The organism is Speluncibacter jeojiensis, from assembly GCF_029589495.1.
Taxonomy (GTDB): Bacteria; Actinomycetota; Actinomycetes; order Mycobacteriales; family Mycobacteriaceae; genus Speluncibacter; species Speluncibacter jeojiensis.
In genome coordinates this window covers 283,289-340,660 of record NZ_JAAIVF010000006.1, presented here as the reverse complement: position 1 = coordinate 340,660, position 57,372 = coordinate 283,289, and the positions used below count along the sequence as shown (strand labels likewise).

Genomic DNA, 57,372 nt, shown 5'->3' with positions numbered 1-57,372 from the left:
GCAGCACCTTGCCGCTACCGGACACCTTGAACCGCTTCGCGGTACCGCTGTGGGTCTTCGACTTGGGCATGTGATCCTCAGTTCTTCTACGAATTCCTACCGGCGGCGCGGACACCCGAGGGTGCCGGCCACCGCATGTGGCTGTGCGTGGTCTTGTGTGTCCGTCAGGACTTGGGTTGGGCCTGGTCCGGCTGCGCGGCGGGTGCCGGCGCGGGCTTCGGGGCGGCCGACGCGGAGGCGGCCTCCTGAGCCTTCACCCGGGTCTTCTGGCCCTTGTGCGGGGCCAGCACCATCGTCATGTTGCGGCCGTCCTGCTTCGCCGAGGTCTCCACGAAGCCCAGGTCCGCCACATCGGCGGCCAGTCGCTGCAGCAGCCGGAAACCGAGTTCCGGACGGGACTGCTCGCGGCCACGGAACATGATGGTGACCTTGACCTTCGACCCGGCCTCGAGGAAGCGCACGACATTGCGCTTCTTGGTCTCGTAGTCGTGATCGTCGATCTTCGGGCGGAGCTTCTGCTCCTTGATCACGGTCAGCTGCTGGTTCTTGCGCGATTCGCGCGCCTTCTGCGCGGCCTCGTACTTGAACTTGCCGTAATCCATGATCTTGCACACGGGCGGCCGGGCGTCCGGCGCCACCTCGACGAGGTCGAGGTCGGCCTCCAGGGCCAGGCGGAGTGCATCTTCAACGCGCACGATGCCGACTTGCTCGCCCCCCGGTCCGACCAGTCGGACCTCGGGAACTCGGATGCGATCGTTGATGCGGGTCTCGGCGCTGATGGGGCCTCCTAGGTAGTGCCGCGATGACTGACAGTGCAAGTTGTCTCGCAGCCGCAGGCCGGCACGACAATTTGCCTTTCACGACCGTTTCAGCGGCGCCACCTTCGGCCCCCAACAAAAAGACCCTGCCGCCCGCATCGATCAGATCGACGCGCCGTACAGGGTCCGTTGCCGACCGGTCCACGTCCACCACAGGCTTCGCACCTGTCGCGAGACTTCGCCCTCTGCGAGGGAGCCCCGCAAGCGGGGCGACCGGACCACTGCGACAATGCTGCCGAGCGGTGGGAGCGGACTCCACTTGCTGCCCCCGAGCGTTCCGGGAGCGGTCGTGGGTGAAAGGCTACCAGCCATGACGGAAAACTCCCACACGCCCACCTCCGGCGATGCCGACTCGGTCCGCGAGCTCGTCGAGGTCCCCGCGATCGAGGTGATCTCCCGCGCCGCGGTGATGCTGATGAGCTCGGCCGCCGAGAAGCTCGGACTGTCCGACGAGGACCCCGACAACAGCCCGTACCGCGACCTGGACGAGGCACGGCGCATCATCACCGCGCTGGCCGGCCTGATCACGTCGTCGCTGGAGTATCTCGGGCCGCACGCCGGGCCGCTGCGCGACGGACTGCAGGCGCTGCAGCGTGCGTTCCGCGAGGCGTCCTCGCACCCGGACGAGCCTGGGAAGGGTCCGGGCGAGAAGTACACCGGCCCGGTGTACTGACCCGCAACGCGACCACCCGCCCCGCGCAGACCCCACGTGAAGTTTCAGGGGATTCCCGGATGGCGGAACCCGCGGCCGCTTGTCAGAGTTGGCAGAGAAGAGTGAACGCACGACTCTGCCGACAGGAAGGCCGCACATGACGATCCCGCCGCCGCCCGAGCGCTCCGGCGCGCCGGTGCTCACCGACGTCCCCGACGAGATCACCGCGGCCCGGGCCGTGCACCTGAGCAAGTACTACGGCTCCGGCGACACCCAGGTCCGCGCGCTCGACGACGTGTCGGTCGCGTTCCGCCGCGGCGAGTTCACCGCCATCATGGGGCCGTCCGGCTCGGGGAAGTCGACGCTCATGCACTGCCTCGCCGGGCTGGACTCCGCGAGCGACGGTTCGGTGATCATCGGCGACACCGAGCTGCGCGGACTGTCCGACAAGGAGATGACCCGGCTGCGGCGGGACCGGATCGGATTCGTCTTCCAGGCGTTCAACCTGGTCCCGACGCTGACCGCGCTGGAGAACATCACGCTGCCGTCCGACATCGCGGGCCGCAAGCCCGACCGGGACTGGCTGGACTCCGTCGTCGGCAGGCTCGGGCTGCGCGACAGGCTCGATCACCGGCCGTCCGAGCTGTCCGGCGGACAACAGCAGCGGGTGGCCTGTGCACGGGCGCTCGCCGGCCGGCCCGACATCATCTTCGGCGACGAGCCGACCGGCAACCTCGACTCGCGCTCCTCCGGCGAGGTGCTCGGCATCCTGCGCAGTTCGGTCACCGACCTCGGCCAGACCGTGGTCATCGTCACCCACGATCCGCGCGCCGCCGGTTACGCCGACCGGGTGGTGTTCCTCGCCGACGGCCGCATCGTCGACGAGTTGCGCGACCCCACCGCCGACACCGTGCTCGATCGGATGAAGAACCTCGAGGCGGTCTGAGCATGACCGGATCCAACGGAGCCGCGGCCGGCGACACCGCGGGGGCGACGCGCGCGCTGCCCGCCACCAAGGCCATGCGCCGGGTGTCGCTGCGCAACCTCGCCGCGCACAAGGTCCGACTGGTGCTGACGGTGCTGTCGGTGGTGCTGGGCACCGCGTTCGTGACCGGTTCGTTCGTGTTCACCGACACCCTGCACAGCACGTTCAACGGCATCTTCGCGAACACCACCCAGAACGTCGACGTCCAGGTGAGCGCCAAGGACACCTGGGCGGTCGGGGTCCCCAACGAGGATGTCGCGAAGATCAAGGCGTTGCCGAACGTGCGGGTGGTCGACCCGCAGATCTCCGGGCAGATCGTGCTGATCGGTTCGGACGGCACGCCGGTGCGCAGCGGCGGCGCCCCCAGCATCGGGCTCGCCTACCAGCCGCCCGAGCAGACGCTGGCGCAGCCGATGCACATCGTCTCCGGCACCGCACCGCAGCAGCCGGGGCAGATCGTCCTCAACGAGGGCGCCGCCTCGCTTGCCGGAATCCAGGCCGGCGGCCACGCGAAGATCCTCGTGCCCACCGTGGGCATGCAGGACGTGACCGTCACCGGCATCTACTCGATGTCCACCGACACCGGCGGGTTCGTCGGCGCCGCGTTCACCGAGGCACAGGCCCGCTCGCTGTTCACCGACGGCCGGCATGTGCGCTCGGTCGACGTGGCGGGCAGCGACGGGATCTCCCAGACCGCGTTGCGCGACGAGATCGCCAAGGCGCTACCCACCCTGGACGTGAAGACCGCGGACCAGGTGCGGTCGGAGAACCAGCAGACCATCGACAACGCGCTCAAGTTCGTGAACTATTTCCTGCTGGCATTCGGCGCGATCGCGCTGCTGGTCGGCACGTTCATCATCTACAACACGTTCTCGATGATCGTGGCGCAGCGACTGCGCGAACTGGCGCTGCTCCGCGCCATCGGCGCCAGCCGCGAACAGGTCAGCCGGTCGGTGCTGCTGGAGGCGGTGATCGTCGGCCTGATCGGCAGTGTGGTCGGCCTCGGCGTCGGCGTCGGGCTCGCGTACGGCCTGCGCGCACTGCTGAACGCGTTCCACCTGGGCATCCCCAGCGGGCCGCTGGACCTGGAGCCGCGCACGGTGGTGCTGGCGCTGGTGGTCGGCATCGTGGTGACCGTCGTGAGCGCGTACGCACCGGCCCGGCGCGCGGCGAGGATCCCCCCGGTGGCCGCGATGCGCGAGGAACATGCCTCCGCCGCCGGCACCCTGCACCGACGCACCATCGCGGGCGCGGTGCTCGGCGTCGTCGGCATCGCCGGGATCATCGCCGGCGTGCTGTCGACGAGTACCGGACCGGCCGCGACGTTCGTGGGCATCGGCGCGTTCTGCCTGATCATCGCCGTACTACTGGCGGCGCCGGCCATGGCGCTGCCGGTCGTGCGGGCGCTGGGCGCGGTACTGACCGCACCGTTCGGCGCGATCGGGCGACTCGCCCGCACCAACGCCGTACGCAATCCCCGCCGGACCGCGGCCACCGCGTTCGCGCTGACACTGGGCCTGATGCTGGTGACCACCATCGCCGTGTTCGGCGCGTCGGCCCGCGCGAGCGTCGACCAGCAGGTCAACCACGGGGTGACCGCCGACTTCATCCTCAGCGGACCGAACACCGTCGGGGTGCCCGTCGGTGCGGCCACCGCCGCCGCGAAGGTCGACGGGGTCTCGCAGACGGTGCAGTTCCATCCCACCCGCGTCAAGCTCGACGGCAAGACCGTCGGCGGCCTCGGGGTCGACGGCGACCTGACCGCGGGCCTGCGCGTCGAGATGGCCTCCGGCAAGGCGGACTTGACCGGCAGCGGCATGATCGTCTCTGAGTCGGCCGCCGCCGAGCACCACTGGGGCCTGGGCACGTCGGTGACGATGACCGGCGCGAACGGCAGCCCGGTTGCGAGCACGGTGACCGGTATCTTCCGCGACAACCAGTTGCTCGGCGACTGGGTGCTCGGGCCCCAGAGCTACCACCGGCTGACGCCGTCGATCTCCGTGGTGGACTCGGTCGTCCTGATCACCACCGCCACGGGAGTCGACCAGCCGGCAGTGCAGGCGAAGCTGCAGAAGGCCGTCGACCCCTTCGTGGTCGTGCAGGTGCTCGACAAGGATCAGTTCAAGGGTCAGCAGGGCCAGCAGATCGATTCGCTGCTGGCGATCCTGTACGGCCTGCTCGCGTTGGCGATCGTGATCGCGATCCTCGGCATCATCAACACGCTGGCGCTGTCGGTGGTCGAGCGTCGGCGCGAGATCGGCATCCTGCGTGCGGTCGGCATGCAGCGGTTCCAGGTGCGCCGGGCCATCTATCTCGAGTCGATGCTCATCGCGCTGTTCGGCGCCGCGGTCGGCATCGTGCTCGGCTTGGTGTTCGGCGCGGCCTTCGTGCACACGCTGCGCAGCTCGGGCCTGGACACCATCTCGATCCCCTGGGGTCAGGCGGTGGCGATGCTGGTCGGTTCGGCCGTGGTCGGCGTGGTCGCGGCCCTGTGGCCCGGTGTGCGGGCCGCCCGCACCCGCCCGCTCGAGGCGATCGCAGACCTGTAGCCGGTGCGGGTGGGTGGGCCGATCCGGACGCGGTCCACCCACCCCGGCGCCGCCGAGGCGCCGGATACCGGGGCCGGGGTCACCCGTCTGCGCCGTCCCCGGGGCCGGCGGTGTGCTGCAGCACCCACGCGACGATCTGGACACGCGAGGCGAACCCCAGCTTGTCGCGGATGTGCTCGACGTGCCCGTCGATCGTCCGCCGGGAGAGCACCAGCCGCTCGGCGATGGCCTTGTTCGTCATGCCCTGGGCGACCAGTTCCGCCACCTGCCACTCCCGCCTGGTGAGCCGGACGCCGCCCTCGGGCGCCGGAGGCTCGCCGCGGGGCCGCTCGTGGAGCGCACGCTCGATCGCCTCTTCGAGCGGCGTCGTCCGGCCCCGGTCGAGCTCGGCCGTGAACCGCTTGCCGCCGAGAGCATCGCGCGCCTGGTCCACGCACGCGTCATGGCAGGTGACCAGGCTCTCGAACGTCGCCATCGGGCTGCCGGTGGCGGTGAACTGCGCATCCGCCGCACCCATCAGGAACGCGGCGAGTTCGGGATCGTCGTCCACCCGCGCCCAGGCGAGTTCCTCGAAGCACCAGGCACAGCCGAAGCGGTTGTCCAGCAGTCGAAGCAGGCGCAGCGCCTCCTCGAGGAGTGCGACGCCACGCCCACGGCGGCCCCGTCGCCACAGCGCCGACCCGTAGTCGGACATCGACATCGCCCGCCACATGGTCCCACCGCGCGGCGCGGTGAGCTCCAGTTGTTCCTCGTAGACCGTCGACGCGCGTTCGAGGTCGCCCGCGGTGTAGATGGTGCACCCGAGCCAGTACAGCGCCGGGACGAGCTTGCCGAGATCCGAACTCGCCCGGAACCGGTCGACCGCGCGCTCGAGCTGCGCGATCCCGCGCGCGAGGTCGCCCTCGGTGACGGTCACGACGCCCTCGGCGAAGTCCGCAAGGGCGGTGGCGGCCGGGTCCTGCATCTCGTCAGCCAGGCGGCGCGCCTCGGCGGCCAGGGCGGACCCGGCGGCGACATCGCGTTGCAGCGCCGCCAGCAGGGCGTCGGCCGCCACCGCGTCCAACCGGGCCGGCGCCGATCCACCGTCGCCGCCGAGCATGCGGTCGAGCCAGTACCGCCCCTCGCCGAACTTGCCGCGAATGATCCAGTACTCGTGCAGAGCGCCCGCCGCGCGCAGCGCATCCTCGACCGGAAGCTGTTCTCCGAGAGCGGTTTCCAACGCTGCCCGCACATTGGGTTGCTCGCGGTCCAGCCGCACGGCCCAGTCGTGCTGGCGGGGACCGATCCACTCGTCCCTGGCGCGCAGCACCAGACGCAGATACCACCGTCGGTGCCGCAGGCGCAGCGCCGCCCACTCCGCGTCGGACAGCCGCCCCCGTCCATAGTCGCGCAGGGTCTCGAGCATCCGGTAACGGACGGTCGGACCCTGCCCCTCGCCGATGAGGACAGGCTTGTCGACCAGCGAGCTGATCAGATCGAGCAGATCCTCGTCTGCGGCATCCTCCCCGAGTACGCCCTCGGCCGCCTCCAGGTCGAAGCTGCCCGCGAAGACGGCCAGGCGTGCCCACAACCGCTGCTCCGGCTTCGAGCACAACGCGTGGCTCCAGTCGATGCTCAGCCGGAGCGTCTGCTGCCGGCTGGGCGCGTTCCGACTGCCGCGGGTCAGCAGCCGGAAGCGGTCGTTCAGGCGCCGGAGCACCTCGTCGGCCGACATCACCCGAAGCCGCGTCGCGGCCAGTTCGATCGGCAGCGGCAGGCCTTCGAGCCGCCTGACGATCTGCTGCACGGCCGTCCGGTTCCGGTCGGTGATCGCGAAGTCGGGCGCCGCCGCGTGTGCGCGCTGCTCGAACAATTCCATCGCGCCGCCGTCCGGTGCAGCCGTGAGTTGCCCGCCCGCCCCCGCGCCCCCGACCGTGGGATCGGGTGGCACGCCCAGCGGCGGAACCCGCAACACGACCTCGCCGGACACCTCCAGCGGCTCCCGGCTCGTCGCGAGCACGCACAGATCCGGGCACCCGCGGGTCGACTCCGCGACGAGGCCCGCAACCGCGACGACGAGGTGTTCACAGTTGTCCAGTACCAGCAGCGTGCGCCCGCGGTCGAGATGCTCGATCAGGACCGCGCGCGACGGCCGGGCCGACCTGTCCTGGATGCGCAGGGCGTGGACCACGGTCTGGTCGACAAGTGCGGGTTCGGACAGCTCGCTCAGATCGACGAACCACGTCCCGCCGGGGAACGACCGTCGGACCTCCTCGGCGACGCGCAGCGCCAACCGCGTCTTGCCGACCCCGCCCAGGCCGGTCAGGGTCACCACGCGCGACCGCGACAGCAGGCGCCGTACCTCGGCGATCTCCGATCGTCGGCCGACCAGCCCGGTGAGCTCGAGCGGCAGATATCCCTGCGTGACCGTCATGACCGACCGTGCCAACCCTCAGATGCCGGCGACTCCGGCACCCGACGATTTTACGTCGCCGGACGGCCTCACCGGACGGAGAAGTCCGGCTGCCGCCGTCAGCGCACGCGCGCGGTGGCCTTCTTCTTCGCCGACGGCTTCTCCGCGGCGGCGGTCTTGGAGGCCTTGGCGCCCTTGGCCGTCCGCGTCGACCGACGCGCCGGCGAGCGGTGCGCCGTCCCCGCAAGGACCTCGCGCAGGAACCGCCCGGTGTAGCTCGAATCGACCCCGGCCACGTGCTCGGGGGTGCCGGTGGCGACCACCGTGCCGCCGCCCGAACCGCCCTCCGGCCCCATGTCGATCAGCCAGTCCGACGTCTTGATCACGTCCAGGTTGTGCTCGATGACGATGACCGTGTTGCCCTTCTCCACCAGGCCGTTGATCACCTTGAGCAGCTTGCGGATGTCCTCGAAGTGCAGGCCGGTGGTCGGCTCGTCGAGCACGTACACGGTGCGGCCGGTCGAGCGCTTCTGCAGTTCGGCCGCCAGTTTGACGCGCTGCGCCTCGCCGCCCGACAGCGTCGGCGCGGGCTGACCCAGCCGCACATAGCCGAGGCCAACGTCGACCAGCGTCTTGAGGTACCGATGGATCGAGGTGACCGGCTCGAAGAACCCGGCGGCCTCCTCGATCGACATGTCGAGCACCTCGGAGATCGTCTTGCCCTTGTAGTGCACCTCCAGGGTTTCGCGGTTGTACCGCGCCCCGTGGCACACCTCGCACGGCACGTACACGTCCGGCAGGAAGTTCATCTCGATCTTGATGGTGCCGTCACCCGAGCAGGCCTCGCAGCGGCCGCCCTTGACGTTGAACGAGAACCGCCCCGGCTGGTAGCCACGCACCTTCGCCTCGGTGGTCGCGGCGAACAGTGTGCGGATCTTGTCGAAGACTCCCGTGTAGGTGGCCGGGTTCGACCGCGGAGTGCGGCCGATCGGCGACTGGTCGACCTGGACCAGCTTGTCGAGCTGATCGAGGCCGGTCACGCGGGTGTGCCGGCCGGGCACCTGGCGAGCGCCGTTGAGCTTGTTCGCCATCACCGTCGCAAGGATGTCGTTGACCAACGTCGACTTGCCGGAGCCCGACACCCCCGTGACCGTGGTCAGCACGCCCAGCGGGAAGCTGACGTCGATGTCCTGCAGGTTGTGCTCGCGGGCCCCCTTGACCACCACCTGCCGCGCGGAGTCGACCGTACGGCGCTCCTGCGGCACCGGGATCTGCTCGCGGCCGGACAGATAGGCGCCGGTGAGCGAGTGCTCGTTGTCCAGCAGCTCCCGGTAGGTGCCGCTGTGCACCACCTTGCCTCCGTGCTCACCGGCGAGCGGGCCGATGTCGACCACCCAGTCGGACGTACGGATGGTGTCCTCGTCGTGCTCGACGACGATCAGCGTGTTGCCCAGGTCACGCAGCCGGGTGAGCGTCTCGATCAGCCGGTGGTTGTCGCGCTGGTGCAGGCCGATGGACGGCTCGTCGAGCACGTACAGCACGCCGACGAGCCCGGAGCCGATCTGCGTGGCCAGCCGGATGCGCTGCGCCTCGCCGCCCGACAGAGTCCCGGCGGCGCGGTCGAGCGAGAGGTACTCCAGGCCCACGTCGAGCAGGAAGCCGAGCCGCGCCTGCACCTCCTTGAGCACCTGGCCGGCGATCGCCTCCTCCCGGGTGCCGAGCGTCAGATGGTTGAGGAACCGCGCGCACTCGGCGATCGAGAGCGCGCAGACCTCGGCGATCGACAGGTGGCCCCGGTCCCCGGCGGCGATCGTCACCGAGAGGATCTCGGGCCGCAGCCGGGCCCCCGCACACGCGGGGCACGGCACGTCGCGCATGTACCCCTCGTAGCGGTCCTTCATCTGCTCGGATTCGGTCTGCTCGAGCCGCCGGTGCAGGAACGGCATGACGCCCTCGAACTCGGCATAGTACGAGCGGGTGCGGCCGTACCGGTTGCGGTACTTCACGTGCACCTGCTCGGGACTGCCCTCGAGCACCGCCTTGCGCACCTTCGCGGGCAGCTGCTTCCACGGGGTTTCGAGGTCGAACTCGAGCACGTCCGCGAGCCCGGACAGCAGCCGGGTGAAGTATTCGGAGCTCTGCCCCATCGACCACGGCGCGATGGCGCCCTCGGCGAGACTGAGCTCCGGATCGGGCACGACCAACTCCGGGTCGACCTCCTTGCGGATCCCCAGACCACTGCACTCGGGGCACGCACCGTACGGCGAGTTGAACGAGAACGAGCGCGGCTCGAGGTCGTCGATCGCCAGCGGGTGCCCGTTCGGGCAGGCCAGCTTCTCCGAGAAGCGGCGCTCGCGGTCCGGTGCGTTCTCGTCGCGGTCGACGAAATCGAGCACGACGATGCCGTCGGCGAGCCCCAGCGCGGTCTCCACCGAGTCGGTAAGCCGCTGCTTGGCGGACGCCTTGACCGTCAGCCGGTCGACGACGACCTCGATGTCGTGCTTCTCCTGCTTCTTCAGCTTCGGCGGATCCGACAACTGGTGCACCACCCCGTCCACCCGGATACGGGCGAAACCCTGCATGTTCAGCTGCTCGAACAGGTCGACGAACTCCCCCTTGCGGGTGCGCACCACCGGCGCGAGCACCTGGAACCGGGTGCCCTCCTCCATGTCGAGCACCTGGTCGACGATCTGCTGCGGGGTCTGCCTGGCGATCTGCTCGCCGCACACCGGACAGTGCGGGGTGCCCGCGCGGGCGTACAGCAGGCGCAGGTAGTCGTAGACCTCGGTGATGGTGCCGACGGTCGACCGCGGGTTGCGGTTGGTGGACTTCTGGTCGATCGACACCGCCGGCGAGAGACCCTCGATGAAGTCGACGTCGGGCTTGTCCATCTGGCCGAGGAATTGGCGTGCGTAGGCGGACAGCGATTCGACATAGCGCCGCTGTCCCTCGGCGAAGATCGTGTCGAAGGCCAGGCTGGACTTGCCGGAACCGGAGAGCCCGGTGAAGACGATGAGGCTGTCCCGGGGCAGATCGAGGTCGACACCCCGCAGGTTGTGTTCCCGGGCACCGCGCACGATGAGGCGATCGGCCACGAATCATCCTTCCGAAAGTTCATCCCACAGGTTCATGTCCCCAGGGTCACGCCGCGGGGCTTCGCACCGCGTCCCGGCGCACGCCGCACGGCATTCGCCACTCGGCCCCACCATGCTAGGTGCGGGTACCGACAACGTCCGGTCAGACCGCGTCGGGGCGGTACCCTGCGACGGCTCCGGGCCGTCCCGGTAGCGTGCCGCACATGGGTTCAGATGTGATGGAGATCAATGACGCCTACAGCGGCTCGGTGACGCCCGGGGGCACCCCGCAGCGCCGGACCATCCCCGGAGCGACGATCACCAAGATCTCCGTCGGCCCGATGGACAACAACGCCTACCTCGTCGTGTCGACGGCGACCGGACAGTCGCTGCTCATCGACGCCGCCAACGATTCCGAGCGACTCACCAAGCTCGTCGACGACCATGCCCCCCTGCTCGCCCTCATCGTCACCACCCACCAGCACGGCGACCACTGGCAGGCGCTCGCCGACATCGCCGGCGGGACCGGCTCCCCCACCGCGGCCCACCCGCTGGACGCAGCGGCGCTGCCTGTCAAGCCCGACCGCGAGCTGGCCGACGGCGACAGCTTCACCGTCGGCGACCTCACCTTCGACGTCATCCACCTGCGCGGCCACACCGTCGGCTCGGTGGCACTGGCGCTGACGGTCGACGGACTCACCCACCTGTTCACCGGCGACAGCCTCTTCCCGGGCGGTCCCGGGAAGACCGGCAACCCGGCCGACTTCACCTCGCTGATGGACGACCTGGAGCGCCGCGTCTTCGAGCGCTTCGACGACGCGACGGTCGTGTACCCGGGACACGGCGCGGACACCACGCTCGGCGCGGAACGTCCGCACCTCGCGGAGTGGCGGGCCCGCGGCTGGTGAGCCCCGGGGCCGCCGCAGGTGGCGGCGGCCGGGGGCGCCGCAACCGGCCCCTGGGCTAAACTTCTTGGTCTGCTTTCACCGCGGATCCCGGCGCCCGACAGGCGCCGGGAAGCGGTTCGACGCACCCGAGGAGAGTCGTCCACCATCGTGACGGACAACACCGGCGAGATCGCCGCCGAACAGGCCCACCTGACAACGCTCTACCAGCACCTGGACGCGTTGCGCGTCTACGCGCGATCCCGGCTCAGCACGGTCCTGCTCGAGTCCGGGGGCACCCCGCAGGCGCGTTCCGAACGCGAGTCGTTCAGCGCGATGTACGCCGAGGACCTCGCCAAGTACGACGCCGCCGAGAACGGGCTGTGCTTCGGCCGGCTCGACATGGCCGACGGCGAGACGCGGCACATCGGGCGCCTCGGCCTGCTCGACGAGGACAACGACTACGAGACGCTGCTGCTGGACTGGCGCGCCCCGCTCGCGCGCCCGTTCTACCTGGCCACCCCCGCCTCCCCCGACGGGGTGAGCCTGCGCCGGCACATCCGCAGCCGCGGCCGCACGGTCACCTCCATCGGTGACGAGCACCTGGATCTGCGGGAGGGCGACAGCGGCACCGGCGCGGGCGGCGTCGCCGGCGAGGGAGCGCTGCTCGACGCGCTGAACGCTGCCCGCACCGGCCAGATGAACGACATCGTCGAGACGATCCAGGGCGAGCAGGACCGGATCATCCGCTCCGAACACAAGTCGGTGATGGTGGTGCAGGGCGGTCCCGGCACCGGCAAGACCGCCGTCGCACTGCACCGCGCCGCATACCTGCTGTACACGTACCGAAAGCAGTTGGCCCGCAGCGGTGTCCTGATCATCGGGCCGAACGAGACGTTCCTCGACTACATCGGCCAGGTGCTGCCCTCGCTGGGCGAGACCGGCGTGCTGCTCTCCACCATCGGCAACCTCTATCCGGGAGTGCATGCGACGGTGGAGGATTCGATCGAGGCCGGCACCATCAAGGGGTCGACCGACATGGTCGACGTACTGCGCAACGCGGTGCGCGACCGACAGCAGGTGCCGACCTCGCCGATCGAGATCCGCTACGACACCTACACGCTCGCGCTGGACCGCAAGATGTGCACCCGTGCGCGCGGTCGGGCGCGGTCCTCGCGCCGCCCGCACAACCTCGCTCGGCCGCTGTTCGCCTCGATGATCGTCGACGCGCTGGCCGAGAAATTCGCGGCGGTCGTCGGCGAGAACCTCGTCGACGGCTCGAACCTGCTCTCGCGCAGCGACATCGCCGACATCCGCGACGAGATGCGCCACGACCCCGAGGTGCTGGCGGCGATCGATCGGCTCTGGCCCGAGCTGACCCCGCAGCAGGTGCTGTCGGACCTGCTGCGCTCCGCGAAGCGGCTCGCCACCGCCGCACCGGAACTGACCGACGCCCAGCGCGCCGCGCTGCTGCGCACCGCGGCCGGGTTCAGCGCCGCCGACGCTCCCCTGCTCGACGAGCTCGCCGAGTTGCTGGGCATCGACGAGTCCGCCGAGCAGGACCGCCGGGCCCGCCAGTGGCGCAAGCAGATCGCCGACGCGCAGGGGGCGCTGGACATCCTCACCGGGTCCGCACCCCAGGATCTCGAGGACGACCTGGACCCCGAGATCCTGATGGCGTACGACCTGATCGACGCAGGCCAGTTGGCCGAACGACAGCGTTCGACCGACAACCTGACCACCGCCGAGCGCGCGGCCGGCGACCGTACCTGGACCTACGGGCACGTGATCGTCGACGAGGCCCAGGAACTCTCGGAAATGGCGTGGCGGATGCTGATGCGCCGCTGCCCGAACCGGTGGATGACGGTGGTGGGCGACACCGCCCAGACCGGCGACCCGGCCGGCAGCAGTTCCTGGAATGCGGTGCTCGAACCCTATGTGGCACAGCGCTGGAAGCTGCACGAGCTGACCGTCAACTACCGCACACCCAGCGAGATCATGGATGTGGCGACGGGGGTCCTCGAGCGGATCGCGCCGGAGCAGACGCCGCCGCGCTCGATCCGTTCCTCGGGCCGGCTGCCGTGGGCCCGCAAGGTCCGGCCGGACGAGCACCTCGACGCGCTGCGGGCGGCGCTGGCCGAGGTACCCGCGGGCCGACTGAGCGCGGTCCTCGTGCCGAACGGCACCGTGGACGACTACCGTGAGCTGACCGCCGGTGAGGTCAGCGTGCTGACCGTCGGCCAGGCGAAGGGACTGGAGTTCGACGCGGTGTTCATCGTGGAGCCGCAGGCGATCGTCGACGAATCGTCCCGCGGACTCAACGACCTGTACGTGGCGCTGACCCGCGCCACGCAACAGCTCGGGATCGTGCACAGCCTCGACCTGCCGCCGGTGCTCGACGGACTGGCCGAGGCCGCCGCGTGATCAGCGGACGGTGTGCACGATCAACACGTCGCAGTCGGACTTGCGGGCGACGTCGGACGGCACGGAGCCGAGCAGCCGGCCGGTGAGCGTGTTCAGCCCGCGGTTGCCGACGACCAGCAGGTCGCCCTCGACCTCGTCGACCAGCCCGAGCAGCGACTCGACCGGCGCCCCGACGATGGAACGCTCGACGACCGTGTGCGCACCGGCGGCCTGCGCGCGCTCCTTGGCGGTCCGCAGGATCTCGTAGGTCGGCGCCGCGCCGCGCACCTGGTAGGCGTCCTCGCCCAGCTTGTCGGCCGCGGACTCGACGTCGCGCGGATCGGACGGGAAGTAGGCGCACGCGATGACGAGCTTGCTGTCGGCTCCGGCCGCCAGTGCACCGGCCTTCTCCACTGCCTTCATCGACGAATCGGAGCCATCGGTTCCGACGACGATGGTGCGGTAGGCGGTCATGCAGTCCTCCATGGATCATGGTTGTCATGAGCGGGGCGCGACACGGGGTGCACATCGACCCGCGCTGAGAGTATCGCCATCGCAGTGCTGCGATGGCGTTTTGCCGCGCGTCGTCGTGCACCGTCTGTGAGCGCTGTGCTCGTTGCAGGTGTCGATCATAGGCATGATCGCCGCGAAAACCCCTGCTGCAGTGGCGAGAGAGCATCCGCGCGCTCGACTGTGATCCGCCTCGCACCGGCACTGCTCGTCGTCTTCGGTACCCGCGTCAGTACTTGCCCCAGCGCGGCCCGAAGATCTGCGCGGGGAACGCCCCCGACTCGACAACCGCCCGGCGGATCGGCTCGGCCAGTTCGGCCAGCCGCGCGAGCCCGTCGTCGCCGAGTTCCGACCACGCGGGCAGCGCGAGGTCGTCGGTCAGGTCCTCGACGACCTGCCGTGTCTCCGCACCCAATTCGGTCAGCTCGCCGGAACTGCCGAGCAGTTCGCGGTCGCGCAGGTCGCCGACCGCGGTGTCCCACTGCTGCTGCGACCAGCCCCGACGGCTGCGAGCGGCGTCGGCGGTGAAACCGGTGCCCGTCGCGGTGTGCGTGATCAGCGCTTCGATCCCGGACAGCCCTGCGGCCTGCAACGCCACCATGTGACCGTCGCCGCGGTACTCGCGCAACAGGGTCAACGCATGCCAGAGCGACAGGTGCGGCTGCTCCGGCCACGGCACCTGGGCGTGGGCGGCGAACAGCGGCCGCCCCTCCGGCCGGGCGGCGCGGGCCGCGATGGCGGCCAGTTCGGCGGCCTCGGCCAGCTCGGGCGAGCCGATGCGGTCCGCCCCGAGGATGCGGCGCAACGCGCCATCCGCGCCGGCGTACCTCGCTGCGACAATCTGCTCGGGGGACGCGAGTTCCCATGCGCGCGGGATGAATCGGGCAACCAGTTCGGGGTTGAACGTGTAGAAGGTCGCCGCGACCACGGCAGCGCCGACCGCTCCCATCGCCGCCGACCTGCTCGCGAAGTACGGCATGCCACCGGGTTCGAGGCCGACGCCGGCGAGGCTCTCGCCCATCTCCGGGGCGAAGTACGACATCGCGTGGATCTGGTCGAGGGCCTTTGCCTGCCTGCCAGCAGAATTCGCGTCCATGGGACGACGGTAACGCACCGCCGGTGCGTCGCGCGCACGGCGGAGCCGGGCTCACTTCAGCCCGGCCGCGTCCATTCCGCGCAGTTCCTTCTTCAGGTCGGAGATCTCGTCGCGCAGCCGTGCGGCCAGCTCGAACTGCAGGTCGCGCGCGGCGTTCATCATCTGGTCCGAGAGCGAGGAGATCAGGTCCGCCAGTTCGGCGCGCGGCATCGACTTGACGTCGCGGCCCTCGTACACGCCCGCGCTGACAGCCCGGCCGCTCTCGCCCTGTGCTCGCCGTCCGCGGCTCGCGTTGCGACCGGACCCGCCGACCTCCACCAACTCGGTGTCCTCGGCCTCTTCGTAGACCTGGTCGAGGATGTCGGCGATCTTCTTGCGCAGCGGCTGCGGGTCGACACCCATCTCCGTGTTGTAGGCGACCTGCTTCTCGCGGCGGCGCTCGGTCTCCTCGATGGCGTTCGCCATCGAATCGGTGATCTTGTCGGCGTACATGTGCACCTCGCCGGACACGTTGCGGGCGGCGCGGCCGATGGTCTGGATGAGGCTGCGGGTGCTGCGCAGGAAGCCTTCCTTGTCGGCGTCGAGGATCGCCACCAGCGACACCTCGGGCAGGTCGAGACCCTCACGCAGCAGGTTGATGCCGACCAGCACGTCGTACTCGCCGAGGCGCAACTGCCGCAGCAACTCCACCCGGCGCAGCGTGTCGATGTCGGAGTGCAGGTAGCGCACCCGGATGCCCAGCTCGAGCAGATAGTCGGTCAGGTCCTCGGCCATCTTCTTGGTCAGCGTGGTGACCAGCACGCGCTCGTCGCGCTCGGCTCGGCCGCGGATCTCGTGCACCAGGTCGTCGATCTGCCCCTTCGTCGGCTTGACCACGACCTTCGGGTCGATCAGACCCGTCGGGCGGATCACCTGCTCGACGAACTCGCCGCCGGCCGCACCCATCTCGTAGTCGCCGGGGGTGGCGGACAGGTACACCGTCTGTCCGATCCGCGCGGCGAACTCGTCCCAGGTCAGCGGGCGGTTGTCGACCGCCGACGGCAGCCGGAACCCGAAGTCTACGAGGTTGCGCTTGCGGGACATGTCGCCCTCGTACATGGCGCCGATCTGCGGCACGGTCACGTGCGATTCGTCGATGACCAGCAGGAAATCGTCCGGGAAGTAGTCGATCAGCGTCGCGGGCGCGGACCCCGCGGGCCGGCCGTCGATGTGCCGCGAGTAGTTCTCGATGCCGGAGCAGAACCCGACCTGTTTGATCATCTCGATGTCGTAGTTGGTGCGCATGCGCAGCCGCTGCGCCTCGAGCAGCTTGCCGCGGTTCTCCAGGTCGGAGAGCCGCTCCTCGAGTTCGGCCTCGATGTCGCGGACCGCGCGTTCCATCCGCTCGGGGCCCGCGACGTAGTGGGTCGCCGGGAAGATCCGCAGCGAGTCGACCCGCCGGACCACGTCCCCGGTCAGCGGGTGCAGGTAGTACAAACCCTCGATCTCGTCACCGAAGAACTCGATGCGCACGGCCAGTTCCTCGTAGGCCGGGATGATGTCGACGGTGTCGCCCTTGACCCGGAACGTGCCGCGGGAGAACGCCATGTCGTTGCGGGTGTACTGGACGTCGACCAGCAGTCGCAGCAGCGCGTCGCGCGGCACCTCGACACCGACCTCGAGCTGGACCGAGCGGTCCAGGTACGACTGCGGTGTACCCAGGCCGTAGATGCACGACACCGAGGCGACCACCACGACGTCGCGGCGCGAGAGCAGCGCGGAGGTGGCCGAGTGGCGCAACCGCTCCACGTCGTCGTTGATCGACGAGTCCTTCTCGATGTAGGTGTCGGTCTGCGCGATGTACGCCTCGGGCTGGTAGTAGTCGTAGTACGAGACGAAGTACTCGACGGCGTTGTGCGGCAACATCTCCCGCAGCTCGTTGGCCAACTGGGCGGCCAGGGTCTTGTTCGGCGCCATCACCAGTGCGGGGCGCTGGAGCTGCTCGATCATCCATGCCGTGGTGGCCGACTTGCCGGTGCCGGTCGCGCCGAGGAGCACCACGTCCTTCTCCCCCGCGGTGATCCGCTTGGTCAGCTCGGCGATGGCCTGCGGCTGGTCGCCCGCCGGCTGGTGCTCGCTGACCACCTCGAAACGCCCCTCGGTGCGCTCGATCTCGCCGACCGGCCGGAACTCCGAGTGGGCCAACACCGGATGCTCTGCTGCGAAAGCCATGAGACCAGGGTAAACGCCGCCACCGACAAGGTAGGTTGCGCACATGAACGGCACCGAGCCGGCCCGGCCCGCGGTCCATCCCCCCAAGCACGAGACGTTCGATCTCGTCGCGATGACCAACACCGACCCGAAGGGGTTCGTCCGGCCGGTCGAGCGTTACGACCGCCGGCCGTGGGGCCTGTACATGGCCCGCACCGCCGACCATCCGCGCTTCGACTACCTCGAGTCGTGGCTGCTTCCGGAACTGGGGCTGCGCGCGACGATCTTCCACTTCACCGCCGGGCACGAACAGGACCAGGACCACTACCTGGACGTCGGCGAGTTCACCGACGGCGGCGCTGTGTGGACGTCCGTGGACCACTACCTGGACCTGGTGGTCCGCACCGGCCGCGACACCCGCCTGCTCGACGTCGACGAGTTGCTCGACGCGCGGGTCGCGGGGCTGCTCGACGGCCCGGTCGCCGAGGCGGCGGTCCACCGGGCGGCGGCCGCGATCGACGGCCTCGCCGCGCACGGACACGACCTCGGCCGCTGGCTGGACTCGCTGGGGATGCCGATCAGCTGGCGGTGATGGTCCAGCCCGCCGCGTCCGCCCAGGCGAGGGCGCCCTCGCGGTGGGCCTGCAGCCACTGCCGCTGGGTGCTGCCGCTGTGCACGCTCCCCGCGTAGTCGGCGCGGGTGGCCGCATCGGCGCGCAGCCAGTCGCGCAGGATCAACGCACAGTGCTCCCCCGCCGAACCGCTCTCGCGGACATGGATCATCGCCGGACGGTCCGGGTCGGCCGCCCCGTGCAGTCGCAGGTCGCCATCGGACGGATCGTCGGCCAGGCAGTCCGCCAGGTCCTCGTCGATCAGGTCCCCGTCGGCGCGGTCGTGCTGCCGCGGGAACCCGGCGGCGGCCAGCACATCGGCAAGTTCGTCGGCGACCGCCATGCTCGGCACGCAGACCTGCAGGTCGATCACGTCGCGCGCGGCGAGTCCGGGCACCGCCGTCGGCCCGATGTGGTCCACCCGTACCGCACGGTCGCCGCACGCCGCGCGCAGCCTGGCCGCCAGCCGCTCGCCCTGCCGCGCCCAATCGGGGTCCGACTCGACGAGGATCTGCGAGCAGCGGGCCGGGGTACCGGTCAGCAGGTTGCGCTGGTAAGGCCGCAGCCGCTCCTCCCACAGTTCGTCGACCGCGGCGGCCAGGTCCGCGGGGTCGCCGGTGTTGTCCAGCCACACGTCGGCGGCCAGGCGGCGCTGGTCGTCGTTCGCCTGCGCCGCCACCCGCGCCCGTGCGTCGGCCTCGGGGATGCCGCGGAAGTTCACCAGCCGGCGGATCCGTTCCTCGACGTCGGCGTGGACGATCACCACGATGTGGAACGCCGGGGCCAGACCGCCCTCCACGAGCAGCGGGATGTCCTGGACGACGACCGCATCTGGGCCGGCGCCCTCGACCAGTTCGGCTGTGCGCGCACCGATCAGCGGATGCAGGATCGCGTTGAGCCGGCCCCGGGCCTCGTCGGAGGCGAAGGCCTTGGCGGCCAGGCCCGGGCGGTCGAGCGTGCCGTCGGCGGCCAGAATGTCCTCGCCGAACGCCTCCACCAGGGCGGCGAGTCCGGGGGTCCCCGGCTCGACGACCTCGCGGGCGATCAGGTCTGCGTCGACGATCACCGCGCCCTTGGCCGCCAGCGCCTTGGACACCGTCGACTTGCCGGCTCCGATACCTCCGGTCAATCCCACTCTCAGCACGGCCACGAGTCTTCCACACGCTCCCCGGACGCGACCGGGCCCCGACCCTCTGGTGAGGATCGGGGCCCGGTTGATCAGGCGGATCAGGTGACCGTCATCGGACGGTCGCCATCAGGCAGCCCGTGCGATCAGGCGTTACCCGACAGCTTCTCGCGGAGCGCGGCCAGCTGTGCGTCGCTCGCGAGGGAGCCACCGGACGAACCGGTGCCCGCGTCACGGGACTCGGCGCCACTCTCCGAGGAGTAGTTGGTGCCGGCGGCACCCGCTGCGGCCTCGGCGGCCTCGTCGGCAGCCATCTTCTCCATCTGAGCGGTGTGCATCTTGTGGCGACGCTCGGCCTCGGCGTAGCGGCCTTCCCACTCTTCACGCTGCTTGTCGAAGCCCTCGAGCCACTCGTTGGTCTCGGCGTCGAAGCCCTCGGGGAAGATGTAGTTGCCCTGCTCGTCGTAGCTGTCGGCCATGCCGTACTTCGACGGGTCGAACTCTTCCGTGTAGTCCTCGTTCGCCTGCTTGAGCGACAGCGAGATGCGGCGACGCTCCAGGTCGATGTCGATGACCTTGACCATCGCGTCGTCGCCGACGGACACGACCTGGTCCGGAACCTCCACGTGGCGCTCGGCCAGCTCGGAGATGTGCACCAGGCCCTCGATGCCCTCCTCGACGCGGACGAATGCGCCGAACGGAACGAGCTTGGTGACCTTGCCCGGCACGATCTGACCGATCGCGTGGGTGCGGGCGAACTGACGCCACGGGTCTTCCTGGGTGGCCTTGAGCGACAGGGACACGCGCTCGCGGTCCATGTCCACGTCGAGGACCTCGACGGTGACCTCGTCGCCGACCTGCACGACCTCGGACGGGTGGTCGATGTGCTTCCAGGACAGCTCGGAGACGTGCACCAGACCGTCGACGCCGCCGAGGTCGACGAACGCGCCGAAGTTGACGATCGAGGACACGACGCCCTTGCGGACCTGGCCCTTCTGCAGCTGGTGCAGGAACTCGCTGCGGACCTCGGACTGGGTCTGCTCGAGCCAGGCGCGACGCGACAGGACCACGTTGTTGCGGTTCTTGTCCAGCTCGATGATCTTGGCCTCGATCTCCTTGCCGACGTACGGCTGGAGGTCGCGGACGCGGCGCATCTCGACCAGCGACGCCGGCAGGAAGCCGCGCAGGCCGATGTCGAGGATCAGGCCACCCTTGACAACCTCGATGACGGTGCCCTTGACGGCCTCGTCCTTCTCCTTGAGCTCCTCGATGGTGCCCCACGCGCGCTCGTACTGGGCGCGCTTCTTCGACAGGATCAGGCGACCCTCCTTGTCCTCCTTGGTGAGAACAAGGGCCTCGACCTCGTCGCCGACGGAAACGACCTCGTTGGGGTCGACGTCGTGCTTGATCGACAGCTCACGCGAGGGGATGACACCCTCGGTCTTGTAGCCGATGTCGAGCAGGACCTCGTCGCGGTCGACCTTGACGATGGTGCCCTCGACGATGTCGCCATCGTTGAAGTACTTGATCGTCTTGTCGATGGCGGCGAGGAAGTCCTCGGCGGAGCCGATGTCGTTGACGGCTACCTGCGGCGAGGTGGAAGTGGTGGTGGGCATTAGGTGAGTTGCTCCGGAAGGATTGGTATCGGTTGACGGTGTTCGGTCGGACTCACGAGTGCCCGGCGCACCGCGATCGGCATCTCCGGCGAGGAGATCTGCAAGACCCGTGCAGCACTACCGACACTCGCAAGTGTCCAGGCTACTAGACCGACTGTTACCTGGGCAAACCCACCCGGGTAGGTTGCAACCGTCATGAGTGAACACGACCGCCACGCCGCCGCGGAGGCCGCGCTGGGCACCGCCGCCGTCGCCCGCGCCCGGATCGGGACCGAAGCCAGCCAGCAGGCCAGTCGCGCCTGGTGGGACGCCGACGCCGACGCCTACCACCGCACCCACGGCGATTTCCTCGGCGCCGACTCGGACGCCGGCGAGTTCGTGTGGTGTCCGGAGGGCCTGCACGAGGGCGACGTCCACCTGCTCGGCGAGGTCGCGGGCCGGCGGGTCCTGGAGATCGGGTGCGGGTCGGCGCCGTGCGCGCGCTGGCTCGCCGGCCAGGGTGCCGAGGCGGTCGGGCTGGATCTGTCCGGCGGCATGCTCGCGCGCGGGCTGGCCGCGATGGAACGCGGCGGCCCCCAGGTGCCGCTGATCCAGGCGGGGGCCGAATTCCTGCCGTTCGCCGACGCCGGATTCGACCTGGCCTGTTCGGCTTTCGGTGGTGTTCCGTTCGTGGCGGATTCTGCACGGGTGATGCGTGAGGTAGCCCGCGTGCTGCGCCCCGGCGGTCGGTGGGTGTTCTCGGTCAACCACCCGATGCGCTGGATCTTCCCCGACGACCCCGGTCCGGCCGGCCTGGTCGCGACGATGCCGTACTTCGACCGCACCCCGTACGTCGAGGTAGACGCCGCGGGCACGCCGACCTACGTCGAGCACCACCGCACGATCGGTGACCGGGTCCGCGAACTGGTCGCTGCCGGGCTGGTGGTCGACGACATCGTCGAGCCGGACTGGCCCGAGTGGCTCGACCGCGAATGGGGCCAGTGGAGCCCCCTGCGCGGACAGCTCTTCCCCGGCACCGCAATCTTCTGCAGCCACAAGCCGCGGTGAACGCGGCCGCGTAACGCCCGCTAGAGCAGCTTCGACAAGAACGCCTGCGTGCGCTCGTGCCGGGGGTTCGCGAGCAGCTCCCGCGGCGGGCCGGCCTCGACCACGACCCCGCCGTCCATGAACACCAACTCGTCGGCGACCTCGCGCGCGAACCCCATCTCGTGGGTGACGACCACCATCGTCATCCCCGCCGACGCGAGGTCCTTCATCACCCCGAGCACCTCCCCCACGAGTTCGGGATCGAGCGCGGAGGTCGGCTCGTCGAACAGCATCAGCTTCGGTTCCATCGCCAGCGCCCGCGCAATCGCCACCCGCTGTTGCTGACCACCCGAGAGCTGCGCCGGGTACGCATCCGCCTTCACGGCCAGGCCCACCTGGTCGAGCAGCTCACGCGCCCGCTCGACCGCCTGCTTCTTCCGGACCTTCTTGACGAGGATCGGCGCCTCGATGACATTCTCCAGCACGGTCCGGTGCGGGAACAGGTTGAAGTGCTGGAACACCATGCCGATGTCGCGGCGCTGCCGGGCGGCCTGGCGCGGGTGCAGCTCGTACAGCTTGCCGCCGCGCTCGGAGTAGCCGACCAGCTCACCGTCGACATACAGCCGACCGGCGTTGACCCGCTCGAGGTGGTTGATGCACCGCAGGAACGTCGACTTGCCCGAGCCCGAGGGGCCGATCAGGCACAGCACCTTGCCCCGCTCGATCTCGAGCGAGACGCCGCGCAGCACCTTGAGCGCCCCGAAGTTCTTGCAGACGCGGTCGGCCACGACCATCGGCGTCTCGGTGGATTCGGTCGTCATGCGTGCTCTTCTCCCGGTCCCGGCCCGTCGCCCACACCCTGTCCGCCCACCTCGCCCACCTGCTGGGCACGTGCGAGCGCCCGCAACTGCCGCCCCGTCAACGCCCGGGTGGCGCCCTTCGAGTACCGCTTCTCGAGGAAGTGCTGGCCGATCATCAGCACGCTGGTGATCGCCAGATACCAGGTGGCGGCGACCAGCAGCAGCGGGATCGGCTCGAAGATCACCCCGGCGATGTCGCGTTGGCGGCCGTAGAGTTCGAGCGTGTACGGCACCGCGCTGACCAGCGACGTGGTTTTGAGCATCCCGATCAGCTCGTTGCCGGTGGGCGGGATGATCACCCGCATCGCCTGTGGCAGCACCGTGCGCCGCATCGTCTGCGACCACGACATGCCCAGCGCGACCGACGCCTCGCTCTGCCCCTCGTTGACCGAGTTGATCCCGGCGCGCACGATCTCGGCCATGTAGGCGGCCTCGTTCAGGCCCAGTCCGATGACCGCAAAGGCGAAGGCCGCCTGCAGATCCTGCAGGTCGATGTGCGCGAACTGGTGCACGAACGGGATGCCGAGGTCCAGCGTCTTGTAGATCGACGGGAACAGACCCCAGAACACCAGTTGGACGTACACCGGCGTCCCGCGGAACACCCACAGATAGAGCCACGACGAGGTGCGCAGCACCGGATTCGGCGAGAGCCGCATCACCGCGAGCAGCACGCCGAGCACCACCGCGAGCACCATCGCCAGCACGGTGAGCTGGATGGTCTTCCACGCGGCCTCACTGATCCGCGCGTCGAACAGGTAGCGCGCGTACACATCCCACGCGAAGGCCTTGTTCGTGGCCGCCCCATAGGCGAACAGTGCGAACGCGACGGCGATGACGATCGCGGCGATCCACCGTCCGGGCCGGCGCAGCGGCACGGCCTTGATCGGCTCCGGCTCGGCATCGTGGCCGACGGGAGGGCGCGCCTGCCCGGCGGGGTCGGGCCCGGTCATGCCGCGCCGTTGATCTGTGACGTCGTGATCATTCCTGCCTGCAGCCCCCAGTCGTCGGTGATCTGTCGGTACACGCCGGTGTCGATCAGGTGCTGCATGGCCCGCTGCAACGCCGGTCCGAGCGGCGAGCCCTTGCGCACCGGCCAGCCGTAGGGTGCCGAGTCGAACACCTGCCCGTCCATGATCAGTCGGCCCTTGCTGCGCTTGACGGCGTACGCGGTCACCGGCGAGTCCGCGGACAGGGCGTCGACCCGGCCGAGGATCAGCGCGTTGGTCGCCTCGTCCTGGCTGTCGTACTTGACCTTGTCGATGGGCGGCCGGCCCGCGGCGACGCAGGCCTCGCTCTTCGCGGGGATCTCGTCGGTGTCCTGGGTCGTGGTGGTCTGCACCGCCACCCGCAGGCCGCAGGCGTTGTTCGGGTCGATGCGCTCCCCGGTGCGCTGCGCCCACTGCGTCCCCGCCCGGTAGTAGTCGACGAAGTCGACCGCCTTCTCCCGCTCGGGCGAGTCGGTGAACGAGGACATGCCGAGGTTGAAGGTGCCGGCCTGGACCGCGGGGATGATCTTCTCGAAGTCGGACTGCTGGTAGTCCACCCGCAGTCCGAGCACGGCGCCCACCGCGTTGAGCAGGTCCACATCGAAGCCCACGATGTGACCCGACGCGTCCTTGAACTCGTTGGGGGCGTAGGGCGGATTGGTGCCCACGACCAGCCTCCCGGAGGACCTGATGTCCGCGGGCACCAGCGCGGCGATCTCGGGGACCTCGGTCACGTGGACGGCCGTGCGTGGCGGGACCAGACCCTCGTCGTTGTGCGCACAGGCCGACACTCCCAGCAACGCGGCGAGTGCGGTCGACACCATGCAGAGCGACGCCGCCCGGCCGCGGCCGATCCTGCGGGATCCGCGGCCGATCGGCGCGGACGAACCCACGGATCTTCGAACTGGCACCCGGTCAGGGTACGTGTCCGCACCGGCGCCTCGTGCAAGATCCCTGCTCAGCGCCCCGGCTCGACGCCGGGACTCAGCGGCGCGCGACCCGGGCGGTGACCATCTCGGTGAACTGGCTCGTCGATGCGAGCCCGCCCAGATCCGCGGTGGCCACGCCGGATTCGGTGGTGGTGCGCACCGCGCGGGTGATGCGGCGCGCGGCGTCCGCCAGGGTCGGGTCGCCGCGGAACTCGCCGAGCCGGTACAACAGCATAGCCGCGGACAGGATCATCGCGGTCGGGTTGGCACGGTTGTGCCCGGCGATGTCCGGGGCAGCGCCGTGCGCGGCCTGCGCCATCGCCTTGGTCTGCGAGGCGTTGAGCGACGGGGCCGTGCCGAGCGACCCGGACAGCTCCCCCGCCAGATCGGAGAGGATGTCGCCGAACATGTTCTCGGTGACGACGACGTCGAAGTCGCCGCCGCGGCGGACCAGGTGCGCGGCCATCGCGTCGACGTGCTGGTCGTCGAGGGTGACGTCGGGATGGTCGCGGCCGATCTCGCGGGCCACGTCCAGGTACATGCCGGTGGTCAGCGACAGCACGTTCGCCTTGTGCACGACGGTGACGCGGCGGCGACGCCGGCGGGCCAGGTCGAACGCGACGCGCACGATCCGCTCGCAAGCCCGCCGGGTGACCACGGCGACCGCCATCGCCACGTCGGGGGTCGGCATGAATTCGCCACTGCCCGTGTACATGTTGCGGTCCGCGTAGAACCCCTCGGTGTTCTCCCGCACGATCACCAGGTCCATGTCGGGCACGGTCGCCCGCACTCCCGGCAGCACGGTCGCGGGGCGGATGTTCGCGAACAGGTCGAACCGGTGACGGATCAGCCCGCCGGGCGGGAGCGCGGCGCGGTGGGCCTCCGGATAGGACGCGTTGTCGTGCGGGCCGAGGATCCAGCCGGGCAGCCGTTCCAGTGCGGCGAGGGTCGGCTCGGGGACGGCGGCGCCGAACTCGGCGATCGCGTCGGCGCCGAGCGGCAGCCTCACCCACTCGACGGGTGCCGCGCCCGCGGCCGCCAGCGCGGATTCCACGACCCGTGCCGCGGCGGGGACCACCTCACGCCCGATGCCGTCGCCCTCGAGCAGGCCCAGCTGCAATGTCGTCACGGGGTCATCATCTCGCACGAGTCCGGCGGCGGGGCCGATGTCGCGCGCGAGGCCCGGCAGCACGGGAGAATGAGGCAAGGCGGTTCGCTCCGAGACGGGGCGCGGCGGCGGCAGGCGGCGGGAGCGGGTGATGGTGCAGTCGGTGGAGTTGCTGCTCGACCAGGAGACGGAATCCGCGGTGCGGACCCAGTGGCTGCGGTTGCGCGAATCCGGCGAACTGCACGGCGGGGTGCCCGATCCGGACAGGCATCGCCCGCACATCACGCTCGCGGTGGCCGACGAGGTGTTCCCCCGCATCGAGAAGCAGCTGGCCCGGCCGGGCTGGTTCGAGCCGGTCACCGTGCGCCTCGGCGGGCTGGTGGTGTTCCCAGGCCGACGCAGCGTGCTGGCCAGGCTGGTCGTGCCGTCCGTGGAACTACTCGAGTTGCAGGAGCGCGTGTTCGCGATGATGCGCCCCTGCCCGGGCAGCGCGTCGCACACCGCACCGGGCACGTGGACGCCGCACGTGACGTTGGCGCGGCGACTGTTCCCCGATCAGGTCGGCGGCGCGGTCCGCGTGCTCGAGCGGATCCGCGACCGCACCGGCAGCGGTGTCGCGGTGCGCCGCTGGGACGGCGGAGCCCACACCGCCTGGGCGGTCGGCGATACCACCGATCCGGGTCCTGGGAGCCGGGACTGCGGGGGCCCGGACTCAGAGTGACAGGCCGATACCGACGCGGAACGCCTCGACCCTTCCCTGCGCCCGCCCGGCCTTCGCCGCGGGGATGCGGGTCGCCGGATCCAGTGGATTGGTGCCGAAGGCCACCTGGGACGCCTCGTCCGGCACGACCACCGCGGAGCGGGCGGCCACGCCCAGTTCGGCGAGCTCCGCTTCCAGTCCCGGACCGACCGTCGAGTCGACCATCGGTGCGATGACCAGCACCTCCGAGCAGCCGCGGGCGAGGGTGGCGTTGGTCGGCGAGGCGATGCCGCCGTCGATGTAACGACGCCCGCCGACCGTGGCCGGCGGCCATACGCCGGGGACCGCGCAGCTCGCGGCCACCGCGTCGGCCAGCGGCACACCGGAATCACGGGTCCAGGTGCAGAACTCACCGGTCATCGCGTGCACACCGGTGATGACCAGATCGCGGTCGGGCCACTCCCTCGACGGCAGACGGGCTTCGATGATGCTCATCCGCTCGGCCTCGGTGACGGTCTTCGCCGCCAGCGCCGCGGTGCCGATCCGCCGCAGTGCCTCGGTGGGGTCGAGGGATTCGGCCTGCAGGGTGGCAAGCATCTCGACCAGCTTGTCGACGTCGAAGTCGACGGACCGCTCCGCCGTGGTCGCGGCGAGTTGCGCCTCGAAGAGTTCCTCGATCGGCACCCCACTGGTGACCTGCGCGCCGACCACGGAACCGGCGGACGTGCCGACCACGCGGTCCGCGTCGAGCACCGAGACACCCGCGTCGGCGAGCCCGAGGATCACGCCCAGTTCCCAGGCGATCCCGGCGACACCTCCACCGCCCAGCACCAGTCCCAGCGACATCCGCAACTCCTTCGTCCGTGCACTCTCAGTTCGCGGCAGTCTCAGTGTGCGGCCGCATCCCACGATCGCCCGACGCCGACCGAGACGTCCAACGGTACGGAAAGCTCGATCGCCGTGGCCATCTGCGTCCGCACCAGATCCTCGACCCGCACGCGCTCGGATTCGACGACCTCGAGCAGCAACTCGTCGTGCACCTGCAGCAGCATGCGCGAGCGTAGCCCCTCGGCGGTCAGCGCGTTCTGGACGTTGATCATCGCCACCTTGATGATGTCCGCGGCGGTGCCCTGGATCGGCGCGTTCAAGGCGGCCCGCTCGGCGACCTCGCGGCGCTGACGGTTGTCGCTGTTGAGGTCCGGCAGGTAGCGGCGCCGGCCGAACAGGGTGGCGGTGTAGCCGTCCTTGCGGGCCTGCTCGACCACCTGGTGCAGGTAGTCGCGCACGCCGCCGAACCGGGCGAAGTACGCGTCCATCTGCTCGCGCGCCTCCTCGGTGGAGATCTTCAACTGCGAGGCGAGGCCGTAGGCGCTCAGCCCGTAGGCGAGGCCGTATGACATGGCCTTCACACGCCGGCGCAGGTCGGCGGTCACCTCGTCGATCGGCACCCCGAAGGCGCGGGACGCGACGAAGTTGTGCAGGTCCTCGCCGGTGTTGAACGCCTCGATCAGGCCCTCGTCGCCGGACAGGTGCGCCATGATCCGCATCTCGATCTGGCTGTAGTCGGCGGTGAGCAGCGTGTCGTAGCCCTCGCCGACCGCCCCCTTGCTGACGACCCCCTCGCCGACCGCCCCCTTGCCGACGACAAAGCCCTGCCGGATCTGCCGGCCCGCCTCGGTGCGCACGGGGATGTTCTGCAGGTTCGGTTCGGTCGAGGACAGCCGGCCGGTGGCGGCGACGGTCTGGTTGAAAGTGGTGTGGATGCGTCCGTCCTCGGCGACCGACTTGAGCAGCCCGTCGACGGTCACCTTGAGCCGGGTGGCGTCCCGGTGCGCGAGCAGGTGCTCGAGGAACGGGTGCTCGGTCTTCTCGAACAGGGTCTGCAACGCATCGGCGTCGGTGGTGTAGCCGGTCTTGGTGCGCTTGGTCTTCGGCATGCCCAGCTCGTCGAACAGCACCACCTGAAGCTGCTTCGGCGAACCCAGATTGATCTGCTTGCCGATGACCGCGTACGCGGCCTCCGCCGCATCGTGCACCTGGGCGGCGAAACCGGACTGCAGATCGTGCAGGTGATCGAGATCAACTGCGATACCGGCCGATTCGAGCCGGGCGAGCACCCCCAGCAGCGGCAGTTCCAGGTCGCTGAGCAGCGTCGACTCCTCGATCGCAGCCAGTTCGTCGTCAAGCGCGGTGGCCAGGTCCAGCACCGCCTGGGCGCGGACGATCTCCGCCTCGGCCTGCTTCTCCTCGCCGTCGTCCGCGTCGAGCAGCGAGAGCTGACCGTCGCCCGACTCCTCCGCCCGCAGCTCCCGGTGCAGGTAGCGCAGCGACAGGTCGTCCAGGTTGAAGGTGCGCTGGCCCGGCCGGACCAGGTAGGCGGCGAGCGCGGTGTCGCTGGTGACGCCGGCCAGGGTCATGCCGCGGCCGCGCAACGCGTGGATCGCCCACTTGCTGTCGTGCAATGCCTTCGGCTGCGCCGGGTCGGCGAGCCACTGCGCAAGTGCCGCTTCGTCTTCCGAGGTCATCGCGGCGGTGTCCAGGTAGCCGCCCTCGCCGTCGGACGCGGCGATGGCGATCGCGGTGGCGTCGCTGCCGTACACCGCGCGCGGACCGACCACCGACAGCCCGTGCCGTGCGCCGGTGCGGGCGTGCTCGGACAGCCAGTCCGCGACCGTGCCCGGAGCGAGCGCGCCGCCACGCACGTCGAAGCCCTGCTCGGCCTCCGGCTCGGCGGATTGGAGGGTCGCGAAGAGCCTGTCGCGCAACACCTTGAACTCGAGTTCGTCGAACAGCGCGTGGATCTTCTCGCGGTCCCACGGCGCCAGCTCGAGCTGGTCGGGCGTGTAGGGCAGCGGGACGTCCTTGACCATCTCGGTCAGCTGCCGATTGAGCAGCACACCCGACAGGTGGGCACGCAGGTTGTCGCCGACCTTGCCGCGCACCTTGTCGACGTTCTCGACCAGCCCGTCGAGGTTGCCGTACTCGCGAATCCACTTGGCGGCGGTCTTCTCCCCCACACCGGGGATGCCGGGCAGGTTGTCGGACGGGTCGCCGCGCAGGGCCGCGTAGTCGGGGTACTGGGTGGGCGTCAGACCGTACTTCTCCTCGACCGCGACCGGGGTGAACCGGGTCAGGTCCGACACGCCCTTGCGGGGGTAGAGCACGGTGACGTCGTCGGAGACCAGTTGCAGCGAGTCGCGGTCGCCGGTGCAGACCAGCACCCGGTAGCCCAGCGCGACCGCCTGCGTGGTGAGCGTGGCGATGATGTCGTCGGCCTCGAAGCCCTCCTCGGCCATCACCGGGATCCCCATGGCCGCCAGGACATCCTTGGTGATGTCGACCTGCCCCTTGAACTCGTCCGGGGTCTTGGCGCGGTTCGCCTTGTAATCCGGGAAGGCCTCGGCCCGGAAGGTCTGGCGGGACACATCGAACGCAGCCGCGAGGTGAGTGGGCTGCTCGTCGCGCAGCAGGTTGATGAGCATCGAGGTAAACCCGAAGACCGCGTTGGTGGACTGGCCGGAGGTGGTCTTGAAGTTGTCCGCGGGGATCGCGAAGAACGCGCGGTAGGCCAGCGAGTGGCCGTCGAGCAGCAACAGCAGCGGGCGCTCCTCGCCGCCCGCGGGTGCGGTGGTGGCGGACGGGCCGGGTCGGGTCTTCTGAGGGCTCACCCGACCGAGTCTAGGGAGCGCCCCCGACAGGTCGACCCGAACGGTGCGCCGAGGCGCGCCGGGCGCAGTTCAGCCGGGCTCGTCGGTCTTCGCGAGCGAGTCGAGGATCGTCTGCGCGATGGCCTTCATCGTGGTGCGCCGATCCATCGCCAGGCGCTGGATCGAACCGAACGCCTCCGGCTCGGTCATGCCGTCGGCCGCCATCAGCACGCTCTTGGCCCGGTCGATGAGCTTGCGGGTGTCCAGGCGGTCCGAGAGCGTCTCGACCTCACGCTCGAGCGCGGACAGTTCCGAGAAGCGGCTGGTGGCCAACTCCACCGCCGGCACCAGGTCCGACTTCGTGAACGGCTTGACCAGGTAGGCCATCGCCCCGGCGTCGCGGGCACGTTCGACGAGTTCGCGTTGACTGAAGGCGGTCAGGATGACCACCGGCGCGATCCGGCGCGAGGCGATCTCCGAGGCCGCGTCGATGCCGTCGCGGCGCGGCATCTTCACGTCCATGATCACCAACTCGGGCCGCAGCTTCTCGGCGAGCTCGACGGCTTCCTGGCCGTCGGCGGCCTCGCCGACGACGTCATAGCCCTCTTCGCGGAGCATCTCGACCAGATCCAGCCGGATCAACGCCTCGTCCTCGGCGACGAGCACCCGCTTGGGCGGGCGTGCGGAGGACGGGTCCATGGTCGACATTCTCCTATAATCAGCTCCGAAGATGACCGGTCGGCCACCTAAAGGGTATCCGGTGCGACACCCGCCGTCGTGATCTTCTACAGTGGACACCTGCACTGACAACTGCAAACTCGCCCTCGTAGCCCAATTGGCAGAGGCAACGGATTCAAAACCCGTCCAGTGTGAGTTCGAGTCTCACCGAGGGCACCAGATTCACGCGATGAGCCCGCCGGCTCCGTCGTCGGGCGCGATGATCGATTCATGCGACGAACCACTTCTGTCACCGTCCGCGCGGCGTCGGCGCTGCTGACCGTCGCAGCCGCAACTGCGGTCTGCGCCGCCCCGGCGGCGGCGACCGCGCTGTCCGACACCCCCGGCCGCGCGCCTGCGTTGATGAACGAGTGCGGCATGGGGCCACTCGCGACCGAGCCCGCCGAGGTGATGTTGACCTGTGCCGACGCCAACGACTACGTCGACGGCATCGTCTGGGGGCTGTGGAGCGCCGACCGCGCGGTCGGGCTCGGCACCGAGCACTACAACCAGTGCGAACCCAACTGCGCCGCCGGGACGTGGGCGAGCCGGCCGGCCCTGATCTACCTCGACCGGCCCGCGCCCGTCCCGAACACGCCGGACGCGCGCTTCTCCCACTCGGTCGTCGCGACAATCGACGGGCTGACGTCGTACCGGCCGTAGGTCGCGCACCGGTGCAGCGGATTTCGCGATCGGCGCCCGCCGGCCCGCGCTCGAACGACAGATAGGCCAGACTGTCCGGCATGACAACGCCGCAGGGCCCGGAACCGACGGTCGCGGACGTCACCGCCGAGCTCGACGTCATCGCGGCACGGCTGGCGGCGATGACCGAGCAGGTGGCGGCGCTGCGCGGGGCGCTTCCACCGGCGCCCTACGGGTACGCAGCCGCACCGGGGTATCCGACAGTGCTGCAACAGTTCCCCGCTCCCCCGGCGTCGCCGCGCCCGACACTCGGCGAGCGGATCGCGGCGGCATCCGAGCGCGGGCTGGTCGGCCGGGCGCTCGCCGCAGCCGGTGTGGCGATCACGCTCATCGGGATCGTGCTGCTGCTGGTCCTCGCCGCCGAGGCGGGCCTGCTGGGCCCGCAACTGCGCGTGGCCGGCGGCGCGCTCCTCGCCGCCGCGCTGTATGCCCTGGGCGTCCGCCTCGGCCGCGACCCGGGCAGGCGGGCCGGGGCGCGAGCACTGGTCGCCACCGGCGTCGCGGCCGCACTGTTGGGCGTGCTCGCGGCCACCGCCGTCTACGACTGGCTGCCCGCCGTGGTCGGTCTGATCCTCGCCGCGGCCGTCGCCGCCGTCGGTCTGCTCGTCGCCGCCCGCTGGGACAGTCAGCCGCTCGCGGTGACGGTGGGCGCCGGGCTGCTCGTCCTCGCGCCCTTCGTCAACGGCGGTGTCGACGCGTTGCTCGTCGGGTTCGTCCTCGTGTACGCGGCGGCGACCGTCCCCCTCCAACTGGGTCGCGACTGGACCGCGCTGTACGCGGTCAACACCGCGGCGGCCACGCTGCCGCTGCTGTACGCCGTCGACGACGACGGCGCCACGTCCGCGGTTCTGACGGCACTGCTCGCCGTCAACGTGGCCATCGCGCTGGGTTCGGCGCTGTTGCTGCTGCGCACCAGTACCCGACCGGTCCTACTCGCACTCGTCTCCTCGCTGGCGGCACTCCCGCTGGCGCATTCGGACCTGACGGGCGACTGGCTCGCAGTCGTCCTGCTCGGCGCAGTCACCGCACTGTTCTTCGCCCTGACGACGGGCGCACGGCTGGCGGGCGTCACCCTCGCGGTGCGATCGACATGGCTGGCGGCCGGAGCGATCGGTCTGCTGGGGGTGATCGCGGGCATCATCGACGGCGACGGCCGAATCCTGGCGTATCTGGCCGTGGCCGTGGCGCTCTCGCTCGTCATGGGGCGGGCCGGCGAGCTCGACGCGACGGTACGTGCCATCGCCACCGGCTGGACGGCTTTGAGCGTGGCGGCGCTGCTCAGCCTGAATCCGCTCGGTCAACTGCTGGACGCCGACGCCCTGCGCGGGCAGGGAAGAGGGTCGCTGCTGATCGCCACCGCACTGGCCGTCGTCGCGATCGCCGCGCTCGCCTGGGGTTGGGTGCGCGTTCGCGGGGTGGCCGAGTCGCTGCCGGTGCTGATCATCGCCGGGCTCACCGGCCTCGGGCTGCTCACCGTGCTGTGTGTGACAGCGGGAGTGCTCGTGACGGGCGGGGGCGACGGCGGCTTCCGCGGCGGTCACCTGACCGCCACCCTCGTGTACGCGGTCGCGGGCGGCGCGGGTCTGCTGTGGGCTCGGCGGCTGCCCGCAGCCGACCGCGGCGCGCTCCTGCTGGTCGGCCTGGCGGTGGTGGCCGGCGCGGTCGCCAAGCTCTTCCTGTTCGACCTGGCCGCCCTCGGCGGCGCGCTCCGGGTGACCGCGTTCCTGGTGACCGGGCTGATCCTGCTCGGCCTCGGCGTCGTCTACGCCCGGAGCCTGGCCACCGACCCCGTAGAGGACTCCCCGGCCACGCGTTGACGGACCTTCCACGCGTGGCCGGAACTGTCCCAGGCCTTCGTTCCGGCGCCTCGGTAAACCATCAGATTTCGATAGTCTTTCGAGCATCCGGAAACAATGGGAGGCCCGCATGGTCGACGCATCCGAGATGGCGTACCTGCGGCGCTGCATCGAGCTCGCCCGCGAGTCCCTCGAAACCGGCGACCAGCCGTTCGGATCGGTGCTGGTGTCGGCCGACGGCGCAGTGCTGGCCGAAGACCGCAACCGCGTCGGCGGTGGCGACCACACCCGCCATCCGGAGTTCACCCTGGCGCGTTGGGCCGCCGCGAATGTCGAACCCGACCTGCGCGCCGGCTGCACCGTCTACACCTCGGGCGAGCACTGCCCCATGTGCTCGGCCGCGCATGCCTGGGTGGGACTGGGTCGCATCGTCTATGTGGCGTCGGCCGAGCAGCACGCGCAGTGGCTACGAGACTGGGGCGTCCCCCCGGCGCCGGTCGCGGTGCTCCCCATCGAGCAGGTCGCGCCCGGGATCACGGTGGACGGCCCGGTGCCGGAACTCGTCGACGAGATCCGTGAACTGCACCGGCGGCTGCACAGCGGCAACTGAGCCGGCTGACCCCGGACGACGCTACTTCGCGACGGCCGGGGTGGCCGAGCCGGCGACCGCGGCGGGCGCTTCGAACGTGCGCACCTTGTCCGGCGCGTCGAGCAGCACCCGCAGCGCACCGACCCAGACCAGCGCGGCACCCAGCAGGTGCAGCGCGACCACCAGCTCGGGCAGGCCGGTCAGGCTCTGCACCAGGCCGATCAGCCCCTGGGCGAAGAAGACCACCAGGAAGATCACCGTGCGGAAACGGGCGGTGCGGTCGGCCGGGGACAGTGAGCGCAGCAACGCCACCGCGAGGGCGAACACGGCGACCGCGAGCACACCGTGCACCCAGGTCACCGCGGTCCAGCTGATCGGGATCCGGTACACGTCGCGGCTGTCGCCGGCGTGCGGTCCGGCGCCGGAGACCACGGTCCCGACCACCACCAGCAGCGCGGTCACGCCGACCAACCAGCGGGCCAGCTGGTGCGAGCGGGCCGAGACGACCGGCGGCGGACCGTCCTGCTCGACCCGCACCCGGTGCCAGGTCCAGGTGGCAGCGGTGATCAGCAGCGTGGCGGCGACGAAGTGCGCGGCGACGATGTACGGGTTCAGCCCGGTGAGCACGGTGATGCCGCCGACGACGGCGTTGAGCACGACCATCCAGAACTGCAGCCAGCCGAGCCGGGTGACCGCACGGTTCCACGGCTTCTGCAGGCGGGCGGCGATGATCACCGCGCCGACCGCGGCGCACAGCACCCAGGTGAGCATGCGGTTGGTGAACTCGATCGCGCCGTGGATGCCCATCGCCTCGGTGGCGACGACGGAGTCACCGGTACAGGCGGGCCACGTAGGGCAGCCCAGGCCGGAGCCGGTGACCCGGACGATGCCGCCGGTGATCACGAGCACCACGCTCATCAGCAGCGCGGCGGAAGTGGCCCACCGCAGGCCCCGCCTTCCGACGGTGAAGCGTGCGGCCAGGAACTCAAAGGGTGTCGTCATCGCGGACCTCTCGCAGGATCGCATCCCAGGTTATCGGTCCGGCGCCGCGGCGACCCTGCCGGAACCCGATCCGTCTGCGGTATGTGCCGCATATCACCGGTACGGCAACGGCCCCGGAACGCCGTGCCCCACCGACCGCACTGGGATCATGTGTCGGTGACCGCGCTGGCAGTACTCCTCGTGCTCGGCGTGCTGGCGTTCGCCATCATCCGGCCCCGGGGACTTCCCGAGTGTGTCGCCGCGCTGCCGGCGGCGGTGCTCGCGATCTACGCCGGTCTGGTGACGCCCGTGCAGGCGCGACTGGCGGTCGCCGACATGCTGCCGACCGTCGGGTTCCTCGCGGCGGTGCTGGCGCTGGCGCACCTCGCGGACGCCCTCGGCGTGTTCCGCTGGCTGGCGAGCGTGCTGGGCCGCTCCTCGCGACGGGACGGCCACCGGCTGCTCACGTTCGTCTTCGTCGCCGGGGCGGTGACCACCGCGGCGCTGAGCCTCGACGCCACGGTGGTGCTGTTGACGCCGGCCCTGCTGGCGACCGCCCGCCAGGAGGGCCTGGTCGCCCGGCCGTACAGCTACGCCTCGGTGCACCTGTCGAACAGTGCCTCACTGCTGATGCCGGTGTCGAACCTGACCAACCTGCTCGCGTTCTCTGCGGTCGGGGTGAGCTTCCTGCACTTCACCGCGCTGATGGCGCTGCCGTGGCTGGTCGCGGTCGTGGTGGAACTGCTGGTGTTCCGGTGGTTCTTCGCTCGCGACCTGGACCGGCCCGGCCACGACGACACGGTCGCGCCCGTCCCCGCCCCGCGGGTGGCGCTGACGATCCTCGGCCTGACGTTGGCGGGCTTCGCGGTGTCGGGGTTCGCGGGGATCGAGCCGGTGTGGGTCGCCGGGGCCGGAGCGGTCGCGCTCGCGGTGCCGGCGCTCGCGCGGCGGCGCACCCGGGTCCGGCGGATCGTGCGGGAGACGACGCCGGAGTTCCTGCTGTTCGTGCTCGCGCTCGGGGTGGTCGTTGCCGGCATCAGCCACGGACCGCTGGGCCGGCTGCTCGCCGACCACCTGCCGTCCGGGACCGGGTTCGTCGACCTGTTGATCGTCGCCGTCGGCGCCGCGGTGCTGGCCAACGTCGTCAACAACCTGCCCGCGATCATGATGCTCACCGCTGCGCTGGGCGCCGCCGCGCCGTCGGGTGCGGCCACCACGGGGCTGGTGCTGGCCGCGCTGATCGGCGTCAACATCGGCCCGAATCTGACCTACGTCGGCTCGCTCGCGACCATGCTGTGGCGCCGCGTCGTCGCGGCCCGCGGCGAACCCGCCCGCTTGTCGACGTTCACCCGCCTCGGACTGCTCACCACCCCGGCGGCGCTCCTCGCGGCGACCGCCGCGCTGTGGCTGGCGCTGCAGATCTGACCTACTTCTTGCGCGGGGGGAAGTGCCGGACCAGTCCCTCCTGGACCACCGTCGCCAGCAGCTCGCCGTCGCGGGAGAAGAAGCGGCCGGTCGCCAGCCCGCGCGAGCCCGCCGCCACCGGCGACTCGGTCGCGTACAGCACCCAGTCGTCGAACCGGAACGGGCGGTGGAACCACATCGAGTGGTTGACGGTGGCCGCGACGATCCGGTCCAGGCCCCAGGACAGTCCGTGGGTGGTCAGGATCGAGTCCAGCACGGTCGAATCCGACGCGTACCCCATCGCCGCCACGTGCAGCAGCGGTTCGTCGGGCAATACCCCGTCGGCGCGCATCCACACCCGGTTGTGATTGAGCCGCTCCCCGGTGCCCTTCATGATCCAGGCCGGATCGTTCGCGTACCGGATGTCGATCGGATGCAGCGCGTCGACGAACCAGTGGAGCGGGTCCTCGAACCCGTGCAGCCGCTCGCCCAGCGACGGCAGCTCCTCCGGGTACGGCGTCTCGGGCACCTCCACGCTGTGCTCGAGACCGGCCGCATAGTCCTGGAACGCGATCAGCATCGAGAAGATCACCGCGCCGTCCTGCATGGCGGTGACCTGCCGGTTCGCGAACGCGCGGCCGTCGCGGTGGCGCTGCACGTGGTAGTCCAGCGGCGCCTTGGTGTCGCCTCCGCGGATGAAGTGCGCGTTCAGCGCATGGATCGGCCGCTCCCCGGGCACGGTGCGCCCCGCCGCGACGATCGCCTGCGCTACCAGTTGCCCGCCGTACGTGCGGCTGCCGTTCTGCTCGGGGTGCATGCCGCGGAACGTGTCGTCCCCGATCTGTTCGAGGTCGAGCAGCCCGAGCAACTGCTCCAGGTCGGTCGGGCCGTCGGTCGCCCCGCCGCCCACCAGCGCCTGGTCGCTCTCCATACCGGCAGTCACCTAGTGGTCCTCTTCGCCGATCCGGTGCACGTGCACGAGATTGGTGGATCCTACGGTGTGCGGCGGGGAGCCGGCCACGATGACGACCAGGTCGCCGCGCTTGTAGCGCCCCAGCTCGAGCAACGCGTGGTCCACCTGGTGGACCATCTCGTCGGTGGACCGGACCCGGTCCACCAGGAAGGTCTCGGTGCCCCAGGTCAACGTCAGCTGGTTGCGGACCTCCGGCAGCGGGGTGAACGCGAGCAGCGGCAGCGGGGTGTGCAGGCGGGCCAGCCGGCGGACCGTGTCGCCGGACTGGGTGAACGCCACCAGAGCCTTCGCGCCGAGCCGCTCGCCGATGTCGCGGGCGGCGTAGGAGATCACACCGCGCTTGGTGCGGGGCACGTGCGTCAGGGGCGGCACGTGCACCGACTCGCGTTCGACAGCGGTGACGATCCGGCTCATCGTCTGGACCGTCTCCATCACGTACTTGCCGACCGACGTCTCACCGGACAGCATCACCGCGTCGGCGCCGTCGAGCACCGCGTTGGCCACGTCGGACGCCTCCGCGCGGGTCGGGCGCGCGTTCTCGATCATCGAGTCGAGCATCTGGGTGGCGACGATGACCGGCTTGGCGTTCTCGCGGGCGATCTGGATGGCCCGCTTCTGCACCAGCGGCACCTCCTCGAGCGGCAACTCGACACCGAGATCGCCGCGGGCCACCATGACCGCGTCGAAGGCCAGCACGATGGCCTCGAGGTTCTCGATGGCCTCCGGCTTCTCCAGCTTGGCGATCACCGGGACCCGCCGCTCGACGCGGTCCATCACGTCGTGCACCAACTCGACATCCGACGGGGAGCGGACGAAGGACAGCGCGATGAAGTCGACGCCGAGGCGCAGCGCGAACTCCAGGTCGGCGATGTCCTTGTCCGACAGCGCCGGCACCGACACGTTCATGCCCGGCAGCGAGACGCCCTTGTTGTTGGAGACCGGCCCGCCCTCGACGACGTTGCAGATCACGTCGGGCCCGTCGACCTCCGCCACGACCAGCCCGACCTTGCCGTCGTCCACCAGCAGGCGGTCACCGGGGCGCGCGTCCTCGGCGAGCTGCTTGTACGTGGTCGAGACGCGGTCGTGGGTGCCCGCGCAGTCGTCGACGGTGATGGTGACCTGGTCGCCGGTCGCCCACACCGTGGAGCCCTCGGCGAAGCGTCCCAGCCGGATCTTCGGTCCCTGCAGGTCGGCAAGGATGCCGACGGACTTGCCTGTCGCCTCGGCGGCCGCCCGCACCCGCCGGTAGTTCTCCTCGTGGTCCGAGTGGTCGCCGTGGCTGAAGTTCAGCCGCGCCACGTCCATTCCGGATTCGACGAGCTCGCGCACGCGCGCATCGCTCGCCGTCGCAGGGCCAAGAGTGCAGACAATCTTCGCGCGTCGGGTCACCTCAGCGAGCCTAGTCGCACCCGTCGGGAACTTCTCACTCGATCCAGAGGCCCCGACCCGGTTCGCCGCGGGGTATACCGACCGTTCATCGCGCCGTCAGCGGAAGGCAATCCGGGGTGACGGGGGCGGGCAGATCGGAGTCGCCCGCGAGGTACTCGTCAACCGCGCGGGCGGCGGCGCGCCCCTCCGCGATCGCCCAGACCACCAGCGAGGCACCGCGGTGCGCGTCGCCGCAGGCGAACACCCCGGGTGCCCCTGCGCCCCAACGCGGATCGCAGTCCAGCACGCCATCTCGGTTCAGTGCCACGCCGATTCCGCCCAGCAGCGGCATGTGCTCGACGCCGGCGAAACCGATGGCCAGCAGCGCCAGGTCGCAGTCGAGCTGCCAGGGCTCACCGGTCTCGGTGACCTCTCGGGCGCCGTCGTCGTCCTTGCGCACCGACACCGGGACCAGTTCGATCGCCCGGAGATGGCCTCGGCGGGGCTCGGCGAGGAAGCGGCGCACCGCGACCGCGTGGCGTCGCACCCCGCCCTCCGCGTGCGCCGGGGTGACCCGCAGGATCAGCGGCCAGGTCGGCCACGGCGTGAGCTGTTCGTCGCGGCGTACCGGCGGCCTCGGGTAGAGGTCCAGTTGGGTCACCGACGCCGCGCCCTGGCGATGCGCGGTGCCCAGGCAGTCCGCCGCCGTGTCACCGCCCCCGATGATCACCACGTGCCGGCCGCGTGCGCTGATCGGGGTCGGACCGTCGCCCTCGCACTCGTGGTTCGACGCGACCAGGTAGGTCATCGCCAGGTGGATCCCGTCGAGGTCGCGGCCGGGCAGGTCGCGGTCGTCGCGGGCCCGCAGCGCACCGACCGCGAGCACCACCGCGTCGAACTGGGCGCGCAGCTGCTCGACCGTCAGGTCGACGCCGACCTCGCATTCGGTCCGGAAATGGGTGCCCTCCGCACGCATCTGTGCCAGCCGTTGGTCGACGACCGCCTTTTCGAGTTTGTACTCGGGGATGCCGTACCGCAGCAGACCCCCGAGCCGGTCGTCACGCTCGTACACGGTCACGTCGTGCCCGGCGCGGGTGAGCTGTTGCGCCGCAGCCAGTCCCGCCGGGCCGGATCCGACGACCGCCACCCGGCGGCCGGTGGAGATCTCCGGGAACTGCGGTTCGATGCCGGCCACGATGGCCAGGTCGGCGATGGTCCGCTCGATCCGCTTGATCGTCACCGATCCGCCCGTGGCGTCCTCGGCGATCGACAGCACGCACGCCGCCTCGCACGGCGCCGGGCAGATCCGTCCGGTCACCTCGGGGAAGTTGTTGGTCGCGTGCAACCGGTCCGCGGCGGCCGGCCAGCGGCCGCGCCGGGCCAGGTCGTTCCACTCGGGGATCAGGTTGCCCAGTGGACAGCCCACGGCCCCGGAGTGGCAGAACGGGATTCCGCAGTCCATGCACCGACCTGCCTGCTCGGAGACCTCCTCGGCGGAACGGCGCGGGTGCTCGCGCACGTACACCTCGCGCCAGTCGGTGATCCGCTCGTCGACCGGGCGGCGTTGCGCCTCACGCTTCGGGGTGGTCAAAAAGCCCTTCGGGTCAGCCATGGGCCGACCCCACGACCACGCTCTGCACATCGCGCCCGTCGGTGCGGGCGTCGTCGACCGCGAGCAGGACCCGCTCGTAGTCCACCGGCATGATCGTCGTGAAGCGCCGCACGGCCGCGGGCCAATCCGTCAGCAATGCTTCGGCCACGGTCGAACCTGTCCGCTCGCGGTGCCGGGAGAGCCGGTCGTGCAGCCACCGGGAGTCCTCGTCGTCGGGCTCGCGCAGCCTCACCAGTTCCGTGTTGACCTGTGTGGCATCGAGATCCAGCACGTACGCGACCCCGCCGGACATCCCCGCCGCCAGGTTGCGGCCGACCGGGCCGAGGATGACGATCCGCCCGCCGGTCATGTATTCGCAGGCGTGATCACCGGTGCCCTCGACGACCGCGACCGCCCCCGAGTTGCGCACCGCGAACCGCTCCCCCGCCCGCCCGCGCAGGAACGCCTCCCCCGACGTCGCCCCGTACAGCACGGTGTTGCCCGCGATCACCTGGTCCTGCGCGCGGAACGGCGCGGCCGGGCCGGGCCGCAGCACCAGCCGCCCGCCCGAGAGCCCCTTGCCCACATAGTCGTTCGCATCGCCGATCAGGTCGAGGGTGATCCCGGGCGGGAGGAACGCGCCGAGCGACTGCCCCGCCGAGCCGGTGAGCTCGACGCGGATCGTCTCGTCCGGCAGCCCGTCGGCGCCGTATCGCCGGGTCACCTCGGCGCCGAGCAGCGTGCCGACCGTGCGGTCGACGTTGCGCACCGGCAGTCGCAGCAGGGCCGGGCGACCGTCGCTGAGCGCACCCTCGGCCAGCGCGATCAGCGTGCGGTCCAGCACCCGGTCGAGCCCGTGCTGCTGGGCGCGGGTCTGCCGGCGGGCCGGCGCGGCACCGGAATCCTGGGGACCGGCAGCACATCCCGACACTGCGAACAGTGGCGACAGGTCCAGCCCGCGGCTCTTCCAATGCGCGATTCCCGGTGCCGTCTCGAGCATCTCGACCTGCCCGACCGCCTCGTCGACGCTGCGGAAGCCCAGCGCCCCGAGTTCCTCGCGCACCCCCTGCGCGAGGAACCGGAAGAAGTCCTCGACGAACTCGGGGCGGCCGGTGAACCGCTTGCGCAACTCCGGGTTCTGGGTGGCGACGCCGACCGGGCAGGTGTCGAGATGGCAGACCCGCATCATGATGCAACCGGAGACGATCAGCGGCGCGGTGGAGAAGCCGAACTCCTCGGCCCCGAGCAGCATCGCCACCAGCACGTCGCGGGGGGTGCGCAGTCCGCCGTCGCACTGCACCGTGATCCGGTCTCGTAACCCGTTGAGCAGCAACGTCTGCTGGGTGTCGGCCAGCCCGATCTCCCAGGGCAGCCCGGCGTGCTTGATCGAGGTGAGCACCGCGGCGCCGGTCCCGCCGTCGTGCCCGGAGATCAGCACCACGTCGGCGTGCGCCTTGGCCACCCCGGCTGCGACGGTGCCGACACCGAGCGAGCTGACCAGCTTGACGTGGATCCGGGCCCGTTCGTTGGCGTTCTTCAGATCGTAGATCAGCTGGGCGAGGTCCTCGATCGAGTAGATGTCGTGGTGCGGCGGCGGCGAGATCAGCCCGACCCCGGCGGTGGACAGCCGCGTCTGCGCTATCCAGGGATACACCTTGTTGCCGGGAAGCTGCCCTCCCTCACCGGGCTTCGCGCCCTGCGCCATCTTGATCTGGATGTCGCTCGCGCTGATCAGGTATTCGCTGGTGACGCCGAAACGGCCGCTGGCCACCTGCTTGATGGCGCTGTTGCGGCGCGGGTCGCCGAGCCTGCGCCGATCCTCGCCGCCCTCACCGGTGTTCGAACGGCCGCCGAGATTGTTCATCGCGATCGCGAGGGTCTCGTGCGCCTCCTGAGAGATCGACCCGTAGCTCATCGCCCCGGTGTTGAATCGGGTCACGATGGTCTCGACCGGTTCGACCTCGCCGATGGGGACCGGCGGGCGCAGGCCGCGGCGGAACCCGAACAGCCCACGCAGCGCGCCGCCCGCCGCGGAGAGCCGGTCGACCTCGCGGCAGTAGCGCTCGAACACCTCGTAGCGCCCGCTCCGGGTGGCGTGTTGCAGCAGGAAGACCGTCTCGGGGGTGAACAGGTGCAGCTCCCCCTCGCGCCGGTACAGGTACTCGCCGCCGTCCTCGAGCCGCCGGTAGGCCAGGTCCGCCGGGTTGTCCAGGAAGGCCCGGCGATGCCGCACCGCGACCTCCTCGGCCAGCACGTCCAACCCCACCCCGCCGAGACGGCTTGTGGTTCCCGGGAAGTACTCGTCGACGACGCCCCGCCCCAGACCGACCGCCTCGAAGACCTGCGCCGCGGTGTAGGCGCCGACCGTGGAGATGCCCATCTTGCTCATCACCTTGAGCACGCCCTTGGTCAGCGCGCCCAGGTAGCGTTGCACAGCCGCATCCGGGTCGATCCCGGTCAGCTCCCGCTCACGGATCAGGTCCTCGACCGACTCGATACCCAGGTACGGGTTGACCGCGGCGGCGCCGTATCCCAGCAGTGCCGCCACGTGGTGCACCTCGCGGGCGTCGCCGCTCTCGACGACCAGCGCGACCTTGGTGCGTTCCTTGGTGCGCACCAGGTGGGTGTGCACGGCGGACACCGCGAGCAGCGACGGGATCGGTGCGCGCACGTGGTCGACGTCGCGGTCCGAGATCACCAGGATGCGCGCGCCGGCGGCGACCGCGGCGCCGGCGGCGGCGCGCAGGTTCTCCAGCGCGTCGGCCAGGCCCTCGCCGCCGCGGTCGACCTCGAACAGGCCCAGCAGCACCCGCGCCGCGAATCCCGGGTGGTCGCCGTCGGCGTTGATGTGCACGAGCCTGGCCAGCTCGTCGTTGTCCAGCACCGGCCGCGGCAGCCGGATCAGCCGGCAGGAGGCCGGGCCGGGCGCCAACAGGTTCTGCTCGGGACCCATCACCCGCGCCATCGAGGTGACGACCTGCTCGCGGATCGCGTCCAGCGGCGGGTTGGTGACCTGGGCGAACAACTGCGCGAAGTAGTCGTAGAGCATCCGGGAGCGCCGCGAGAGCGCGGCGACCGGGGTGTCGGTCCCCATCGAGCCCAGCGGCTCGGCGCCCGAGCGGGCCATCGGGATGAGCAGCATGCGCAGCTCTTCCTCCGTGTAACCGAAGCTCACCTGCTTGCGCACGACCGACTCGTGGCCGTGCTCGGGCCTGGTCCGCCGCGGCAGCCGGTCCAGGTCGAGCAGTCCCGCATGCACCCAGTCCGCGTACGGGTGCGCGGCCGCCAGCGCACCCTTGACCTCGTCGTCGCCCAGGACCCGCCCGGCCACGGTGTCCACCAGGAAGATCCGGCCCGGATCCAGTCGCCCCTTCTCCAGCACCTGGTCCTCGGGCACCGGCAGCACCCCGGTCTCGCTGGCGAGGATCACCCGCCCGTCGGCGGTGCGCCACCATCGCCCCGGCCGCAGCCCGTTGCGGTCCAGCACCGCGCCGACGACGCGCCCGTCGGTGAAGGTGACGCAGGCCGGCCCGTCCCACGCTTCCATCAGCGAGCCGTGGAACTGGTAGAAGGCGCGCCGCCGCGGGTCCATCGCGTCGTCGTTCTCCCACGCCTCCGGGATCATCATCAGCACGGCGTGCGGCAGCGAGCGGCCGGCCAGGTGCAGCAGCTCCAGCGTCTCGTCGAACGAGGCCGAATCGGATGCCTCGGGTGTGCAGATCGGGAAGCACCGGCGCAGGTCACCGGGGATCAGGTCGGTCGCGAGGAGGGTCTCCCGTGCGCGCATCCGGTTGCGGTTGCCGCGCAGCGTGTTGATCTCCCCGTTGTGCGCGATGTACCGGTACGGGTGCGCCAGCGGCCACGACGGGAACGTGTTGGTCGAGAACCTGCTGTGCACCAACGCGATCGCGCTGCGGCAGCGCCGGTCGGTCAGGTCGGGGAAGAACGCCGGCAGCTGCGCGGCGGTGAGCATCCCCTTGTAGACCAGCGTGCGCGCCGACAGCGACGGGAAGTACACGCCGGTGCCCGCCGCCGCCACTTCCGGCCCCAACCGCTCCGCGCGTTTGCGCAGCGGATACACCCGCCGGTCCAGGGCGATGCCCCCGACCGTGCGGTCGTGTGCGTCGGCGACGAACAGTTGGGCCATGTGCGGGCGACAGGCCCGCGCCGACCGCCCCAGCCGGGCGCCGTCCGGGTCGACGGGCACATCCCTCCAACCGAGGACCGCGAGCCCCTCCTGCGCGGCGATCGACCCGACCCGCGCGACGGCCGCCGACCGGGCGGCCGTATCGGCGGGCAGGAAGCAGATGCCGGTGGCGTAGGTGTGTTCGCCGGCGGCGTTCGGCTCCGGCAGCGTGAACTCGGTGACCGCCCGCAGCAGTGGGTCGGGCAGCTGGATCAGGATGCCGGCGCCGTCGCCGCTGGTGGCCTCCGCGCCGGCCGCGCCGCGGTGGCGCAGGTTCTCCAGCGCGGACAGTGCGTCGGCGACGATCCGGTGGGATGCGCAGCCCGCGACATCCACGACGACCGCCACCCCGCAGGCGTCGGATTCGCGTTCGGGATCGTAGAGGCCGCCGGCTCGGGGGAACCCGGAGTAGAGCGGCGAATGGGAATCCGGCACGGCAACACCTCCACGCGACGGCACACACCGGTCGATCGAGGTGTGCACTTGTAGATCCGTCGGGACGACGTTGGCCCGGAGTCGGCACCCGTTGGGGCCGGATGCCGGTCACGGTGATTTTATCAGCGTGCGGGCCCCGTCAGAAGGCCTCGGCCGGCCGTCAGGGGTGCAGCGGCCAGATCGGCAGGTTGCGCACGACGGTCCACACCGCCGCGAGCACCACGAGCGTCCAGAGCGCGGCTCGCGGCGGCGCCCGGTGGCCGCGGGTGCGCAGCAGCCACCAGGCGAGCACAGGCAACAGCACCAGCAGGAAGAGGTTGTCGTGCGCGGCGGCACCGAGGTCGCCGCGGAGCAGGTCATGGGTCATCCGCAGCCCGCCGCACAGCGGGCAGTCCAGCCCGGTGATCAGCTTGGTCGGGCAGTGCGGCATCGCCGCGGACGGGTCGTGCGGGTTGACCACCGCGAGGTAGCCGAGGGCCGCCGCGCCGGCCACCAGTGCGGCGGCCGGCGCGACCCTGACCCGCGCGGCGATCACCGGGGTGGGCTCGTCCCCTTGTCGGCGGACACCGCGTCGGCATCCTTCTCGGCAGTTCCGTCGGACTTCCCGTCCTCGGGTTTCTCCGGCTTCCCGCCCTTCGGCTTCCCGGTCTTCTCGTCGGGGGTGTCGGTGCCGGAGGCCTGCGCCTGCGCGGTCTCCGCTTGCGCCGCCTCCGCCTCGAGCGCCCGCGTCTGCTTGGACTTGAGCGTGTCCGGGTCTTCGCGCCCCTTCCGGGCGAACACCAGGTATACGACCGCGAGCAGGAACACCACCGTCGAGGTGATCGTGTTGATCCGCAGCCCGAACACGTGGGTGGCGTGGTCGCTGCGCATCAGCTCCACCCAGAACCGGCCCAGGCAGTAGCCCGCGACGTACAGCGCGAAGGTGCGGCCGTGGCCCATCCGGAAGCGACGGTCGGCCCACACGACCACGATCGCGACGCCGACGTCCCAGAGCAGTTCGTAGAGGAACGTCGGGTGCACCGGCGTCGGCGCGCCCGAGTACGGCATCCCGTCGGACACGCCGCCCAGCATGTCCAGGTGGCCGTCGCGGATGCGTTCGTAGATCTCCAGTCCCCACGGCATGGTGGTGGGCCGGCCGTAGAGTTCCTGGTTGAAGTAGTTGCCGATCCGGCCGATGGCCTGCGCCAGCACGATGCAGGGCGCGATCGCGTCACCGAACGCGGGCAGCGGGAGACCCCGCACCCGACAGCCGATCCACGCGCCGACGCCGCCGAGCAGCACCGCGCCCCAGATGCCGAGACCGCCGTCCCAGATCTTGAGTGCATCGATCGGCGTCGCGGTGGCGTGCGCACCGAAGTAGGTGCTCCAGTCCGTCGCCAGGTGGTACAGCCGACCGCCGATCAGGCCGAACGGCACCGCCCAGATCGCGATGTCGAGGACGGTGCCCTTCTCTCCACCACGCGCAACCCACCGGCGGTCGCCCCAGACGATCGCGATGATGATGCCGATGATGATGCAGATCGCGTAGGCGCGGATCGCCACCGGACCGACATACCAAACCCCTTGCGGCGGGCTGGGGATCAGCGCCAGCACCGCTCCCGTGTCCGTCACGAGGCGACGCCGACCGACCGGACGCCGTCGGCGAGTTCACGCGTGAGCGCGCCGAGCGCGTCGACTCCTTCGCCGGCCGCCGACACCAGCGCCGACCCGACGATCACCCCGTCCGCGAAGGCGGCGATCTCCGCGGCCTGCGCCCCCGAGCGCACGCCGAGCCCGACCCCGACCGCGATGTCCGAGTGCGCCTTGACCCGCGTCACCAGTTCCGGCGCCGCCGACGAGACCGCCTGGCGCGCACCGGTCACCCCCATCGTCGACGCGGCGTAGACGAACCCACGGCAGGCGTCGACGGTGCGGGCCAGCCGCTCCTCGGTCGACGACGGCGCCACCAGGAAGGTCCGGTCCAGCCCGTGCGCGTCGGAGGCTGCGATCCAGTCCTCCGCCTCCTCGGGGATCAGGTCGGGGGTGATCAGCCCGAGACCGCCGGCCGCGGCGAGATCGCGCGCGAACGCCTCGACCCCGTACTGCAGCACCGGGTTCCAGTAGGTCATCACGACGGCCTTGCCGCCCGCGTCGGAGACGGTCTGCACCGCGTCGAACACGTCGCGCACCCGCACGCCGTTGGCCAGCGCCTCGGCGGTGGCCTCCTGGATGGTCGGCCCGTCCATCATCGGATCGGAGTAGGCGATGCCGACCTCGACCAGGTCGCATCCGCCGTCGACGATGGCGCGCAAGGAGTCTCGCGATTTCGTCACCGTCGGGTAGCCGCACGGCAGGTAGCCGATCAACGCGGCGCGGGACTCGGCCCGGCAGGCCGCGAAGATCTCTGCGGTCGAATCCGTCATCGGTTGTTCTCCCCGTTCTCGCGCGTGCCGGCCTCGGCCGCGGTGTCGTCGCCGAGCAGCCCGAACCACCGTCCCGCGGTGTCGACGTCCTTGTCTCCGCGGCCGGACAGGTTCACCAGGATGATCCCGTCGGGGCCCACCTGCGGGGCCAGCTTGACCGCACCGGCGACCGCGTGCGCGGACTCGATGGCCGGGATGATGCCCTCGGTCCGGCACAGCAGCGAGAAGGCGTCCATCGCCTCGGCATCGGTGACCGGCAGGTACTCGGTGCGGCCGATGTCCTTGAGGTAGGAATGTTCCGGGCCGACACCCGGGTAGTCCAGACCCGCCGAGATCGAGTGCGACTCGATGGTCTGGCCGTCCTCGTCCTGCAGCAGGTGCGCGTAGGACCCCTGGAAGACGCCGGCGCGGCCCGCGGTGATCGTCGCGGCGTGCCGCCCGGTCGACACGCCGTCGCCGGCGGCCTCGAAGCCGACCAGTCGCACGCCGGTGTCGGCGAGGAACGGGTGGAAGATGCCGATGGCGTTCGAGCCGCCGCCGACGCAGGCCGCGACGGCGTCGGGCAGCCGACCGGTCGCCGCCAGGATCTGCTGGCGCGCCTCCATGCCGATGACCCGCTGGAAGTCACGGACCATCGACGGGAACGGGTGCGGCCCGGCGGCGGTGCCGAAGGCGTAGTAGGTGCTCGCGGCGTTGGTGACCCAGTCGCGGAAGGCCTCGTTGATCGCATCTTTGAGGGTCGCCGACGCGGTCTCGACCGACTCGACCTCGGCGCCCAGCAACCGCATGCGGGCGACATTGAGCGCCTGGCGGCGCACGTCGACCGCGCCCATGTAGATCTTGCACTCGAGCCCGAGCAGCGCACAGGCGGTCGCGGTGGCGACGCCGTGCTGTCCGGCGCCGGTCTCGGCGATGACGCGGGTCTTGCCCATCCGCTTGGCGAGCAGCGCCTGACCGAGCACGTTGTTGATCTTGTGGCTGCCGGTGTGGTTGAGGTCCTCACGCTTGAGGAACACCCGTGCGCCGACGTGCTCGCCGAGTCGCTCGGCCTCGTACAGCGGTGACGGCCGGCCGGTGTAGTCGCGCTGCAGACGGTCGAGTTCGTGCAGGAACGAGTCGTCCGCGCGGGCCTTGTCGTACGCGGTGGAGACGTCCTCGATGTTGGCCATCAGTGCTTCCGCGACATAACGGCCGCCGAACAGCCCCCAGTGGCCCAACTCGTTCGGCTCGTTGCCGGTACGGTGGCCGACCGCCGCACTCATCTTCGGCAACGGCATTCCCGCCGCATCGGCGTTCTTGAAATCGCCGTTATCGAAGGTGCCGCTGTCGATTCCGTCACTGTCGGATCCGCCACTGGGGAGCTCTGGCTCGGGAGAAGTCACGCCCTCAAGTCTGCCCTAACGCCGGGCCGCCGGGTCAGCGGGACGGCTTGGGGCAGGACGGGTGCTCCCCGGCCGCGACCAGATCGGACACCGAGCTGCGCGGATCGCCGCTGGTGACCAGCCCCTCACCGACGAGGACCGCATCCGCGCCGGCGCCCGCGTACGCGAGCAGGTCCGCGGGACCGCGCACACCGGACTCGGCGATCTTGATGACGTCCTTGGGCAATCCGGGGGCGATCCGCGCGAAGTTGCCGCGGTCCACCTCGAGAGTCTTGAGGTCGCGCGCGTTGACACCGATGACGCTGGCGCCGGCCTGCAGCGCGCGGTCGGCCTCCTCCTCTGTGTGCACCTCGACGAGCGCGGTCATGCCGAGCGACTCGGTGCGGTCGAGCAGCGAGGACAGCGCGTGCTGCTCGAGTGCCGCGACGATGAGCAGGATGATGTCGGCGCCGTGGGCGCGGGCCTCGTGGATCTGATACGGCCCCACGATGAAGTCCTTGCGCAGCACCGGGATCTTGACGCGCCGACGGACCGCGTCGAGGTCGGCCAGCGACCCGTGGAAGCGCCGCTCCTCGGTGAGCACGCTGATCGCCCGGGCTCCGCCGGCCTCGTAGGCGGCGGCCAGGTCGGCCGGGTCGGCGATGTCCGCGAGCGGACCGCGCGACGGGCTGGCCCGCTTGACCTCCGCGATCACGGCGATGCCGTCCGCACGCAGCAGCGCGGCGGCGTCCAATGCCGGCGGCACGGCGGCCGCGGCCGCCTTGACCGACTCGAGATCGAGCACGGCCTCGCGTGACGCCACGTCGGCGCGGACACCGTCGAGAATCGAGTCGAGCACAGTCATCGTGGCCCGCAGTCCTTCCTCACCGTCATCCGGCGACTTCCCGTCGCCGGATGGTTCCCACCAACGGTGGGCTCACCCCCAAGGGGAGCACCCCCGCACACACGGACTCGTCCCGTCCATATGGTGTTGTTCACAGTAACGGCCCGGCCACAGCAGCCTCTCAGCGGGTATCCGAGTCGCGTCCCGTACCGCCGCTCCCGTCGTCGCCCTGATCCACGGTCGGGTCCTCACCGGCGTCCAGCGCGTCCCAGAGCATACGTTCGGTCAGGTCCTCGTCCACCTGCTCGCCACCGCGGGCCTTGTCGGAGCGGGCCTTGTCGGCACGGCGGGTGGCCTCCGCCCGGCGCGCCGCCGGGGTCTGGTACTTCGACGACAACCCGGCAGCGCCGACGGACCGCGGCTTGCGAACCAGCCCGACCGCGGCGATCAGCGCGAGCACCGCACCGACCAGGGCCACCACCGGCGGCCACGCCACCACGTCCGAGTGGGTGACCGCGGCCCGCGCGGGTAGCTCGGCGATCTGCGAAATCCGGTCGGCGGAGACCGCGCCGGACTCCGTCAGCGTCCGCACCGCCCGGACCCCGGCGACGACGGCGACCAGGGCGACGATCACCCCCACCACCCGCAGCGCCCAGCCGCGGACCGCGAACGATGCGGCGATCGCGGCGAGCAGCACCAGCGCCAGCGGCGTCAGTTCACCGGCCCAGCTCGCACCCGAGATGGTCCCGTCCTTGGGCGGCTGCAGTTGGTCGAACGAGGTGTACCGCACCCAGGTGGCGCGCGAGGCGATCCACAGGCACAGCGCGGCCGCCACCAGCGCCACCGCGACCAGGCCCTTGCGGCGGCGCTGCGCCTTGGCCGCGGCCGTGGCGGCGTCGGTGGCTGTGGGCTCCGCCGGCTCGGAGGCGGGGCTCTGCGACTGCTCGGTCATCGGGTCGCCACCTCGTTCCCGTCGGCACCGGCGGGGTCGGTGACCGAGAGCGGCCGCATGGTCCCGGCCGCCGCGATCGCCTTGAGCACCGCCATGGCCTTGTTGCGCGACTCGTTGTCCTCGTACTCCGCCTGCGAGTCGGCGACGATGCCGCCGCCGGCCTGCACGTACGCGGTGCCGTCCTTGATCAGCGCGGTGCGGATCGCGATGGCCGTGTCGGCGTCGCCCGCGAAGTCGAGGTATCCGACGATGCCGCCGTAGAGTCCGCGGCGCGTGGTCTCGAGTTCCTCGATCAGTTCCATGGCCCGCACCTTCGGTGCCCCGGAGAGGGTGCCGGCCGGGAAGCAGGCGGTCACCGCGTCGAGTGCGTGCTTGTCGGCGCGCAGCCGGCCCGAGACGGTCGAGACCAGGTGCATGACGTGGCTGTACCGCTCGAGGTGGCGATAATCGGTGACCTTGACGGTGCCCGGCTCGCACACCCGGCCGAGATCGTTGCGGCCCAGGTCCACGAGCATCAGGTGCTCGGAGTTCTCCTTCTCGTCGTGCAGCAGGTCCTTGCCGAGCAGGATGTCCTCCTCCTCGGTGGCGCCGCGCCAGCGGGTGCCGGCGATCGGATGAGTGGTCGCGACCCCGTCGGTGACGGTCACCAGCGCCTCCGGGCTGGAGCCGACGATCGAGAACGCGGTGCCGCCGGACCCGTCGGGCACCCGCATCAGATACATGTACGGGCTCGGGTTCGACGCGCGCAGCACCCGGTAGATGTCGAGCGGGTCCGCGTCGGTCTCCATCTCGAACCGCTGAGAGAACACGACCTGGAACGCCTCTCCGGCCTCGATCTCACGCACCACCCGCGCGACGCCGGCGTGGTACTCCTCGGCCGTGCGCTGACGCCGGTAGTCCGGCTCGGGGCGGCTGAACGACGCCACCGTAGACTCGGCCGGCGCACCGAGGGCGGCGGTCATCCGGTCGAGCCGCGCGACGGCGTCGTCGTAGGCCTCGTCGACCCGCTCATCGGTGCCGTCCCAGTTGACGGCGTTGGCGATCAGCGTGATGGCGCCCTCGTGGTGGTCGACCGCGGCCAGGTCGGTGGCGAGCAGCATCACCATCTCGGGCAGGCCCAGGTCGTCCTCGGTCAGGTTCGGCAGCCGCTCGAGGCGACGCACGATGTCGTAGCCGAGGTAACCGACCATGCCGCCGGTCAGCGGCGGCATGCCGTAGATGTGCTCGGTCTGCAGCAACTGCAGGGTGGCGCGCAGCGCGGCGATCGGATCGCCTCCCGACGGCACCCCCGACGGCACGTTGCCCTGCCAGCTGGCCTGTCCGTCGACCACGGTCAGCGCCGCGGCGCTGCCGGCGCCGATGAACGACCACCGTGACCACGACCGCCCGTTCTCCGCGGACTCCAGCAGGAAGGTGCCGGGCCGGTCCGCGGCGAGCTTGCGGTACGCCGAGAGCGGAGTCTCCGAGTCCGCCAGCACCTTTCGGGTCACCGGGACCACGCGGTGTTCCTGGGCCAGCGCGTGGAACTGCTGTCGGGTGGTGGTCGAGTCCGCGATGGTGTCGCCGTGCATGCCGTCCATCCTCCCAGGCCCGGCGACGAGGGTGCGAGCCGCCCGGTGGGCGTCAGCGCGCGAGAAACCCGGCGAGCGCGGGACCGACCGCCGACGGGTTTTCCACCTGCGGGTAGTGCCCGGTGGCCGGGTCGTCGTCGAGTTCGACGATCTCCGCCTGCGGCAACCGCTCGCGGACGCGGGCGAGCACGTGCGCGCCGCTGACCGGGTCGGCCGGCCCCCATACGAACAGCATCGGCCCGAGGAATCCCTCAAACGCGGTGCGCCACCGGTCCGCGTGCTCGACGCGGTCGTCGATGTACGCCAGCAGCTTCGGCATCAGGCTGGCGCCCTGCCGACGTTGGGTGGCCAGCCACATCTCGTGCAGCGTATTCGGCGGCAGCGGCCGGCCCAGCACCTCGCGCAGGCCGGCCGCGTAGGCGGGTTCGAACGCGAAGTGCCCCGCGACCGGGCCGATCCGGCTGCGCAACAGCCGCTGGCCGCGGGTGGGCCGGTGCAGGTCGGGATACAGGCCTCCGTTGAGCCAGGCCGCGCGGATCACCCGGCCGGGCACGCGGGCGAGGATCTCCTGCGCGACGCTGACGCCGTAGTCGTGGGCGACCAGCGCGGTGTCACCGATCCCCAGCGCCGACCAGACGGCCTCGAGCAGATCCGCCTGCTCGGTCAGCGTGTAGCGGTGCGCCCGCGGCTTGTCGCTGTTGCCGAAACCGAGGAAGTCGGGAGCGGTCACCCGGCAGCCCGCGTCGACGAGATACCCGAGCACCGGTGCCCAGTCGTGCGAGGACGTCGGGAAGCCGTGCAGCAGCGTCACCGGGGTGCCGCCCTCCGGGCCGGCCTGCCGCACGAACAGCTCACGACCGGTCACCTCGAGCCGCGTCCCGGCGGCCCACCACTGGTCCAAGGTTTCGCTCATCGCCACCCAATCTAGGTGCGCGACAGGGCCCGGCGCCAGAGTCGGCGACGCTGCGGAGAACTGCCGAGACAGCGTGCACCCGTGCGACAGGCGCCGGTCTGGCCCGCCGGTGACACGGTCGAACAACGCGGCACCCAACTCGTGTTCGGCCGCGGCAACCTGACGGGAGACGGCCGACTGCGTGGAGCCCAGGTCCACTGCAGCGGCGGTGGGGCTGCCGCCCTCGGCGACTTCAACGGATCACCCGCAGCGTCGTGGGGACATGGCTCATGCGGCGCAAGCACAGGAGGTATGCGAAACATTCGCTGGTGACATGGCACGGCTCCTGCCTAGCGTGACGGTCATGAGCACTTCCCCGAGAGCCGGTGCGGACGACCTCGGCGGCCGTCTGCGCCTCCTCCCCGTCGACGAGTTCGACGCCGCCCAGTCCGCGCTGCACGGCCGGCTCCTCGCAACCCGCGGCGCCCGGGCCGATGATGCGGGCTACCGCGCCGTCCTTCGCGACGGACGGCTCATCGGACCGTTCAACGGGTTCATCCGTGCTCCCGTGATCAGCGCGGCCCAACTCGACTGGGCGCAGGCGATCTCGGCCGGCGGGCTTCCGGATGACGTCCGTGAGGTCGCAATCCTCACCGTCGGCGCCGAATGGGCGACTGCGTACGTGTTGTACGCACACTCGCGCGCCGCCCGGAAGGCGGGCATCAGCGACCCGGACATAGCGGCGCTCCGGGTCCGTCAGCAGCCGGCCGGACTGAGCCCGGAGGCCGACCTCGCCCATCGGCTCACCGTCGCGCTCGTACGCGACCACGACGTACCGGACGATCTCTACACCGCGTCGATCGCCGCATTCGGCGAATCCGCGACGGTGACGCTCATCGCGCTCATCGGCCAGTACCTGACGACCTCGGCGCTGCTGACCTGCTTCCGGGTGCCGACGCCTCCCGAATCCGACCCGACCACGCAGAAGGAATACCCATGCCACTCATCACGATCGAGCTCATGACCGGGACGACCGTCGAGCACCGCAAGGCGATCTCGGACGGCCTCCACGAAGCGATGCAGGAGATCCTCGACATCCCCGACGACGACCGGTTCCACGTCTTCCATGAACTGTCGGAAGGCGACCTCGTCCACGAGCCCGTCGTGTTCGGGATTCCCCGCACCACCAGCCGGATGCTCCTGATCACCCTCTCGTTCAACGAACGCAGCCCCGAGCAGAAGAATGCACTGTTCGCCGCGGTGGTCCGCCGGCTCGAGGAGCACGCGGGCGTCCGCCGCGACGAGCTGCCGCTGCGTGTCGTCGAGACTGCCCGGGAGAACTGGTGGGGCGACGGTCGCGTCGTGAACCCGCAGACGGGCTACGACGAGCGGATGACGCCCGCAGTCCCGTAGACGAGTCGCGTGCCCTTCGCGGCCCGCTCGCCTTCGAGGAAGCTGTGCGGTGCCGCCTTCGGGCGCGCCCGAACTCACCGACCCGGCAGGAGAACCTCCTCGTGCACGACGTCGCGATCACCGGCGGACTCGTCGGCTGATCCGTCCCGACTCAGCCGAGCGGCGTTCCGCCCACGCCCCAGTTCTCCCGTGGCACGTCGGTGAGCGTGACCCAGATGGAACTCTCCGGCTTCCCGCTCGCGTCCGCATAGGCCTTGGTGACCGAGGCGATGACCGCCCGGCGCTGTTCGACGGTCAGGCCCGGCGTCTGGCTGATCTGGATGAGAGGCATTCGCTCATTCTGCCTTGTCGGAAGATCACGCGCGGGCACCACTTCCGCCGAACAGCTGACAGATATGCGGTCCGCTGCTAACGTCGCGGCAGTTCGTGCGCCTTCGCCCCTGCGACCGAAAGGCCCTCGTGTCCACCACTTTTCGTCGTGCCATCGCCTGCACTGCCGCGGTCGTCGCCCTCGCCGGGGCGGGGACCGGTGTCGCCCAAGCCGAGGGGTCGCTGGGGTCCGCCGGGTCGTCGGGATCCGTCGACCTGCTGCCCTCGGGGTCCGCCGGGATGCTGCCGTCCAGCGGGTCTGCGGCCCTGCCCAGCACGACCGCGATCACCAATGCGGTGCTGTCCACCGTCGGCGGCTGTCAGACCCCGGTCCCCGAGCTGATCCGGCTGTGCTCCGAGACGCAGACGCTGATCTCCGAGCCGCCGCTGATGCTCAAGCTCAATCCGTTCGGCACGCACATCGTGGTGCTCGGCGCCGGACTGTTCCCCAACGGGACGATCCGGCCGGTGCTCGACTCGCGGCTGCAGGCGGCGCGGGCGTTGGCGGTCATGTTCCCGACCGCACCGATCATCGTCAGCGGCGGTGTCCCGCAGTCGGGCCGCACCGAGGCGCAGGCGATGTTCGACTGGCTCACCGCGAGCGGGATCCCCGCGCAGCGGATCATCCGAGAGGGCACGTCCCGCTCGACCGTCGAGAACGCCGCCAACACCAACCGCATCCTCGCCGACCGGGGCGCCACCGGCGCCGTCGTGGTCACCAGCCCCGACCACCTGCGCCGCGCGCTGATCGACTTCCGCAACGCGGTCGGCGGGCGGATCCCCGTCGACGGGGTCATCTCGGCCGGCTGACCCGCGACTCTCCGGGCGTGGTCTACTCCGTGGGCGGCAGCAGGATGTCGGCGTCGAAGCAGGTGCGGGTACCGGTGTGGCAGGCCGGGCCGGTCTGGTCGACGATCAGCAGCACGGTGTCGCCGTCGCAGTCGAGTCGCACCTCGTGCACGTACTGGGTGTGCCCGGACGTCTCGCCCTTGACCCAGTACTGCTGCCGCGACCGCGAATAGTAGGTGCCCTTGCGGGTGGCGAGGGTGAGCGCGAGGGCCCGGTCGTCCATCCACGCCATCATCAGCACCTCGCCGGTGCCGCGCTGCTGCGCGATCGCCGGGACCAGCCCGTCGGCGGTGCGCTTGAGCCGGGCGGCGATCGCCGGATCCAGCTCCGTGCCATCGATGTTCTCGGTCATCGCACCGTGATCCCTTCTGCGCGCATCGCATCCTTGACCTGGCCGATGGTCAGGTCGCCGAAGTGGAAGACGCTGGCCGCGAGCACCGCGTCCGCCCCGGCCGCCACCGCCGGCGCAAAGTCCGCGACCTTGCCGGCGCCGCCGCTCGCGATGACCGGCACGGTCACGGCCGCCCGCACGGCGGTGATCATCCGGATGTCAAAGCCCTCCTTGGTGCCGTCCGCGTCCATCGAGTTCAGCAGGATCTCGCCGACGCCGAGCTCTGCGCCGCGCACCGCCCACTCGACCGCGTCGATGCCGGTGCCGCGCTTGCCGCCGTGCGTGGTGACCTCCCAGCCCGACGACGTCGCCGGCTCGCCCTCCGGGACCGTGCGCGCATCCACCGACAGCACGATGCACTGCGAGCCGAAGCGCTGCGACATCTCGCGCAGCACCTCCGGCCGCGCGATCGCGGCGGTGTTGACGCTGACCTTGTCCGCGCCGGCGCGCAGCAGCCGGTCCACGTCCTCCACGGTGCGCACACCGCCGCCGACGGTGAGCGGGATGAACACCTGCTCGGCGGTGCGGCGGACGACGTCGAGCATCGTCGACCGCTCCGCGCTCGACGCGGTCACGTCGAGGAACGTGAGCTCGTCGGCGCCCTGCGCGTCGTATGCGGCGGCCAGTTCGACCGGGTCGCCGGCGTCGCGCAGGTTCGCGAACTTCACCCCCTTGACCACCCGGCCCTGGTCGACGTCCAGGCAGGGGATGACCCGTACCGCAAGTGTCATGTCAGCGATCCATCCGTTTCGGTCCGGTCGGGCGAGTACGAGGCGGGCTCCCCGAGTTCGGTGAAGATCTTCAGCAGTTCGGCGTGCACCCCGGGCGCCGCGGCGAGCACCGACGGCGATCCGGCCCGCCACGGCCGGCCGGCCAGATCGGTGGCCACTCCCCCGGCGGCCCGCACCAGCGCGACCCCGGCCGCGCTGTCCCACGGGTTCTGACCGAAGGCGATGGCGCCGCCCAGCGCACCGCCGGCGGTGAACGCGAGGTCGGCCCCGATGCTGCCGTGCATCCGCAGCCGCCGCACCGACCGGCTCAGCTCGGTCAGCGCGGCGAGGCGGTACCGGCCGGGATAGCGGCCGCGGCCGTCGATGTTGAAGGTGCCCATCGCGATGATCGACTCCCGCAACCGGCCGTCGTCCAATCGGGGCAGGGGCTCGCCGTTGCCGAGCACCGGGCCGCCGAGCACGGCGGCGTATGTCCGGCCCACCAGCGGCAGCCAGGTCAGCCCGAGCACCGGAATCCCGTTGTGCACCAAGGCCAACAGCATCCCGGCCAGCGGCAGCCCGGCCGAGTAGTTGACGGTGCCGTCGACCGGGTCGAGCAGCCACACCGTGCCGGTGCCGACGTCGGGACCGCCGAACTCCTCGCCGTGCACCGCGATCCCTGTGCGCTCGAGCAGTTCGCCGCCGAGCCGGCGTT

At 70.7% G+C, this 57,372-nt stretch carries 48 protein-coding genes, 1 tRNA gene and 1 pseudogene (2 of these 50 only partly in view); 16 read left to right on the top strand and 34 right to left on the bottom strand.

Annotation, left to right across the window (positions count from 1 at the left end):
- Together rpmI and infC are read right to left on the bottom strand one after the other, a co-directional pair.
- Positions 1-70, bottom strand: partial view of a 50S ribosomal protein L35 gene (gene rpmI, locus G4X40_RS18570; RefSeq protein WP_277834650.1) — the beginning only. Its footprint begins 125 nt before the window's first position; only the first 70 of its 195 coding nucleotides appear in the window; its start codon is at positions 68-70; the stop codon falls past the left edge of the window.
- Between the two features lie 94 nt (positions 71-164).
- Positions 165-830 (bottom strand): translation initiation factor IF-3, encoded by a 666-nt coding sequence (gene infC / locus G4X40_RS18565; RefSeq protein ID WP_277834724.1) that lies wholly within the window; start codon positions 828-830, stop codon positions 165-167.
- Positions 831-1,128: 298 nt separating this feature from the next.
- Here infC and G4X40_RS18560 point away from each other — a divergent pair, with 298 nt between their 5' ends.
- The 3 genes from G4X40_RS18560 to G4X40_RS18550 all read left to right on the top strand — a co-directional run bounded on the left by G4X40_RS18560 (position 1,129) and on the right by G4X40_RS18550 (position 5,004).
- Positions 1,129-1,491: a DUF1844 domain-containing protein gene (locus G4X40_RS18560; RefSeq protein ID WP_277834649.1), complete on the top strand. Its 363-nt coding sequence runs from the start codon at positions 1,129-1,131 to the stop codon at positions 1,489-1,491.
- A 136-nt stretch (positions 1,492-1,627) separates the two neighbouring features.
- The gene (locus tag G4X40_RS18555; protein WP_277834648.1) at positions 1,628-2,416 is read left to right on the top strand and encodes an ABC transporter ATP-binding protein; all 789 of its coding nucleotides are present in this window, start codon (positions 1,628-1,630) and stop codon (positions 2,414-2,416) included.
- Positions 2,417-2,490: 74 nt separating this feature from the next.
- The gene (locus tag G4X40_RS18550; protein WP_277834723.1) at positions 2,491-5,004 is read left to right on the top strand and encodes an ABC transporter permease; all 2,514 of its coding nucleotides are present in this window, start codon (positions 2,491-2,493) and stop codon (positions 5,002-5,004) included.
- A 79-nt stretch (positions 5,005-5,083) separates the two neighbouring features.
- Here the strand turns inward: G4X40_RS18550 and G4X40_RS18545 are convergent, their stop codons facing one another.
- Together G4X40_RS18545 and uvrA are read right to left on the bottom strand one after the other, a co-directional pair.
- The gene (locus G4X40_RS18545) at positions 5,084-7,417 is read right to left on the bottom strand and encodes an ATP-binding protein (protein WP_277834647.1); all 2,334 of its coding nucleotides are present in this window, start codon (positions 7,415-7,417) and stop codon (positions 5,084-5,086) included.
- 98 nt (positions 7,418-7,515) lie between these two features.
- On the bottom strand, positions 7,516-10,491 hold the full coding sequence (uvrA, locus tag G4X40_RS18540; protein ID WP_277834646.1) for an excinuclease ABC subunit UvrA: 2,976 nt from the start codon (positions 10,489-10,491) through the stop codon (positions 7,516-7,518).
- A 203-nt stretch (positions 10,492-10,694) separates the two neighbouring features.
- Here uvrA and G4X40_RS18535 point away from each other — a divergent pair, with 203 nt between their 5' ends.
- Together G4X40_RS18535 and G4X40_RS18530 are read left to right on the top strand one after the other, a co-directional pair.
- Positions 10,695-11,378: an MBL fold metallo-hydrolase gene (locus G4X40_RS18535; RefSeq protein WP_277834645.1), complete on the top strand. Its 684-nt coding sequence runs from the start codon at positions 10,695-10,697 to the stop codon at positions 11,376-11,378.
- Between the two features lie 147 nt (positions 11,379-11,525).
- A complete protein-coding gene (locus tag G4X40_RS18530; protein ID WP_277834644.1) occupies positions 11,526-13,778 on the top strand; it encodes an ATP-binding domain-containing protein in 2,253 nt (750 codons plus the stop codon).
- Here the strand turns inward: G4X40_RS18530 and G4X40_RS18525 are convergent, their stop codons facing one another.
- From G4X40_RS18525 to uvrB, 3 genes are all read right to left on the bottom strand, one after another.
- The gene (locus tag G4X40_RS18525; protein ID WP_277834643.1) at positions 13,779-14,231 is read right to left on the bottom strand and encodes a universal stress protein; all 453 of its coding nucleotides are present in this window, start codon (positions 14,229-14,231) and stop codon (positions 13,779-13,781) included.
- Between the two features lie 265 nt (positions 14,232-14,496).
- Complete coding sequence (locus tag G4X40_RS18520; RefSeq protein WP_277834642.1) at positions 14,497-15,363, bottom strand: SCO6745 family protein; 867 nt, start codon at positions 15,361-15,363, stop codon at positions 14,497-14,499.
- Positions 15,364-15,414: 51 nt separating this feature from the next.
- The gene (uvrB, locus tag G4X40_RS18515; RefSeq protein WP_277834641.1) at positions 15,415-17,574 is read right to left on the bottom strand and encodes an excinuclease ABC subunit UvrB; all 2,160 of its coding nucleotides are present in this window, start codon (positions 17,572-17,574) and stop codon (positions 15,415-15,417) included.
- 43 nt (positions 17,575-17,617) lie between these two features.
- Between uvrB and G4X40_RS18510 the strand changes: the two genes are divergently transcribed.
- The gene (locus G4X40_RS18510; RefSeq protein ID WP_277834639.1) at positions 17,618-18,145 is read left to right on the top strand and encodes a DUF402 domain-containing protein; all 528 of its coding nucleotides are present in this window, start codon (positions 17,618-17,620) and stop codon (positions 18,143-18,145) included.
- Here G4X40_RS18510 and coaE read toward each other — a convergent pair.
- Both coaE and rpsA read right to left on the bottom strand, forming a co-directional pair.
- On the bottom strand, positions 18,132-19,307 hold the full coding sequence (gene coaE, locus G4X40_RS18505; RefSeq protein WP_277834722.1) for a dephospho-CoA kinase: 1,176 nt from the start codon (positions 19,305-19,307) through the stop codon (positions 18,132-18,134). The genes G4X40_RS18510 and coaE overlap by 14 nt on opposite strands.
- 128 nt (positions 19,308-19,435) lie before the next feature.
- Positions 19,436-20,905 (bottom strand): 30S ribosomal protein S1, encoded by a 1,470-nt coding sequence (gene rpsA, locus G4X40_RS18500; protein ID WP_277834637.1) that lies wholly within the window; start codon positions 20,903-20,905, stop codon positions 19,436-19,438.
- A 195-nt stretch (positions 20,906-21,100) separates the two neighbouring features.
- Here rpsA and G4X40_RS18495 point away from each other — a divergent pair, with 195 nt between their 5' ends.
- A complete protein-coding gene (locus G4X40_RS18495) occupies positions 21,101-21,952 on the top strand; it encodes a class I SAM-dependent methyltransferase (protein WP_277834636.1) in 852 nt (283 codons plus the stop codon).
- A gap of 20 nt (positions 21,953-21,972) precedes the next feature.
- Here G4X40_RS18495 and G4X40_RS18490 read toward each other — a convergent pair whose 3' ends face one another.
- The 4 genes from G4X40_RS18490 to G4X40_RS18475 all read right to left on the bottom strand — a co-directional run bounded on the left by G4X40_RS18490 (position 21,973) and on the right by G4X40_RS18475 (position 25,835).
- Complete coding sequence (locus G4X40_RS18490; protein WP_277834721.1) at positions 21,973-22,725, bottom strand: amino acid ABC transporter ATP-binding protein; 753 nt, start codon at positions 22,723-22,725, stop codon at positions 21,973-21,975.
- A gap of 23 nt (positions 22,726-22,748) precedes the next feature.
- On the bottom strand, positions 22,749-23,741 hold the full coding sequence (locus tag G4X40_RS18485) for an amino acid ABC transporter permease (protein ID WP_277834635.1): 993 nt from the start codon (positions 23,739-23,741) through the stop codon (positions 22,749-22,751).
- Complete coding sequence (locus tag G4X40_RS18480) at positions 23,738-24,601, bottom strand: ABC transporter substrate-binding protein (protein WP_277834720.1); 864 nt, start codon at positions 24,599-24,601, stop codon at positions 23,738-23,740. The genes G4X40_RS18485 and G4X40_RS18480 overlap by 4 nt, the downstream gene beginning before the upstream one ends.
- A 160-nt stretch (positions 24,602-24,761) precedes the next feature.
- Positions 24,762-25,835 (bottom strand): isocitrate/isopropylmalate dehydrogenase family protein, encoded by a 1,074-nt coding sequence (locus G4X40_RS18475; protein WP_277834633.1) that lies wholly within the window; start codon positions 25,833-25,835, stop codon positions 24,762-24,764.
- Positions 25,836-25,965: 130 nt separating this feature from the next.
- Here G4X40_RS18475 and G4X40_RS18470 point away from each other — a divergent pair, with 130 nt between their 5' ends.
- A complete protein-coding gene (locus G4X40_RS18470) occupies positions 25,966-26,535 on the top strand; it encodes a 2'-5' RNA ligase family protein (RefSeq protein WP_277834631.1) in 570 nt (189 codons plus the stop codon).
- On the opposite strand, the gene G4X40_RS18465 is transcribed toward G4X40_RS18470, so the two are convergent.
- The 3 genes from G4X40_RS18465 to G4X40_RS18455 all read right to left on the bottom strand — a co-directional run bounded on the left by G4X40_RS18465 (position 26,527) and on the right by G4X40_RS18455 (position 30,860).
- Complete coding sequence (locus G4X40_RS18465; protein ID WP_277834629.1) at positions 26,527-27,360, bottom strand: patatin-like phospholipase family protein; 834 nt, start codon at positions 27,358-27,360, stop codon at positions 26,527-26,529. The genes G4X40_RS18470 and G4X40_RS18465 overlap by 9 nt on opposite strands.
- A 41-nt stretch (positions 27,361-27,401) precedes the next feature.
- Positions 27,402-30,182: a DNA polymerase I gene (gene polA, locus G4X40_RS18460; protein WP_277834627.1), complete on the bottom strand. Its 2,781-nt coding sequence runs from the start codon at positions 30,180-30,182 to the stop codon at positions 27,402-27,404.
- Positions 30,183-30,251: 69 nt separating this feature from the next.
- Positions 30,252-30,860, bottom strand: coding sequence for an ANTAR domain-containing response regulator (locus tag G4X40_RS18455; protein WP_277834625.1), 609 nt, complete (start codon positions 30,858-30,860; stop codon positions 30,252-30,254).
- 121 nt (positions 30,861-30,981) lie between these two features.
- On the opposite strand from G4X40_RS18455, the gene G4X40_RS18450 reads away from it, so the two are divergent.
- From G4X40_RS18450 to G4X40_RS18435, 4 genes are all read left to right on the top strand, one after another.
- A tRNA-Leu gene (locus G4X40_RS18450) sits at positions 30,982-31,058 on the top strand.
- 51 nt (positions 31,059-31,109) lie between these two features.
- Positions 31,110-31,541 (top strand): hypothetical protein, encoded by a 432-nt coding sequence (locus G4X40_RS18445; protein WP_277834624.1) that lies wholly within the window; start codon positions 31,110-31,112, stop codon positions 31,539-31,541.
- A gap of 80 nt (positions 31,542-31,621) precedes the next feature.
- Positions 31,622-33,397 (top strand): DUF2339 domain-containing protein, encoded by a 1,776-nt coding sequence (locus G4X40_RS18440; protein ID WP_277834622.1) that lies wholly within the window; start codon positions 31,622-31,624, stop codon positions 33,395-33,397.
- 109 nt (positions 33,398-33,506) lie between these two features.
- A complete protein-coding gene (locus G4X40_RS18435) occupies positions 33,507-33,986 on the top strand; it encodes a nucleoside deaminase (RefSeq protein WP_277834620.1) in 480 nt (159 codons plus the stop codon).
- A 21-nt stretch (positions 33,987-34,007) separates the two neighbouring features.
- Here the strand turns inward: G4X40_RS18435 and G4X40_RS18430 are convergent, their stop codons facing one another.
- On the bottom strand, positions 34,008-34,967 hold the full coding sequence (locus G4X40_RS18430; protein ID WP_277834618.1) for a COX15/CtaA family protein: 960 nt from the start codon (positions 34,965-34,967) through the stop codon (positions 34,008-34,010).
- A 156-nt stretch (positions 34,968-35,123) separates the two neighbouring features.
- Between G4X40_RS18430 and G4X40_RS18425 the strand changes: the two genes are divergently transcribed.
- Entirely contained in the window at positions 35,124-36,371 is a 1,248-nt protein-coding gene (locus tag G4X40_RS18425) for an ArsB/NhaD family transporter (protein WP_277834616.1), read from the top strand.
- A gap of 1 nt (position 36,372) precedes the next feature.
- Here G4X40_RS18425 and G4X40_RS18420 read toward each other — a convergent pair whose 3' ends face one another.
- The 13 genes and pseudogenes from G4X40_RS18420 to G4X40_RS22975 form a co-directional block, all read right to left on the bottom strand.
- Positions 36,373-37,281, bottom strand: coding sequence for an acyl-CoA thioesterase (locus G4X40_RS18420; protein WP_277834719.1), 909 nt, complete (start codon positions 37,279-37,281; stop codon positions 36,373-36,375).
- Between the two features lie 12 nt (positions 37,282-37,293).
- The gene (gene pyk / locus G4X40_RS18415) at positions 37,294-38,712 is read right to left on the bottom strand and encodes a pyruvate kinase (RefSeq protein ID WP_277834614.1); all 1,419 of its coding nucleotides are present in this window, start codon (positions 38,710-38,712) and stop codon (positions 37,294-37,296) included.
- Positions 38,713-38,797: 85 nt separating this feature from the next.
- The gene (locus tag G4X40_RS18410; RefSeq protein WP_277834612.1) at positions 38,798-40,303 is read right to left on the bottom strand and encodes a glutamate synthase subunit beta; all 1,506 of its coding nucleotides are present in this window, start codon (positions 40,301-40,303) and stop codon (positions 38,798-38,800) included.
- On the bottom strand, positions 40,296-44,903 hold the full coding sequence (gene gltB / locus G4X40_RS18405) for a glutamate synthase large subunit (protein WP_277834610.1): 4,608 nt from the start codon (positions 44,901-44,903) through the stop codon (positions 40,296-40,298). The genes G4X40_RS18410 and gltB overlap by 8 nt, the downstream gene beginning before the upstream one ends.
- A 160-nt stretch (positions 44,904-45,063) precedes the next feature.
- Positions 45,064-45,396, bottom strand: coding sequence for a DUF2752 domain-containing protein (locus G4X40_RS18400; protein WP_277834718.1), 333 nt, complete (start codon positions 45,394-45,396; stop codon positions 45,064-45,066).
- A 38-nt stretch (positions 45,397-45,434) separates the two neighbouring features.
- The gene (gene lgt / locus G4X40_RS18395) at positions 45,435-46,514 is read right to left on the bottom strand and encodes a prolipoprotein diacylglyceryl transferase (RefSeq protein ID WP_277834608.1); all 1,080 of its coding nucleotides are present in this window, start codon (positions 46,512-46,514) and stop codon (positions 45,435-45,437) included.
- Entirely contained in the window at positions 46,511-47,305 is a 795-nt protein-coding gene (gene trpA / locus G4X40_RS18390; RefSeq protein WP_277834606.1) for a tryptophan synthase subunit alpha, read from the bottom strand. Before trpA ends, lgt begins: the two co-directional genes overlap by 4 nt.
- On the bottom strand, positions 47,302-48,582 hold the full coding sequence (trpB, locus tag G4X40_RS18385; protein WP_277834717.1) for a tryptophan synthase subunit beta: 1,281 nt from the start codon (positions 48,580-48,582) through the stop codon (positions 47,302-47,304). The genes trpA and trpB overlap by 4 nt, the downstream gene beginning before the upstream one ends.
- Positions 48,583-48,721: 139 nt before the next feature.
- Complete coding sequence (trpC, locus tag G4X40_RS18380; protein ID WP_277834604.1) at positions 48,722-49,531, bottom strand: indole-3-glycerol phosphate synthase TrpC; 810 nt, start codon at positions 49,529-49,531, stop codon at positions 48,722-48,724.
- A gap of 160 nt (positions 49,532-49,691) precedes the next feature.
- Complete coding sequence (locus G4X40_RS18375; protein ID WP_277834602.1) at positions 49,692-50,462, bottom strand: TIGR02234 family membrane protein; 771 nt, start codon at positions 50,460-50,462, stop codon at positions 49,692-49,694.
- Positions 50,459-52,042 (bottom strand): anthranilate synthase component I, encoded by a 1,584-nt coding sequence (locus G4X40_RS18370; RefSeq protein ID WP_408642244.1) that lies wholly within the window; start codon positions 52,040-52,042, stop codon positions 50,459-50,461. The genes G4X40_RS18375 and G4X40_RS18370 overlap by 4 nt, the downstream gene beginning before the upstream one ends.
- Positions 52,043-52,085: 43 nt before the next feature.
- Positions 52,086-52,946 (bottom strand): alpha/beta fold hydrolase, encoded by an 861-nt coding sequence (locus G4X40_RS18365; protein ID WP_277834597.1) that lies wholly within the window; start codon positions 52,944-52,946, stop codon positions 52,086-52,088.
- 114 nt (positions 52,947-53,060) lie between these two features.
- Positions 53,061-53,171 (bottom strand): annotated as a pseudogene (locus tag G4X40_RS22975) (helix-turn-helix domain-containing protein); the annotation flags it as partial.
- A gap of 118 nt (positions 53,172-53,289) precedes the next feature.
- Between G4X40_RS22975 and G4X40_RS18360 the strand changes: the two are divergent.
- Positions 53,290-53,949: a carboxymuconolactone decarboxylase family protein gene (locus G4X40_RS18360; protein ID WP_277834595.1), complete on the top strand. Its 660-nt coding sequence runs from the start codon at positions 53,290-53,292 to the stop codon at positions 53,947-53,949.
- A complete protein-coding gene (locus tag G4X40_RS18355) occupies positions 53,922-54,338 on the top strand; it encodes a tautomerase family protein (protein ID WP_277834593.1) in 417 nt (138 codons plus the stop codon). Before G4X40_RS18360 ends, G4X40_RS18355 begins: the two co-directional genes overlap by 28 nt.
- A 151-nt stretch (positions 54,339-54,489) precedes the next feature.
- On the opposite strand, the gene G4X40_RS18350 is transcribed toward G4X40_RS18355, so the two are convergent.
- Positions 54,490-54,708 (bottom strand): tautomerase family protein, encoded by a 219-nt coding sequence (locus G4X40_RS18350; protein ID WP_277834591.1) that lies wholly within the window; start codon positions 54,706-54,708, stop codon positions 54,490-54,492.
- A gap of 89 nt (positions 54,709-54,797) precedes the next feature.
- Here G4X40_RS18350 and G4X40_RS18345 point away from each other — a divergent pair, with 89 nt between their 5' ends.
- Complete coding sequence (locus G4X40_RS18345; protein WP_277834589.1) at positions 54,798-55,517, top strand: YdcF family protein; 720 nt, start codon at positions 54,798-54,800, stop codon at positions 55,515-55,517.
- Positions 55,518-55,539: 22 nt separating this feature from the next.
- Here the strand turns inward: G4X40_RS18345 and hisI are convergent, their stop codons facing one another.
- The 3 genes in view from hisI to G4X40_RS18330 are tightly spaced (each overlapping or abutting the next) and all read right to left on the bottom strand, a layout consistent with a single transcriptional unit that may run on beyond the window.
- Entirely contained in the window at positions 55,540-55,908 is a 369-nt protein-coding gene (gene hisI / locus G4X40_RS18340; protein ID WP_277834587.1) for a phosphoribosyl-AMP cyclohydrolase, read from the bottom strand.
- Positions 55,905-56,678 carry an imidazole glycerol phosphate synthase subunit HisF gene (gene hisF / locus G4X40_RS18335; RefSeq protein ID WP_277834586.1) on the bottom strand — a complete coding sequence of 258 codons (774 nt, stop codon included), beginning with the start codon at positions 56,676-56,678 and terminating at the stop codon, positions 55,905-55,907. Before hisF ends, hisI begins: the two co-directional genes overlap by 4 nt.
- Positions 56,675-57,372 carry the 3' portion of an inositol monophosphatase family protein gene (locus tag G4X40_RS18330; RefSeq protein ID WP_277834584.1) on the bottom strand. 196 nt of this gene lie beyond the right edge of the window, so 698 of the gene's 894 nt are visible here — the last part of the coding sequence; its start codon lies off the right edge, out of view; its stop codon occupies positions 56,675-56,677. The genes hisF and G4X40_RS18330 overlap by 4 nt, the downstream gene beginning before the upstream one ends.

Excerpts from the sequence above, each read along its gene's own strand:
- G4X40_RS18560 (WP_277834649.1), top strand. The coding sequence starts at position 1,129 with ATGACGGAAAACTCCCACACGCCCACCTCCGGCGATGCCGACTCGGTC.
- G4X40_RS18555 (WP_277834648.1), top strand. The coding sequence starts at position 1,628 with ATGACGATCCCGCCGCCGCCCGAGCGCTCCGGCGCGCCGGTGCTCACC.
- G4X40_RS18550 (WP_277834723.1), top strand. The coding sequence starts at position 2,491 with ATGCGCCGGGTGTCGCTGCGCAACCTCGCCGCGCACAAGGTCCGACTG.
- G4X40_RS18545 (WP_277834647.1), bottom strand. The coding sequence starts at position 7,417 with ATGACGGTCACGCAGGGATATCTGCCGCTCGAGCTCACCGGGCTGGTC.
- G4X40_RS18535 (WP_277834645.1), top strand. The coding sequence starts at position 10,695 with ATGGGTTCAGATGTGATGGAGATCAATGACGCCTACAGCGGCTCGGTG.
- G4X40_RS18525 (WP_277834643.1), bottom strand. The coding sequence starts at position 14,231 with ATGACCGCCTACCGCACCATCGTCGTCGGAACCGATGGCTCCGATTCG.
- G4X40_RS18520 (WP_277834642.1), bottom strand. The coding sequence starts at position 15,363 with ATGGACGCGAATTCTGCTGGCAGGCAGGCAAAGGCCCTCGACCAGATC.
- uvrB (WP_277834641.1), bottom strand. The coding sequence starts at position 17,574 with ATGGCTTTCGCAGCAGAGCATCCGGTGTTGGCCCACTCGGAGTTCCGG.
- G4X40_RS18510 (WP_277834639.1), top strand. The coding sequence starts at position 17,618 with ATGAACGGCACCGAGCCGGCCCGGCCCGCGGTCCATCCCCCCAAGCAC.
- rpsA (WP_277834637.1), bottom strand. The coding sequence starts at position 20,905 with ATGCCCACCACCACTTCCACCTCGCCGCAGGTAGCCGTCAACGACATC.
- G4X40_RS18495 (WP_277834636.1), top strand. The coding sequence starts at position 21,101 with ATGAGTGAACACGACCGCCACGCCGCCGCGGAGGCCGCGCTGGGCACC.
- G4X40_RS18490 (WP_277834721.1), bottom strand. The coding sequence starts at position 22,725 with ATGGTCGTGGCCGACCGCGTCTGCAAGAACTTCGGGGCGCTCAAGGTG.
- G4X40_RS18485 (WP_277834635.1), bottom strand. The coding sequence starts at position 23,741 with ATGACCGGGCCCGACCCCGCCGGGCAGGCGCGCCCTCCCGTCGGCCAC.
- G4X40_RS18480 (WP_277834720.1), bottom strand. The coding sequence starts at position 24,601 with ATGGTGTCGACCGCACTCGCCGCGTTGCTGGGAGTGTCGGCCTGTGCG.
- G4X40_RS18470 (WP_277834631.1), top strand. The coding sequence starts at position 25,966 with ATGGTGCAGTCGGTGGAGTTGCTGCTCGACCAGGAGACGGAATCCGCG.
- G4X40_RS18465 (WP_277834629.1), bottom strand. The coding sequence starts at position 27,360 with ATGTCGCTGGGACTGGTGCTGGGCGGTGGAGGTGTCGCCGGGATCGCC.
- G4X40_RS18455 (WP_277834625.1), bottom strand. The coding sequence starts at position 30,860 with ATGGACCCGTCCTCCGCACGCCCGCCCAAGCGGGTGCTCGTCGCCGAG.
- G4X40_RS18445 (WP_277834624.1), top strand. The coding sequence starts at position 31,110 with ATGCGACGAACCACTTCTGTCACCGTCCGCGCGGCGTCGGCGCTGCTG.
- G4X40_RS18440 (WP_277834622.1), top strand. The coding sequence starts at position 31,622 with ATGACAACGCCGCAGGGCCCGGAACCGACGGTCGCGGACGTCACCGCC.
- G4X40_RS18435 (WP_277834620.1), top strand. The coding sequence starts at position 33,507 with ATGGTCGACGCATCCGAGATGGCGTACCTGCGGCGCTGCATCGAGCTC.
- G4X40_RS18430 (WP_277834618.1), bottom strand. The coding sequence starts at position 34,967 with ATGACGACACCCTTTGAGTTCCTGGCCGCACGCTTCACCGTCGGAAGG.
- G4X40_RS18420 (WP_277834719.1), bottom strand. The coding sequence starts at position 37,281 with ATGGAGAGCGACCAGGCGCTGGTGGGCGGCGGGGCGACCGACGGCCCG.
- G4X40_RS18410 (WP_277834612.1), bottom strand. The coding sequence starts at position 40,303 with ATGGCTGACCCGAAGGGCTTTTTGACCACCCCGAAGCGTGAGGCGCAA.
- trpA (WP_277834606.1), bottom strand. The coding sequence starts at position 47,305 with ATGACGGATTCGACCGCAGAGATCTTCGCGGCCTGCCGGGCCGAGTCC.
- trpB (WP_277834717.1), bottom strand. The coding sequence starts at position 48,582 with ATGCCGTTGCCGAAGATGAGTGCGGCGGTCGGCCACCGTACCGGCAAC.
- trpC (WP_277834604.1), bottom strand. The coding sequence starts at position 49,531 with ATGACTGTGCTCGACTCGATTCTCGACGGTGTCCGCGCCGACGTGGCG.
- G4X40_RS18375 (WP_277834602.1), bottom strand. The coding sequence starts at position 50,462 with ATGACCGAGCAGTCGCAGAGCCCCGCCTCCGAGCCGGCGGAGCCCACA.
- G4X40_RS18370 (WP_408642244.1), bottom strand. The coding sequence starts at position 52,042 with ATGGACGGCATGCACGGCGACACCATCGCGGACTCGACCACCACCCGA.
- G4X40_RS18365 (WP_277834597.1), bottom strand. The coding sequence starts at position 52,946 with ATGAGCGAAACCTTGGACCAGTGGTGGGCCGCCGGGACGCGGCTCGAG.
- G4X40_RS18360 (WP_277834595.1), top strand. The coding sequence starts at position 53,290 with ATGAGCACTTCCCCGAGAGCCGGTGCGGACGACCTCGGCGGCCGTCTG.
- G4X40_RS18355 (WP_277834593.1), top strand. The coding sequence starts at position 53,922 with ATGCCACTCATCACGATCGAGCTCATGACCGGGACGACCGTCGAGCAC.
- hisI (WP_277834587.1), bottom strand. The coding sequence starts at position 55,908 with ATGACCGAGAACATCGATGGCACGGAGCTGGATCCGGCGATCGCCGCC.
- hisF (WP_277834586.1), bottom strand. The coding sequence starts at position 56,678 with ATGACACTTGCGGTACGGGTCATCCCCTGCCTGGACGTCGACCAGGGC.